Origin of the sequence: Amycolatopsis orientalis DSM 40040 = KCTC 9412 (assembly GCF_000478275.1) — a bacterium.
Lineage (GTDB): Bacteria > Actinomycetota > Actinomycetes > Mycobacteriales > Pseudonocardiaceae > Amycolatopsis > Amycolatopsis orientalis.
This window is the reverse complement of the sequence record NZ_ASJB01000015.1, coordinates 226902-282862: the sequence shown is the minus strand read 5'-3', so window position 1 is coordinate 282862 and position 55961 is coordinate 226902. Positions and strand designations below refer to the sequence as shown.

At 69.5% G+C, this 55961-nt stretch carries 56 protein-coding genes (2 of these 56 cut by a window edge); 36 read left to right on the top strand and 20 right to left on the bottom strand.

The window, feature by feature from the left end; all coding sequences use genetic code 11:
- The 7 genes in view from L324_RS03740 to L324_RS03710 are tightly spaced (at most 38 nt apart) and all read left to right on the top strand, a layout consistent with a single transcriptional unit that may run on beyond the window.
- Window positions 1-382: the 3' portion of a hypothetical protein gene (locus tag L324_RS03740; RefSeq protein ID WP_037304102.1), read on the top strand. 29 nt of this gene lie to the left of the window's left edge; only the last 382 of its 411 coding nucleotides appear in the window; its start codon lies off the left edge, out of view; it ends in the stop codon at window positions 380-382.
- A 38-nt stretch (window positions 383-420) separates the two neighbouring features.
- Complete coding sequence (locus L324_RS03735; protein WP_037304101.1) at window positions 421-1209, top strand: metallophosphoesterase family protein; 789 nt, start codon at window positions 421-423, stop codon at window positions 1207-1209.
- A 27-nt stretch (window positions 1210-1236) separates the two neighbouring features.
- Window positions 1237-1677 carry an SRPBCC family protein gene (locus L324_RS03730; protein WP_037304100.1) on the top strand — a complete coding sequence of 147 codons (441 nt, stop codon included), beginning with the start codon at window positions 1237-1239 and terminating at the stop codon, window positions 1675-1677.
- Window positions 1678-1691: 14 nt separating this feature from the next.
- Entirely contained in the window at window positions 1692-2834 is a 1143-nt protein-coding gene (locus L324_RS03725) for an ArsA family ATPase (RefSeq protein WP_037304099.1), read from the top strand.
- Window positions 2831-3250, top strand: coding sequence for a hypothetical protein (locus L324_RS03720; protein ID WP_037304097.1), 420 nt, complete (start codon window positions 2831-2833; stop codon window positions 3248-3250). The genes L324_RS03725 and L324_RS03720 overlap by 4 nt, the downstream gene beginning before the upstream one ends.
- A 15-nt stretch (window positions 3251-3265) precedes the next feature.
- Complete coding sequence (locus L324_RS03715; RefSeq protein WP_037304449.1) at window positions 3266-4225, top strand: ROK family protein; 960 nt, start codon at window positions 3266-3268, stop codon at window positions 4223-4225.
- A gap of 4 nt (window positions 4226-4229) precedes the next feature.
- Window positions 4230-5099, top strand: coding sequence for an NUDIX domain-containing protein (locus L324_RS03710; RefSeq protein ID WP_037304096.1), 870 nt, complete (start codon window positions 4230-4232; stop codon window positions 5097-5099).
- An 18-nt stretch (window positions 5100-5117) separates the two neighbouring features.
- On the opposite strand, the gene L324_RS03705 is transcribed toward L324_RS03710, so the two are convergent.
- From L324_RS03705 to L324_RS03695, 3 genes are read right to left on the bottom strand one after another with little or no spacing between them, the layout of a single operon-like run.
- Complete coding sequence (locus L324_RS03705; RefSeq protein ID WP_037304095.1) at window positions 5118-6260, bottom strand: glutamate--cysteine ligase; 1143 nt, start codon at window positions 6258-6260, stop codon at window positions 5118-5120.
- Window positions 6261-6279: 19 nt separating this feature from the next.
- Window positions 6280-6783: a hypothetical protein gene (locus tag L324_RS03700; RefSeq protein ID WP_037304093.1), complete on the bottom strand. Its 504-nt coding sequence runs from the start codon at window positions 6781-6783 to the stop codon at window positions 6280-6282.
- Window positions 6780-7550 carry an alpha/beta hydrolase gene (locus tag L324_RS03695; RefSeq protein ID WP_037304092.1) on the bottom strand — a complete coding sequence of 257 codons (771 nt, stop codon included), beginning with the start codon at window positions 7548-7550 and terminating at the stop codon, window positions 6780-6782. Before L324_RS03695 ends, L324_RS03700 begins: the two co-directional genes overlap by 4 nt.
- A 214-nt stretch (window positions 7551-7764) precedes the next feature.
- Between L324_RS03695 and L324_RS03690 the strand changes: the two genes are divergently transcribed.
- Together L324_RS03690 and L324_RS03685 are read left to right on the top strand one after the other, a co-directional pair.
- Window positions 7765-8526 carry a lysophospholipid acyltransferase family protein gene (locus L324_RS03690; protein ID WP_037304091.1) on the top strand — a complete coding sequence of 254 codons (762 nt, stop codon included), beginning with the start codon at window positions 7765-7767 and terminating at the stop codon, window positions 8524-8526.
- 20 nt (window positions 8527-8546) lie between these two features.
- Entirely contained in the window at window positions 8547-9032 is a 486-nt protein-coding gene (locus L324_RS03685) for a polyadenylate-specific 3'-exoribonuclease AS (RefSeq protein WP_037304090.1), read from the top strand.
- A 66-nt stretch (window positions 9033-9098) separates the two neighbouring features.
- Here the strand turns inward: L324_RS03685 and L324_RS03680 are convergent, their stop codons facing one another.
- Window positions 9099-10175 carry a 3-deoxy-7-phosphoheptulonate synthase gene (locus L324_RS03680; protein ID WP_037304088.1) on the bottom strand — a complete coding sequence of 359 codons (1077 nt, stop codon included), beginning with the start codon at window positions 10173-10175 and terminating at the stop codon, window positions 9099-9101.
- A gap of 284 nt (window positions 10176-10459) precedes the next feature.
- Between L324_RS03680 and L324_RS03675 the strand changes: the two genes are divergently transcribed.
- Together L324_RS03675 and L324_RS03670 are read left to right on the top strand one after the other, a co-directional pair.
- Window positions 10460-11485: a 6-phosphofructokinase gene (locus L324_RS03675; RefSeq protein WP_037304086.1), complete on the top strand. Its 1026-nt coding sequence runs from the start codon at window positions 10460-10462 to the stop codon at window positions 11483-11485.
- Window positions 11486-11616: 131 nt separating this feature from the next.
- Window positions 11617-13137 carry an amidohydrolase family protein gene (locus tag L324_RS03670; RefSeq protein WP_037304085.1) on the top strand — a complete coding sequence of 507 codons (1521 nt, stop codon included), beginning with the start codon at window positions 11617-11619 and terminating at the stop codon, window positions 13135-13137.
- Between the two features lie 105 nt (window positions 13138-13242).
- Here the strand turns inward: L324_RS03670 and L324_RS03665 are convergent, their stop codons facing one another.
- Both L324_RS03665 and L324_RS03660 read right to left on the bottom strand, forming a co-directional pair.
- Window positions 13243-14685 carry an aromatic amino acid ammonia-lyase gene (locus L324_RS03665; RefSeq protein ID WP_037304083.1) on the bottom strand — a complete coding sequence of 481 codons (1443 nt, stop codon included), beginning with the start codon at window positions 14683-14685 and terminating at the stop codon, window positions 13243-13245.
- A 38-nt stretch (window positions 14686-14723) separates the two neighbouring features.
- Window positions 14724-15194: a group II truncated hemoglobin gene (locus L324_RS03660; protein WP_037304081.1), complete on the bottom strand. Its 471-nt coding sequence runs from the start codon at window positions 15192-15194 to the stop codon at window positions 14724-14726.
- A 103-nt stretch (window positions 15195-15297) separates the two neighbouring features.
- Here L324_RS03660 and L324_RS03655 point away from each other — a divergent pair, with 103 nt between their 5' ends.
- Window positions 15298-15510: a winged helix-turn-helix transcriptional regulator gene (locus tag L324_RS03655; protein WP_037304080.1), complete on the top strand. Its 213-nt coding sequence runs from the start codon at window positions 15298-15300 to the stop codon at window positions 15508-15510.
- On the opposite strand, the gene L324_RS03650 is transcribed toward L324_RS03655, so the two are convergent.
- Window positions 15504-15812, bottom strand: coding sequence for an ArsR/SmtB family transcription factor (locus L324_RS03650; RefSeq protein WP_037304077.1), 309 nt, complete (start codon window positions 15810-15812; stop codon window positions 15504-15506). The two genes, L324_RS03655 and L324_RS03650, sit on opposite strands and share 7 nt — an antisense overlap.
- 164 nt (window positions 15813-15976) lie before the next feature.
- Between L324_RS03650 and L324_RS03645 the strand changes: the two genes are divergently transcribed.
- The 8 genes from L324_RS03645 (at window position 15977) to L324_RS03610 (ending at window position 25844) form a co-directional block, all read left to right on the top strand.
- A complete protein-coding gene (locus L324_RS03645; RefSeq protein ID WP_037304076.1) occupies window positions 15977-17197 on the top strand; it encodes a glycoside hydrolase family 18 protein in 1221 nt (406 codons plus the stop codon).
- 67 nt (window positions 17198-17264) lie between these two features.
- Complete coding sequence (locus L324_RS03640; RefSeq protein WP_037304074.1) at window positions 17265-17930, top strand: DUF2461 domain-containing protein; 666 nt, start codon at window positions 17265-17267, stop codon at window positions 17928-17930.
- A gap of 110 nt (window positions 17931-18040) precedes the next feature.
- Window positions 18041-19465 (top strand): pyruvate kinase, encoded by a 1425-nt coding sequence (gene pyk / locus L324_RS03635; RefSeq protein ID WP_037304072.1) that lies wholly within the window; start codon window positions 18041-18043, stop codon window positions 19463-19465.
- A gap of 408 nt (window positions 19466-19873) precedes the next feature.
- A complete protein-coding gene (gene tesB / locus L324_RS03630) occupies window positions 19874-20773 on the top strand; it encodes an acyl-CoA thioesterase II (RefSeq protein WP_037304070.1) in 900 nt (299 codons plus the stop codon).
- A gap of 466 nt (window positions 20774-21239) precedes the next feature.
- The gene (locus L324_RS03625; protein ID WP_044854292.1) at window positions 21240-22157 is read left to right on the top strand and encodes a helix-turn-helix domain-containing protein; all 918 of its coding nucleotides are present in this window, start codon (window positions 21240-21242) and stop codon (window positions 22155-22157) included.
- Between the two features lie 12 nt (window positions 22158-22169).
- A complete protein-coding gene (locus L324_RS03620) occupies window positions 22170-22379 on the top strand; it encodes a DUF397 domain-containing protein (RefSeq protein WP_037304068.1) in 210 nt (69 codons plus the stop codon).
- A 165-nt stretch (window positions 22380-22544) separates the two neighbouring features.
- Complete coding sequence (locus L324_RS03615; protein WP_037304065.1) at window positions 22545-22757, top strand: hypothetical protein; 213 nt, start codon at window positions 22545-22547, stop codon at window positions 22755-22757.
- 63 nt (window positions 22758-22820) lie between these two features.
- The gene (locus L324_RS03610; protein WP_037304062.1) at window positions 22821-25844 is read left to right on the top strand and encodes a helix-turn-helix transcriptional regulator; all 3024 of its coding nucleotides are present in this window, start codon (window positions 22821-22823) and stop codon (window positions 25842-25844) included.
- 81 nt (window positions 25845-25925) lie between these two features.
- On the opposite strand, the gene L324_RS03605 is transcribed toward L324_RS03610, so the two are convergent.
- The 4 genes from L324_RS03605 to L324_RS03590 form a co-directional block, all read right to left on the bottom strand.
- Entirely contained in the window at window positions 25926-27539 is a 1614-nt protein-coding gene (locus L324_RS03605; RefSeq protein WP_037304061.1) for a succinic semialdehyde dehydrogenase, read from the bottom strand.
- A gap of 116 nt (window positions 27540-27655) precedes the next feature.
- The gene (locus tag L324_RS03600; RefSeq protein ID WP_235783390.1) at window positions 27656-28423 is read right to left on the bottom strand and encodes a hypothetical protein; all 768 of its coding nucleotides are present in this window, start codon (window positions 28421-28423) and stop codon (window positions 27656-27658) included.
- Window positions 28424-28577: 154 nt separating this feature from the next.
- Window positions 28578-29540, bottom strand: a complete 963-nt coding sequence (locus tag L324_RS03595) for a hypothetical protein (RefSeq protein WP_037304059.1) — start codon at window positions 29538-29540, stop codon at window positions 28578-28580.
- Window positions 29541-29550: 10 nt separating this feature from the next.
- The gene (locus tag L324_RS03590; RefSeq protein WP_037304058.1) at window positions 29551-30165 is read right to left on the bottom strand and encodes a TetR/AcrR family transcriptional regulator; all 615 of its coding nucleotides are present in this window, start codon (window positions 30163-30165) and stop codon (window positions 29551-29553) included.
- A 106-nt stretch (window positions 30166-30271) separates the two neighbouring features.
- Between L324_RS03590 and L324_RS03585 the strand changes: the two genes are divergently transcribed.
- Both L324_RS03585 and L324_RS03580 read left to right on the top strand, forming a co-directional pair.
- Window positions 30272-31423 (top strand): acyl-CoA dehydrogenase family protein, encoded by a 1152-nt coding sequence (locus L324_RS03585; protein ID WP_037304057.1) that lies wholly within the window; start codon window positions 30272-30274, stop codon window positions 31421-31423.
- A gap of 28 nt (window positions 31424-31451) precedes the next feature.
- Window positions 31452-32600 carry a CaiB/BaiF CoA transferase family protein gene (locus L324_RS03580; protein ID WP_037304056.1) on the top strand — a complete coding sequence of 383 codons (1149 nt, stop codon included), beginning with the start codon at window positions 31452-31454 and terminating at the stop codon, window positions 32598-32600.
- Window positions 32601-32858: 258 nt separating this feature from the next.
- Here the strand turns inward: L324_RS03580 and L324_RS03575 are convergent, their stop codons facing one another.
- Both L324_RS03575 and L324_RS03570 read right to left on the bottom strand, forming a co-directional pair.
- Window positions 32859-33383, bottom strand: a complete 525-nt coding sequence (locus L324_RS03575; protein ID WP_037304055.1) for a GNAT family N-acetyltransferase — start codon at window positions 33381-33383, stop codon at window positions 32859-32861.
- Between the two features lie 10 nt (window positions 33384-33393).
- A complete protein-coding gene (locus L324_RS03570) occupies window positions 33394-34179 on the bottom strand; it encodes a crotonase/enoyl-CoA hydratase family protein (protein ID WP_037304054.1) in 786 nt (261 codons plus the stop codon).
- Window positions 34180-34311: 132 nt separating this feature from the next.
- Here L324_RS03570 and L324_RS42955 point away from each other — a divergent pair, with 132 nt between their 5' ends.
- The 5 genes from L324_RS42955 (at window position 34312) to L324_RS03550 (ending at window position 37187) form a co-directional block, all read left to right on the top strand.
- The gene (locus L324_RS42955) at window positions 34312-34467 is read left to right on the top strand and encodes a hypothetical protein (protein WP_162182762.1); all 156 of its coding nucleotides are present in this window, start codon (window positions 34312-34314) and stop codon (window positions 34465-34467) included.
- Between the two features lie 353 nt (window positions 34468-34820).
- Entirely contained in the window at window positions 34821-35303 is a 483-nt protein-coding gene (locus L324_RS03565; RefSeq protein WP_037304053.1) for a hypothetical protein, read from the top strand.
- A 131-nt stretch (window positions 35304-35434) separates the two neighbouring features.
- Window positions 35435-36319, top strand: coding sequence for a lytic transglycosylase domain-containing protein (locus tag L324_RS03560; RefSeq protein ID WP_037304050.1), 885 nt, complete (start codon window positions 35435-35437; stop codon window positions 36317-36319).
- A 113-nt stretch (window positions 36320-36432) separates the two neighbouring features.
- Window positions 36433-36810 (top strand): hypothetical protein, encoded by a 378-nt coding sequence (locus L324_RS03555; RefSeq protein WP_037304048.1) that lies wholly within the window; start codon window positions 36433-36435, stop codon window positions 36808-36810.
- Between the two features lie 23 nt (window positions 36811-36833).
- Window positions 36834-37187: a DUF3817 domain-containing protein gene (locus L324_RS03550; RefSeq protein WP_037304046.1), complete on the top strand. Its 354-nt coding sequence runs from the start codon at window positions 36834-36836 to the stop codon at window positions 37185-37187.
- A gap of 1 nt (window position 37188) precedes the next feature.
- On the opposite strand, the gene L324_RS03545 is transcribed toward L324_RS03550, so the two are convergent.
- Window positions 37189-38622: an MFS transporter gene (locus L324_RS03545; RefSeq protein ID WP_235783389.1), complete on the bottom strand. Its 1434-nt coding sequence runs from the start codon at window positions 38620-38622 to the stop codon at window positions 37189-37191.
- Window positions 38623-38759: 137 nt separating this feature from the next.
- Between L324_RS03545 and L324_RS03540 the strand changes: the two genes are divergently transcribed.
- The gene (locus tag L324_RS03540; RefSeq protein ID WP_037304446.1) at window positions 38760-39329 is read left to right on the top strand and encodes a TetR/AcrR family transcriptional regulator; all 570 of its coding nucleotides are present in this window, start codon (window positions 38760-38762) and stop codon (window positions 39327-39329) included.
- A 62-nt stretch (window positions 39330-39391) separates the two neighbouring features.
- Here L324_RS03540 and L324_RS03535 read toward each other — a convergent pair whose 3' ends face one another.
- Together L324_RS03535 and L324_RS03530 are read right to left on the bottom strand one after the other, a co-directional pair.
- On the bottom strand, window positions 39392-40966 hold the full coding sequence (locus tag L324_RS03535; RefSeq protein ID WP_037304044.1) for a monocarboxylic acid transporter: 1575 nt from the start codon (window positions 40964-40966) through the stop codon (window positions 39392-39394).
- Entirely contained in the window at window positions 40963-41385 is a 423-nt protein-coding gene (locus L324_RS03530) for a DUF485 domain-containing protein (protein ID WP_037304043.1), read from the bottom strand. The genes L324_RS03535 and L324_RS03530 overlap by 4 nt, the downstream gene beginning before the upstream one ends.
- 969 nt (window positions 41386-42354) lie before the next feature.
- Between L324_RS03530 and L324_RS03525 the strand changes: the two genes are divergently transcribed.
- Genes L324_RS03525 through L324_RS03510 form a run of 4 tightly spaced genes read left to right on the top strand, consistent with a single transcriptional unit; the run spans window position 42355 to window position 47590 of the window.
- Entirely contained in the window at window positions 42355-45795 is a 3441-nt protein-coding gene (locus tag L324_RS03525) for a nitrate- and nitrite sensing domain-containing protein (RefSeq protein ID WP_037304042.1), read from the top strand.
- Window positions 45792-46244 carry a roadblock/LC7 domain-containing protein gene (locus L324_RS03520; protein WP_037304041.1) on the top strand — a complete coding sequence of 151 codons (453 nt, stop codon included), beginning with the start codon at window positions 45792-45794 and terminating at the stop codon, window positions 46242-46244. Before L324_RS03525 ends, L324_RS03520 begins: the two co-directional genes overlap by 4 nt.
- 7 nt (window positions 46245-46251) lie before the next feature.
- Window positions 46252-46998 carry a DUF742 domain-containing protein gene (locus L324_RS43405; RefSeq protein ID WP_235783388.1) on the top strand — a complete coding sequence of 249 codons (747 nt, stop codon included), beginning with the start codon at window positions 46252-46254 and terminating at the stop codon, window positions 46996-46998.
- A 28-nt stretch (window positions 46999-47026) separates the two neighbouring features.
- Window positions 47027-47590 carry a GTP-binding protein gene (locus L324_RS03510; RefSeq protein WP_007033694.1) on the top strand — a complete coding sequence of 188 codons (564 nt, stop codon included), beginning with the start codon at window positions 47027-47029 and terminating at the stop codon, window positions 47588-47590.
- A gap of 37 nt (window positions 47591-47627) precedes the next feature.
- On the opposite strand, the gene L324_RS03505 is transcribed toward L324_RS03510, so the two are convergent.
- The 3 genes from L324_RS03505 to L324_RS03495 all read right to left on the bottom strand — a co-directional run bounded on the left by L324_RS03505 (window position 47628) and on the right by L324_RS03495 (window position 49314).
- On the bottom strand, window positions 47628-48185 hold the full coding sequence (locus L324_RS03505) for a dihydrofolate reductase family protein (protein WP_037304038.1): 558 nt from the start codon (window positions 48183-48185) through the stop codon (window positions 47628-47630).
- Between the two features lie 144 nt (window positions 48186-48329).
- Complete coding sequence (locus tag L324_RS03500) at window positions 48330-48983, bottom strand: DUF899 domain-containing protein (RefSeq protein ID WP_037304037.1); 654 nt, start codon at window positions 48981-48983, stop codon at window positions 48330-48332.
- Entirely contained in the window at window positions 48976-49314 is a 339-nt protein-coding gene (locus L324_RS03495; RefSeq protein ID WP_037304034.1) for an ArsR/SmtB family transcription factor, read from the bottom strand. Before L324_RS03495 ends, L324_RS03500 begins: the two co-directional genes overlap by 8 nt.
- Before the next feature lie 135 nt (window positions 49315-49449).
- Here L324_RS03495 and icmF point away from each other — a divergent pair, with 135 nt between their 5' ends.
- Genes icmF through L324_RS03480 form a run of 3 tightly spaced genes read left to right on the top strand, consistent with a single transcriptional unit; the run spans window position 49450 to window position 54560 of the window.
- Window positions 49450-52686, top strand: coding sequence for a fused isobutyryl-CoA mutase/GTPase IcmF (gene icmF, locus L324_RS03490; protein ID WP_037304032.1), 3237 nt, complete (start codon window positions 49450-49452; stop codon window positions 52684-52686).
- A gap of 42 nt (window positions 52687-52728) precedes the next feature.
- Window positions 52729-53574 carry an LLM class F420-dependent oxidoreductase gene (locus tag L324_RS03485; protein ID WP_037304030.1) on the top strand — a complete coding sequence of 282 codons (846 nt, stop codon included), beginning with the start codon at window positions 52729-52731 and terminating at the stop codon, window positions 53572-53574.
- Window positions 53571-54560: a TIGR03557 family F420-dependent LLM class oxidoreductase gene (locus tag L324_RS03480; protein WP_037304029.1), complete on the top strand. Its 990-nt coding sequence runs from the start codon at window positions 53571-53573 to the stop codon at window positions 54558-54560. Before L324_RS03485 ends, L324_RS03480 begins: the two co-directional genes overlap by 4 nt.
- Before the next feature lie 114 nt (window positions 54561-54674).
- Here the strand turns inward: L324_RS03480 and kstR are convergent, their stop codons facing one another.
- Window positions 54675-55322, bottom strand: a complete 648-nt coding sequence (gene kstR / locus L324_RS03475; protein WP_037304445.1) for a cholesterol catabolism transcriptional regulator KstR — start codon at window positions 55320-55322, stop codon at window positions 54675-54677.
- A gap of 170 nt (window positions 55323-55492) precedes the next feature.
- Here kstR and L324_RS03470 point away from each other — a divergent pair, with 170 nt between their 5' ends.
- Window positions 55493-55961: the start of an acyl-CoA dehydrogenase family protein gene (locus tag L324_RS03470; protein ID WP_037304028.1), read on the top strand. 1607 nt of this gene lie beyond the right edge of the window; the window shows 469 of its 2076 coding nt (coding positions 1-469); it begins with the start codon at window positions 55493-55495; its stop codon lies beyond the right edge, outside the window.

Genomic DNA, 55961 nt, shown 5'->3' with positions numbered 1-55961 from the left:
CGTCGACGAGACCTTCCTCGTGGTCCCGCCCTCCACCGTGGCCGCCGCTTTCGCCGATCCGCGATCTTGGTCACGTTATTGGCCGGACCTCGTTCTCGAGGTCTACACCGACCGCGGCGACGAGGGATTGCGCTGGACCGTGCGCGGTGCCTTGATCGGTACCATGGAGGTCTGGCTCGAGCCGGTACTCGACGGCACCTTGCTGCACTACTTCCTGCGCGCCACCCCCGCCGGCCCCGACGGGGAGCCGCTCGGCCTGGCACCGCGGGAGCTGCGCCGCGAGTTCGACCGCCGGGCCCGTGCCGCCAAGGCGATCGCGCTCGGGCTCAAGGAGGTCCTGGAAGACGGGCGCGAGCCCGGGGTCGGCCCGTTGGCCGGCTGAGCAGGGAAGCACGGCGCGGGAAGTACAGGGGGAGCGGGATGCGGGTTCACGTGGTGTCGGACGTGCACGGCAACGCCGACGCGCTCAAACGCGCCGGTGACGGCGCCGACGCGCTGATCGTGCTGGGCGACCTGCTGGACTTCGTCGACTACCGCGAGCACGACAAGGGCATCATGGGCGCGCTGTTCGGCGCCGAGAAGGTCGGCGAGTTCGCGCGGCTGCGGCGTGAGGGCACTCGTGATGAGACCGTTGCCTTCTCGCGATCGTTGTGGGCCACTTTGGCCGATCCCGCCGCCGCGGTCGGCGAGGCGATCCTCGACCAGTACGCCACCCTGTTCGGCGCGCTCACCGCGCCGACCTACGCGACCCCCGGCAACGTCGACGACCCGTCGCTGTGGCCCGAGTTCGCCGGGGACGGCATCCAGGTCCTCGACGGCGAGGTCGCCGAGTTCGGCGGCCTGCGGTTCGGGTTCGTCGGCGGCGCGCTGCTCCCGCCGAACGTGGTGCCGCGCCGCAACGGCTTCTGGCGGCCGTACCTGCGCACCCGCGAGGAGTACGACGTCGCTGTCGGCGGGCTGGAGAACGTCGACGTCCTGTGCACGCACATCCCGCCCGCGGTGCCGGAGCTGACCTACGACGTGGTCGCGCGGCGGTCCGAGATCGGGTCGGCGGCGCTGGTGGACCTCGTCCGCGAGCAGCAGCCGCGGTGGTCGGTGTTCGGGCACGTCCACCAGCCGCTGACCGCGCGGACGAGGCTCGGCAGGACCGAATGCCGTAACGTCGGTCACTTCAAAGAGACGGCACAGCCGTACGTGCTGCGCTGGTGACCGCCGGTCCCGGCTAGAGTTTGGGTCATGGCCGAGCAGTCCACGCAATCCATCGAGGTCGACGCCGAGCCCGAGCGGGTCATGGCCGTCATCGCCGACTTTCCCGCGTATCCGGAATGGGCCAAGGCCGTCCGGGAGACCGAGGTGCTCGGCGAGGACGGCGAAGGCCGCGCCAAGCAGGTGAAACTCACTCTCGACGCCGGGCCGATCAAGGACGTCTACACCCTTGAGTACGACTGGGACGCCGACGGCCAGGGGGTCAGCTGGCACCTGGTCAAGGGGCAGATGCAGAAGGCCCAGAACGGCCGCTACGCCCTCGAAGCGCTGGGCGGTGGCCGCACCAAGGTGACGTATACGCTGTCCGTCGAGCTGGCGCTGCCGATGATCGGGCTGCTGCGCCGCAAGGCCGAGAAGATGGTCATGGACACCGCGCTCAAGGAGCTCAAGAAGCGCGCCGAAGCGTCCTGAGTCGAAGGGTAGGCATGCGGATCCTGCTGTTCACCGGCAAGGGGGGTGTCGGCAAGACCACGCTGGCCGCGGCGACGGCGGCCGCACTGGCGGGCCGGGGCAGGAAGACGCTCGTGGTCTCGACCGATCCCGCGCATTCCCTCGGCGACGCCTTCGGCCGCCCGCTCGGCGCCGAACCGTCCGAAGTGGACACCCTCCTGCACGCCGCCCAGATCGATTCCCGCGGCCTCGTCGACAGCACCTGGCGTGAACTCCGGCAGGAACTGCAGTTCGCGCTGGCGGGCGCCGGACTCGACTCACTCGACGCCGAAGAGCTGACCGTGGTGCCCGGCGTCGACGAACTGCTCGCCCTCACCGAGGTCCAGCGCCTCGCCGAACACGGCCCGTGGGAGACCGTCGTGGTCGACTGCGGCCCGACCGCGGAGACCCTGCGGCTCCTGGCTTTACCGGAAGCGGTTTCCGGGTACCTGACGAAGATGTTCAAACCTGGCGCGCGGCGGACGGCGGCCGCGGTGCGGCGGCTCGGCGCGCATCTCGAGTCGCTGCGGACCCTGCTCACCGATCCGGCCGTCACCACGGTGCGGCTCGTGCTGACGCCGGAACGCGTCGTCGTCGCCGAGGCCCGCCGCACCCTCAGTTCCCTGGCCCTGCGCGGGATCGGAGTAGACGGCCTGATCGTCAACCGGCTGATGCCCGCGCCCGGGTTCTGGCGCGGCGCCGCGGCTTCGTGGATGCGCACCCGCCGTACGCAGCAGAACGCCGTCCTCGCCGAACTCGCGGACGCCGGATTCGGGCCGGAAGAGGTGAAGCCGGTCGAACATCGCGCCGTCGAACCGGTCGGCCTGGAAGCCCTGAAGGAAATCGCGTACGAGCTTTACCGGGGCCTGGATCCCTTGATAGGCAACGGAAAAGGTGTCACACCGCTGCTGCAGATGTCCGAATCGGACGGTGGTTACCGGTTGCGCGTCGCCGTGCCGCTGCACCGTGACTCCGAAGTGGACCTGGCCAGAGTGGACGATGATCTCGCCGTCACCGTGGACGGTTTCCGGCGGCTGATCGCGCTGCCGGAGATGTTGCGCCCGTGCCGGATCACCGGTGCGGAATCCGACGCGCACGGCCTGGTCGTGAACCTGGCCGGGAACCGGGGACCCGGGTGAGCGAGTACAGCGAGGACACCGGAACAGAGCGGCTCAGCCTGACCGAAGAGATCCGCCTGCTGGTCGAACTGGTCGTCGAGCACGCCGCGCCGTGGCTGGAGGGCCTCGTCTCCGCCGGGCACGGCTGCACCGAACACGAGCCGGACGGGTGGTGCCCGCTCTGCGCGATCGTCGAGGTCTTCCGCGGTGAGCGGCCCGAGTTCGTGGCCAGGCTGATGGAGCAGGCCGCGCAGCTCGTCGCGCTGCTGCGGGCGGTGCTGGCGGACCGCTGGGAGCCCGAGGGCGGGGTGCACATGCCCGGTTTCCACCCTGCGCGGAAGGAGCCCGCGCGGGAAGATGCGCCGGTGGGAGCTTCGCGGGTCCAGCACATCGCGGTGACCAAACGCGACGCTTGGCAGCCGGATCGGGAGAACTGAGTGCTGACGGTAGGGGTGGACGTCGGGGGCACGAGTGTGCGCGCCGGCGTGGTGGACGAGCACGGCTCGCTGATGGACACCGCCAGGGTCGGCACCCCCGGTGAGGAGGACGCGCTCGAAGACGCCATCGCCGGGGTCGTCGAGGACCTCCGCAACCGGCACGACGTCTCCGGCGTCGGGCTCGCGGTCGCCGGGTTCGTCGCGAAGGACCGGCGGACGGTGATGTTCGCGCCGCATCTGGCGTGGCGGGCGGCGCCGGTCGCGGAACGGATCGAGAAGCGCGTCGGCCTCCCGGTGACACTGGAGCACGACGTGAACGCGGCCGCGATCGGCGAGTACCGCTTCGGTGCCGCCCGCGGCGCCCATGTGGGCGCGCTGATCGCGCTCGGCACCGGGATCGGCGCGGGCCTGCTGCTCGACGGCAAGATCTACCGGGGCGCGTACGGCGTCGCCCCGGAACTCGGGCATCTGACGGTCGTCCCCGGCGGGCGGGCCTGCCCGTGCGGGAAGTACGGCTGCTGGGAGCGGTATTGCAGCGGGACGGCGCTGGCCGCGACGGCGGTGGAGCTGCTCGCGCGGCATCCCGGCCGGTCGACCGTGCTGGCGCGCGAGACCAGGGGAGACCCCGGTTCGGTCACCGGCCGCCGGGTCGCCGGTGCCGCCCGTGACGGCGACCCGATCGCCCAGCGCGCGATGACCGAGCTGGGAAAGTGGCTCGCCGAGGGACTGGCGCTGGTCGCCGACGTCTTCGACCCGGAGATCATCGTGATCGGCGGCGGGGTGTCCGAGTCGGCGCCGCTGTTCCTCGACGAGGCGCGGGAACGGTACGCGGGCAAGATCACCGGGGCCGGGCACCGGCCGCTGGCCCGGATCCGCACCGCGCATCACGGGGACGACAGCACGATCGTCGGCGCGGCGGCGCTGGCCGCCGACGCGGCGAAGGCTCCCGTCGCCGAGGTCGGTGTGACAGGCTGAGGCCGTGACCAGGCAGGACGGCAACGGCTTCGTGAAATGCGATTTCGGGCATCTTCACTGGGGCGTGAACGGTGCCGCCGGACTGCTGCTGTCCGATCCCGCGCGCGGCGTCCTCCTGCAGCGGCGGGCCTGGTGGGTCCATCACGGTCGGACGTGGGCACTGCCCGGCGGCGCGGTCGAGGCGGGGGAGAGCCCGCGGGAGGCGGCCACCCGCGAGGCGCACGAAGAGGCCGACATCCCGCCCGCCCGGGTCCGCCCGCTCGCGGCGTCGCTCGTCGACCACGGGAACTGGCGTTACACCACGATCCTCGCCGCGCCGATCGGCAGGTTTTCGACCAGGGTGAAGAGCGCGGAGAGCGCGGAACTGCGGTGGGTCCACGCGGGAGAGGTCGCGGACTTCCGGCTGCACCGCGACTTCGCGGTGGCCTGGCCGGGATTGAGGGAACACTTGGATCGCGGTTTGGTACTGGTGGTCGACGGCGCGAACGTCGTCGGATCGCGGCCGGACGGCTGGTGGCGCGACCGGCGCGGCGCGGCGGAACGGCTGCGGGACAAGCTCGCGACGCTGGCCGCGACCGGGTTCGCCGATCCGGCGCTGCCCGGCGGCGGGGACTGGGCGTGGTGGCCGAGGATCGTGCTGGTCGTCGAGGGCAAGGCACGGGGAGTCGCGGCCGTGCCCGGTGTCGAGGTCGTCCACGCCGAGGCCGACGGGGACTCCCGGATCGTCGCCGTCGCCCGCTCCGCCCGCGCCGAAGGCCCGGACGACCACGTGATCGTGGTGACCGCCGATCGCGAACTGCGCTCCCGCGTCGAGGCCCTGGGCGCTTCCACCCTGGGCCCCGGCACCCTGCTGGGTCACCTCGATCGCGTTTAGCCCGCTAAACGCGACGTGTCAGGGGCGCGCGATCTTGCCGTCCCGCATCTCCGCGATGAGCGAAGCGACGACGGCGCGCAGACTGCCCTTGTGCTGCTTCGCGACCGCGCGCTGACGCAGGTAGCTGGGCCCGTAGCGCAGGATCGTCTCCACCGACCGCAGTTCGTCGGCGCAGTCCAGGCGCCGGGCCACCGGTTCGAGCCGGTCCAGCAGGTCGAGGGTGTCGTCGGTGACGAGCCGCTCGGTGCCCGCGGCGTCGAGGATGACGATCGCGTCGACGCCGTAGCGCGCCGCGCGCCACTTGTTCTCCTGGACGTGCCACGGCGGCAGCGTCGGCAGGATCTCGCCGTCGTCGAGCCGGGTGTTGAAATCCTCCACGAGACACTGCGTCAGCGCCGCGATCGCGCCGACCTCCTCCAGCGTCGGCAGCCCGTCGCACACCCGCATCTCGATCGTCCCGAAATGCGGGGCCGGCCGGATGTCCCAGCGGATCTCGGAGAAATGGTCGATCACGCCCGTGGTGAACATGTCGTCGACGTAGCTCTCCAGCTCGGTCCACTTCCGGAACTGGAACGGCAGCCCGGCCGTCGGCAGCTGCTGGAACATCAGCGCGCGGTTCGACGCGTACCCGGTGTCCTCCGCGCCCCAGTACGGCGACGACGCCGAAAGCGCTTGCAGGTGCGGCGCGTAGTTGAGCAGCGCGTCCAGGATCGGCAGAGCCTTGTCGCGGTGCTCGACACCGACGTGCACGTGGACGCCGTAGATCAGCATCTGCCGTCCCCACCACTGGGTCCGGTCGATGAGCTTGGCGTACCGCTCCTTGTCGGTGACCTTCTGCTGGTACCACGTCGAGAACGGATGCGACCCGGCCGAGAACAGCTCGACGCCCAGCGGGTCGAGCACCGAATGCACGACGTCGAGCGAGGCGTTCAGATCGGCCTTGACCTCGGCGATCGTGTCGCAGATCCCGCTGATCACCTCGATGGTGTTGAGCAGCAGTTCCTGCTTGATCTTGGGATGCTCCTCCGCGCCGTCGGGCCGGACGGCGTCGAGCACCTGCTCGGCGACCGACGACAGTTCACCGGTCCGCCGGTCGACGAGGGCGAGTTCCCATTCCGCGCCGACGGTCGACCGGCGCGAGGGACAGAAGTCGATCTTCATGATCGGATTGTCCGGCAGCTCAGACCTGCGCGCCGTTGTGCGGATCCGCGCCGGGCGGCGGCCCCTGGCGGACCCGCAGGAGGAGGAGGGCGATCGCGGTCGCGAGGGCGAGGATGCCGAGCGGGGTGCCGAGCCGGGTACCCATGCCGATCAGGGTGGGCGCGATCAGGAGCAGCAGGCCGAGCAGGAAGAACAGCAGGACGACGAACGCGCCCTTGCGCGGTCGCGGCAGGGGAGGCGGCTCGGGCGGCACGAAATGGCCCTCGTCGTCACCCGGCCCGGCCGGATCGTCCTCGAAGAGGGTCTTGTCCCAGCTGGTGCCGCCGCCCCGCCAGCCCGGTTCGGGCTCCGCCTCCGAAGAGTCGGGCCGGGGCGTCTTCTCCGCCGGCTTCTCCTTGGTCTTCTCGGCGGGCTTCTCCAGATCCTCGTCCGGGAACAGGCCGACACCCTCCGCACGGAGGTCGGCCACGATCTCGGCGAACGTCGCGTCGACGTCCTCCGGCCCGTCCTTGCCTCTGCTCATCCGGCGTCCACCTGTCCCGCCCGGCGCACGGACCGGGCGAAGTCCACCGTACGCGTGAAGATCAGGCCCGCGTCGTGGTCTTGGGTGGCCACGTGGAAGCTGTTCTCCAGCACCACCTCGGTGACGTCCGTGCTGCCGATCCCGTCGAGGATGATCCGCGAGTTCAGCGGCTCCACCACGTGGTCGACGGCCGAATGCAGCAGCAGCACCGGCTGGGTGACCTTGCCCAGCTCCGGCCGCACGACGGCCCACAGCCTCGCCAGGCTCGCGGCCGCCCGCACGGGCGTGCGGGGGTAGGCCAGCTCGGTCTCGCCCGGCTTGGCGATGTCGTTCGCGATCGCCTTCACCGACGGCACCATGTTCGCCAGCAGCGGAAGCAGTTTCGTGTCCAGCCCGCGGCGCATGATCGACGGGTTCACGAGCACGATCCCGGCGATCCGGTCGCCGAACTCCTCGGCCAGCCGCAGGGTCAGCGTCCCGCCCATCGACAATCCGGCGACGAACACCGAGTCGCAGGTCGCGAACAGTGCCAGCAGCTCTTCGCGGACCGCGCCGTACCAGTCCTCCCAGCCTGTCCGGTTCATGTCCTGCCAGCGGGTGCCGTGCCCGGGAAGCAGCGGGCAGCGGACCGTGTAACCGGCCTCGGCCAGATGGTCGCCCCAGGGCCGCATACTCGCGGGGGTGCCGGTGAATCCGTGGCACAGCAGGAACCCTGCTTCGGTCGAACCGGTGTGAGCGAACGGTTCCGCGCCGGCGAGGACGGCCATGCGATCGCCTTCCGTGAGAGCTGGGTAGGTCTCCTATGTTCGCACGAGCGGAGCGGCTTGTGGGCCCCCGGCCGTCGCCGGAATCGGGCCGGACCGGGTGTGAGATCCGTCGCCCGGTGCGGGTAACCGGGTGGACTTCGTTGTGCCGGGGGTGCGCGGTTCGTAGTCTTGACCATCGGGCGCGGGGGCTGAGCTGCTAGGAGGAGTTTTCGCAGTGCTGTACTGGCTCATGAAACACGTGTTTATCGGGCCACTGCTCAAGGCGCTGTGGCCCACCAAGGTGGTCGGTGCGGAGAACATCCCCGAGCACGGCGGGGCGATCCTGGCGGGCAACCATCTCGCGGTGGCCGACTCCTTCTTCATGCCGCTGCGCGTCAAGCGCAAGGTGACCTTCCCGGCCAAATCGGAGTACTTCACCGAAAAGGGGCTCAAGGGCCTGCTGAAGAAGTGGTTCTTCACCGGCGTCGGCCAGTTCCCCATCGACCGTTCCGGCGGCAACGCGGCGCAGGCCGCGCTCGACACCGCGACCCGGCTGGTCCGCGACGGTCACCTCCTCGGCATCTACCCCGAAGGCACCCGCTCCCCGGACGGCCGCCTGTACAAGGGCAAGACCGGTGTCGCGCGGATCGCGCTCGACTCCGGCGGCGTCGTCGTCCCGGTGGCCATGATCGGCACCGACAAGGTCAACCCCATCGGCTCGAAGATGTGGTGGCCGCGCCGCCTGGAGATCCGCTTCGGCAAGCCGCTCGACTTCTCGCGCTACGAGGGCCTCGCCGGCGACCGCTTCATCGAGCGGTCGATCACCGACGAGATCATGTACGCGCTCATGGAGCTTTCCGGCCAGGAGTACGTCGACATCTACGCCGCCAAGGCGAAGGAACTGCTCGCCGCGGAAGAGGCGGGGATCCGGCCGAAGGTGCCCGCGCAGCCGTCCGCCCACGACGTCGCCCGTATCCCGGACACCAAGGTCGGCTGAGGCCCCACTAGGGTTCTCCGGTGCGCTTTTTCTACGACACCGAATTCATTGAGGACGGCGTGACCATCGATCTGGTGTCGATCGGTGTCGTGGACGAAAGAGGACGCGAGTTCTACGCGGTCTCCACCGATTTCGATCCCGGCAAGGCCGGCCCCTGGGTCCGCGACAACGTGCTCCCGAAACTCCCGTCGCCCGCCGACCCGGCGTGGCGCAGCCGCGAGAAGATCCGCGAGGACCTGCTCGAGTTCTTCGGCAAGCCGCCCGGCGGGATCGAACTGTGGGCCTGGTTCGCCGCCTACGACCACGTCGCGCTGGCGCAGCTGTGGGGTCCGATGCCCGCCCTGCCGCGTCAGCTGCCGCGGTTCACCCGTGACCTGCGGCAACGCTGGGAGGACGCGGGCAAGCCGAAGCTCCCGGCGGCCCCGGACGACCAGCACGACGCGCTCGCCGACGCGCGGCACAACTACCAGCGATGGCAGATCATCGAGTCCTACTGGCACCGGTAGCCGGTCGCCTCTCGTGAGTGGTAATGACGGTTCTAACCGTCATTACCACTCACGAGGCGGTAGCGGTCAGCGCCGTGAGTCGACGGCTTCCGCCAGTGTGTCCAGCAGCTCGGCCGTCGTCTCCCACCCGAGGCACGCGTCGGTGATCGACTGCCCGTAGGTGAGCGAAGCCGCGTCGCCCAGCGTCAGGTCCTGCCGGCCCGGCACCAGGAAGCTTTCCAGCATCAGCCCGGCGATGCCCCGCTCACCGGCACCGATCCGCCCGGCGAGTTCCCGCACCACCGAAGCCTGCCGCACGTGGTCCTTCGCGCTGTTGCCATGGCTCGCGTCGATGATCACGCGCTCCGGCAGCCCCGCCTTCGCCAGCCGCGCCAGCGTGTCGGCCACCGTCGCGGAGTCGTAGTTCGGCCCGGCCGCGCTGCCGCGCAGGATCACGTGGCAGTCCTCGTTGCCGGCGGTGGTGATCAGCGCGGCGAGACCGTCGGGGTTGATACCGGCGAACACGTGGCTCGCGCCCGCCGCGCGGGTGGCGTCGACGGCGACCTGGACGTCGCCCTCGGTCGAGTTCTTGATCCCCACCGGCATCGACAGCGCGCTGCACAGCTGCCGGTGCACCTGGCTCGCGGCGGTCCGCGCGCCGATGGAACCCCAGGTCACGGTGTCGGCGATGAACTGCGGGGTGATCGGGTCGAGGAATTCGCAGCCGACCGGCAGGCCCAGCGCGGAGACGTCGAGCAGCAGTTTGCGCGCCATCCGCAGGCCGTGGTTGACCTCGTAGGTGCCGTCGAGGCCGGGGTCGTTGATCAGGCCCTTCCAGCCGAGGGTGGTACGCGGCTTCTCGAAGTAGACGCGCATGACGATGTGCAGGTCACGGCGGTGTTCTTCGGCCTTCGCGGCGAGGCGGCGGGCGTAGTCGAGCGCGGCGTCCGCGTCGTGCACCGAACAGGGCCCGACGACGACGAGGAGCCGGTCGTCCCGGCCGTCGAGGATGTCGACGGCCGAGGCCCGCCCGGCTAGGACGGTTTCGGCGATTTCTTCCGTCATCGGATGCTCATGCCGCAGCATCGCGGGCGACAGCAGCGGGTTGATGGCCGCCGTGCGGTGGCCATCGAGGGCGATGAGGGTGTCGGCGGAGGGAGACATCGCGGGTCTGGTTCCTTTCGAAAGGGATACCGACCCGCGGGAACTCGCCGAGCCGGTGTGATTCCGGCTCGGGGTGGTTCGTCAGCGCAGGTTCACGCCGCCGTGCCCACCCGGGGCCGGCTTCGTAAACCAGAAATAGCGCTGCACGACGCCAAGCTAGCACATCGCCGCCCGCGGACCGATTCCCGAGGTGGTCCGCCCTGCACCGATCCAGAGAACTGCCGCTACGCTGGGATCGGGACATGTGACTGTCATCTCTACGGAACACAAGACGGAGGCTTCTGATGCGTGTCGGTGTGCTGACCGGCGGTGGCGACTGCCCGGGGCTCAACGCGGTGATCCGCGCTGTGGTGCGCAAGGGCATCGAGGTGCACGGCTGGGACATCGTCGGGTTCCGCAACGGCTGGAACGGTCCCCTCACCGGGGACAGCCGTCCGCTCGGCCTGAACGACGTCGAAGACATCCTCACCCGCGGCGGCACGATCCTGCGCTCGTCGCGGACCAACCCGTACAAGGTCGACGGCGGCGTCGACAAGATCAAGGCCGTCCTCGCCGAGCAGCAGGTCGACGCGCTGATCGCGATCGGCGGCGAGGACACCCTCGGCGTCGCGAAGCGGCTCACGGACGACGGCGTCGGCGTCGTCGGGGTGCCCAAGACGATCGACAACGACCTCGGCGCCACCGACTACACCTTCGGCTTCGACACGGCGGTCTCGATCGCCACCGAGGCCATCGACAGGCTGCACACCACGGCCGAGTCGCACCACCGCGCCCTGGTCGTCGAGGTCATGGGGCGGCACGCGGGCTGGATCGCGCTGCACTCCGGTCTGGCGGGCGGCGCGAGCGTGATCCTGGTGCCGGAGCGGCACTTCAACGTCGACCAGGTCGTCTCGTGGGTCGAGCGCCGGTTCGAGAAGGAGTACGCGCCGATCATCGTCGTCGCCGAGGGCGCGCTGCCCGAGGGCGGCGAGGAGAAGCTGCTGACCGGGGAGAAGGACGCCTTCGGGCACGTCCGGCTCGGCGGCATCGGCACTTGGCTGGCCGACGAGATCGCCGCCCGCACCGGCAAGGAGTCCCGTGCGGTCGTGCTCGGGCACGTCCAGCGCGGCGGCACCCCGACGGCCTACGACCGCGTGCTCGCCACCCGGTTCGGGCTCCACGCGGTCGACGCCGTGGCCGACGGCGACTTCGGTGTGATGGTCGCGCTGCGCGGCACGGACATCGTCCGCGTCAAGCTGGCCGAGGCGACCGCCGAACTGAAGACCGTCCCGGTCGAGCGCTACGAAGAGGCCGAAGTCTTCTTCGGCTGAGCGGTGTTTCATGAGAAGGCCCCTTACTCCGTGCTGAGCTCGGGTAAGGGGCCTTCGCCGACCTTGCGGCGCCGACCTCGCGACGAGTTGAATCGGCCACCTGGGGGTCTGGGTGGAAAGGCGGGGTTCTCATGGCCGAAACGGGATCCAGCAGACGCGAGTTCCTGAGATGGCTGGCCGCGAGCGGGACCGGGGCGGCACTCGCCGGATTCCTTCCCGGCACGGCCGCGGCGGCCGCGGACGAGATCGTCGTCATCACGCGGGTCACGCTGATCGACGGCACGGGTTCGGCTCCGCGCTCGGACGTCTCCGTCGTCCTCGTCGGCGATCGGATCGCCTGGATCGGCGATGCCCGGCAGATCCCGGAAACCGGGGGCGCGCGGACGATCGACGGTCGCGGCAAGTACCTCATCCCGGGACTGTGGGACATGCACACCCACGGCGCGGACCTCGAGGAGATCGTCCCGCCGCTGCATCTGGCGCACGGCGTCACGGGTGGCCGCGAGATGTGGGGATACGCGGAGAACCGCGCGACCAGGGACAAGATCGAACGCGGTGAGCTGCTCGGCCCCCGGCTCGTGGTGGGAAGCGGCATCGTCGACGGGCCGGTCACGCTGCTGGCACCGCCGGTGATCCAGGTGTCGGCCGAAGCCGAGGCGCGGGCGGCCGTCCGCGCGGAGAAGGCGGCGGGCGCCGCGTTCGTCAAGACCTACTCCTACCTCGGCCCCGAAGCCCTGCGCGGGGTCGCGGACGAGGTCCGTGCCCAGGGGCTGCGGTTCTCCGGGCACTGGCCGTACAAGGTGTCCCACTTCGAGGCGAGCGATCTCGGCCAGCACAGCTTCGAGCACTTCTTCGGGGTGTCCATCCACTGCTCGTCCCGGCGCGACGAGATCCTCGCCAGGCTGAAGGCGACGCCGTTCGACCCGGCCGCGCCGCGCGACTTCTTCAACCTGGCGCGGAAACTGGAGTTCGAGTCGGTCTCCGCGTACAGCCCGAGCGCGGCCTGGTCCTACTTCGGCAGGCTGCGGCGCAACGGCACCTGGCATTCGCCGACGCTGACGATCAACCGGGTCGTCACGCAGCCCGCCGAGACCCACCAGCGGGATCCGCGGCTGAAGTACATGCCCGCCGACATCCGCGAGAGCTGGGCCTTGGGCATCGAAAGGTTCGCGCCGAAGACGCCTTCGGACATCGCGCTGCAGGAGCGGTATTACCAGGAGACGCTGCGGCTGGTCGGCGCCGCGTACGACGCCGGTGTCGGGATCATCGGCGGCACCGACTGCCTCAACCCGTACACCTTCCCCGGCAGCGGGCTGCGCGAGGAACTCGCCTTCCTGGTCGAAGCCGGGCTTTCGCCGGTGCAGGCGTTGAAGACAGTCACCGGTGACGCGGCCAGGTTCCTCGGCAGGGAGCAGACGTCGGGCACGATCGCGGCGGGGAAGGAGGCGGATCTCGTGCTGCTGGACGCGAATCCGGCCGCCGACATCCGCAACGTCGCGAAGATCGACCTGGTGATCACGCGGGGCCGCGTCCTCGACCGGACGACGCGGCGCCGGATGCTCGACGCCGTCGAGACCGCCGCGAACCGCCCGCCTGCCGCGGGCACGAGCGCGCGGATCCAGTCCCTCGCCCGCCGAGGCTGCTGCTGCTGACACCCCTCCCACCCCTCGCATTTCGTCCTCTGGATGCGGTAGTTGCGCGTGCAAGGAACGCATCCAGAGGACGAAACGCGGGAGTCGGGGGGCGCGGGGGAGGGGTCAGACGAGCGCGAGGGTGTCCAGGAGGGACACGGCTCGCGCGATGTCCTCGGTGAGCGGCCGGTCCTCGACGCTCGGGTCGAGCACGGCCGCGGCGGCCTCGTAGGCGTCCCGGGCGGGCAGGGCGACGAGGTCGGCCTTCCGCATCCGCAGCGCCCGGACGGCCGCGACCAGTTCGCACGCCAGCACCTGCTGGTACGCCGTCCCGGCCGCGGTCGCCGCCCGCGCGGCCTGGGTGGAGAAGCTCGCGTGGTCCTCGATCCCGCGCGAGACGACGGCGGTGCCCAAGGTCGCCGGGAGCGCGGCCTGCCGCAGTTCGGTGAGCGCGTCGTGCGCGACGTACTCCAGGATCATCACGCCCGAACTGCCCGAGGGCCCGGCCGCCAGGAACGGCCGCAGCCCGGTGAACTCCGGTTCCACCAGATCGCCCAGCCGGGCGACCGACAACTCGGCGACCTGGTGGACGGTCGCGCGCACCTGGTCGAGCGCGGTCGAGACGTAGGCGGTGTGGAAATGCGCGTGGTGATAGGCGTCCTGGTGCACCGTCGAGATCATCGGGTTCTCGGTGCTGGCGTTGATCTCCACCGCGAGCACGTCGCGCAGGTAGTGGATCGCGTCCAGCGCGGGGCCCTGCACCTGCGGGAACGCCCGGAGCCCGAACGGGTCCTGGATACGCCGCCCCGGCCGGGGCGTGCCCTCCATGCCGAGCAGCCGCCGCATCTCCGCCGCGCACGCGACCTGCCCGGCGTGCGGCCGGGCCTCGTGCACCGGGGTCGCGTACGCCTCCGGGTTCCCGTCGAGCGCGATGTAGGTCAGCGCGGCGACGACGTGACTCGCCCGCGTCAGGGTGTCGAGCCGCATCGCCGCGAGGGTCGCCTCGGCCAGCGTCGCGGCGTTGCTGCTCATGAACGCGAGCGCGTCACCCGCCTGTACCGGGACGGGAGGCACGTGCCCGGCCAGCCACGGTCGTTCGCCGGTGAGGGCGAGCGCGGTCTCCGCGAGCGGTGCGAGGTCGCCGGTGCCGATCGCGCCGAGCCGGTGCACCAGCGGCAGCGCCCCGGTCCGGACGGCGGCCGCCAGCGCCCCGATCAGCTCGGGGCTGAGCCCGGACCGCCCGGCCAGCAGCTGGTTGAGCCGGATCAGCATCATCGCCCTGGTCTGGCCGGGGGACATGACGTCACCGCTGCCGCCGGCGTGACTGCGCAGCAACCGCAGGCCGTGATCCGGCGACTCGCCCTCGCCGACCGGGTCCTCCTTGTTGGCGCCGACGCCGGTGGTGCGGCCGTAGACGATCCGGCGCGTACTCAGTTCCTCGGCGAGCTTCCACGCGCTTTCCGCGCCGCGCAGCGCGGCGATCGAAACGTCTATCCCCAGCGGCCCCTCGGTGCGCGCGGCGGTCACGACGTCCGCGCAGCGCAGGGTCCGGCCGTCCACGCGGATCACGGCGGCCTCCTCTCCCGACCGCCCCACTATGACCGTCGTCAGTCCGACGGCGGCTGCCAGGGCGGCCGGTTGCCCCAGTCCCACTTCGGCATCGGCTCCGGGACGGTGACGTCGCGGCCGGGCCGCGAGAACATCACCGCGAGCCGGCTGCCCCATTCGACATAGGCGGCGAACGCGGAGCGGAACTCCGGGTCGGCAGGGAGCCCGGCCTCGTCGGCGGCGTCGAAGAGCAGGTTCACCCAGCGGCGGCGCTGCTCTTCGGTGATGCCCTTGCCGAGATGCCGCCCGACCATGTGCCGGTGCCCGCCGTGGTCGTGGCTGTAGGTCTCCGGTCCGCCGAAGACCTCGGCGAGCCAGATCGCGACGTGTTCGGGGTGGCCGGGGTCCATGTCGCGGAAGACCGGCTCCAGCAACGGGTCCTTCAGGACGTGGCCGTAGAAGAGGCGGGTCAGTCGCCTCAGGGCGTCCATCCCGCCCGCCCATTCGTACAACGTCGGCGTCTCGGTCACGTACTGTCCTCCCAGCGGCGATGATCTTCCGGTCCGGCAAGGCAACCATCCGGGAACGCTCCGGACAACCGCTTACTTTCGGTGCGTACCAACGGGAGTGACGATGAAGCGGTATCACTGCGCGGTCGAACTCGCCGTCGACGTCCTCGGCGGCAAGTGGAAACCGGTGATCCTGTCGCATCTGAAGGAGGGGGTGCACCGGTACGGCGAACTGCGGCGCGAGCGGTTACGCCCCGCACTCCAGGCGCTCTACGACTGGGGGATCCAGCGCGCGGCCGACACCGGCATCACGTTCGAGCCGTTACCTTTTCACTGACTGTCCTCGTCCAGGTGCCGTTCGAGCGCGTCGATCCGCCCTTCCCAGAACCGGCGGTACGGCGCGAGCCAGGCGTCGACCTCCGCCAGCGGCTCCGGCCGGAGCCGGTAGCACCTCCGCTGCGCGGCGACGCGGACGGTGACCAGACCGGCCTCGCGGAGGACACGCAGGTGCTTCGACACGGCCGGTTGGCTCAGTTCGAGGACCTCGACCAGCTCGTTGACCGACCGTTCGCCGTCGCGCAGGAGGTCCAGGATGGTGCGGCGGCGGGGTTCGGCGAGGATCTCGAAAGTCTGCATCATCCGGGAAATGTGCCTCGTGCGGCATATTTCCGTCAAGGAATGTTCGAAAATGTCCATCCGAAAGTCTTGGTCTGAACCATTGACGGAGTGGTCTAGTCCACTTAACTTGTGCGTGTCCCGCCGCAGTCCTCTCGTCACCGATGGTGACGGTGAAGGGAGAACGCATGTCCCGTTGGAGCAAGTTCACCGCGATCGCGGGTGCGGCGGTCGTCGCACTGGGCGCGCTGGCCGTGGCCGCACCGGCCCAGCAGGCGACGGCCGCGCCGGAAGCCGGGGACGCCTCGGTCGGCAAGGTGCTCGGGTACTTCGCCGAATGGGGCGTCTACCAGCGCAACTACCATGTGAAGAACATCGACACGTCGGGTTCGGCGAGCAAGCTGACCCATATCAACTACTCGTTCGGCAACGTCACCAACGGTGGTTGCGCGCTCGGTGACGCCGAAGCGGCGACGAGCAAGTTCTACGACGCGGCCTCCAGTGTGGACGGTGTCGCGGACTCGTGGGACACGGGCGCGCTGCGCGGGAACTTCAACCAGCTGAAGAAGCTCAAGGCCAAGTACCCGGACCTCAAGGTGCTGTGGTCCTTCGGCGGCTGGACCTGGTCCGGCGGCTTCGCCGAGGCGGCGAAGAACCCGGCCGCGTTCGCGGACTCCTGCTACAACCTGCTCAACGACCCGCGCTGGGCCGGCGTCTTCGACGGTATCGACATCGACTGGGAGTACCCGAACGCCTGCGGTCTCTCGTGTGACACCAGCGGCGCGGCCGCGATCAAGAACCTGGCGCAGGCGCTGCGGGCGAAGTTCGGCTCCAAACTGGTCACCGCCGCGATCACCGCGGACGGTACCGACGGCGGCAAGATCGACGCCGCGGATTACGGCGGCGCGTCGCAGTACTTCGACTGGTACAACGTCATGACCTACGACTACTTCGGCGCCTGGGCCGCGCAGGGCCCGACGGCCCCGCATTCACCGCTGACCGCCTACGCGGGCATCCCCACCGCCGGCTTCCACTCCGACGCCGCGATCCAGAAGCTCAAGGGCAAGGGCGTCCCGGCGAGCAAACTGCTGCTGGGCATCGGTTTCTACGGCCGCGGCTGGACCGGTGTCACCCAGGAGGCCCCGGGCGGCACCGCGACCGGTCCGGCGGCGGGCACCGAACCGGGCATCCAGGACTACAAGGTCCTGAAGAACACCTGCCCGGCCACCGGCACCGTCGCGGGCACCGCGTACGCCAAATGCGGCAGTGACTGGTGGAGCTACGACACCCCGGCGACCATCGGCGGGAAGGTCGCCTACGCGAAGGACCAGGGTCTCGGCGGCGCCTTCTTCTGGGAACTGTCCGGGGACACCCCGGACGGCGAGCTGATCACCGCCCTCGCCAGGTAAGCCTCCCGGACGCGCGTGAAGGCCCCCTTCACGCGCGTCCGTCGGTGGCTGGGATTACCGTCACCGCATGGGTTTCGAGGGTTTCGGCGAGTACGCCATCGACTTCTACGACGGACTCGAGGCGGACAACTCCAAGTCCTACTGGGACGCGAATCTCGCCACCTACCAGGCCGACGTCCGCGGCCCGATGGAAGCGCTGCTGGCGGAACTGGTCCCGGAATTCGGCGACGGCTTCGGCGAGGGGAAGGTCTTCCGGCCGTACCGCGACGTCCGGTTCGCCAAGGACAAGACGCCGTACAAGACCCATTGCGGCGCGGTGATCGAGCAGGGCCGCGGCGGCGGCGCCTACTACGTCGAAATCGGCCCGGCGGGCCTGCGCGTCGGCGGCGGCTGCTTCCACTTCGAGTCCGATCAGCTCGCCCGCTTCCGCAGGGCCGTCGACACCGAGGTCCACGGTGCTGAGCTGGCCAAGCTCCTCGCGAAACTGGAGAAGGCGGGCTGGGAGATCAAGGGTGATCGCCTCAAGTCGAAGCCGCGCGGGTTCGCCGAGGACCACCCCCGCATCGACCTGCTGAGGTATCGCTCGGTGTACGCGGCACGGGTCTGGGAGCCGGACGACGTCCTGCACGAGCGGGGCGCGCTCGACCGGGTGCGGAAGGCGTGGCGGCAGGTCCGGGCGTTCAACGAGTGGGCGCGGGACCGCGTCGGGCCGAGCGAAAAGCCGCGCCGATAACCGGTGAACATTGTTCGGTGGTTGTCATTCGGCCAGGTGAACTGACACTTTTCTTGAACTTTCGGTATCGGTAAAGACGGATCACCGATGAGGGACTACGCTGTGCGAACGTGAGCCGACGCGCGAAGATCGTTTGTACCCTGGGCCCCGCGACCGCTACGCCGGAGAAGATGCGGCAACTCGTCGACGCCGGGATGGACGTCGCGAGGATGAACTTCAGCCACGGGACGCACAGCGACCACAAGCAGGTCTATGACCTCATCCGGTCCGCCGCCGCCGAATCGGGCCGTGCGGTGGGCATCCTCGCCGACCTTCAGGGGCCGAAGATCCGTCTCGGCACCTTCGCGGGCGGGCCGGTCGAATGGCACAACGGCGACATCGTGCGGATCACCGTCGAGGACGTCGCGGGCACCCACGACCGGGTCTCGACCACCTACAAGGGACTCGCCGACGACGCGAAGCCCGGGGACCGCCTGCTGGTCGACGACGGCAAGGTCGGCCTCGTGGTCAAGGAGGTCGACGGCCCGGACGTCGTGTGCGAGGTCACCGAAGGCGGCCCCGTCAGCAACAACAAGGGTGTCTCCCTGCCGGGTATGGACGTCTCCGTGCCGGCGCTGTCCGAAAAGGACATCGAGGACCTCGAGTTCGCGCTCGAACTGGGCGTGGACTTCATCGCGCTGTCGTTCGTCCGCTCGCCCGCCGACATCGACCTGGTCCACCAGGTGATGGACCGTGTGGGCAAGGGCCGCCTCCCGGTGGTCGCGAAGATCGAGAAGCCCGAAGCGGTCTACAACCTCGAAGCCATCGTGCTGGCCTTCGACGCGGTGATGATCGCCCGCGGCGACCTCGGCGTCGAACTCCCGCTGGAGCAGGTCCCGCTGGTGCAGAAGCGCACCATCCAGATCGCCCGCGAGAACGCGAAGCCGGTCATCGTCGCGACGCAGATGCTCGAATCGATGATCAACAGCTCCCGCCCGACCCGCGCGGAGGCCTCGGACGTCGCCAACGCGGTGCTCGACGGCGCGGACGCCCTCATGCTCTCGGGCGAGACCAGCGTCGGCCGCTACGCCATCGAGGTCGTCCAGACCATGGGCCGGATCATCGAGGCCGTCGAAACCGACTCGCCCGTCGTGCCGCCGCTGTCGCACGTCCCGCGCACCAAGCGCGGTGTCATCTCCTACGCGGCCAGGGACATCGGCGAGCGGCTGAACGCCAAGGCGCTGGTCGCCTTCACCCAGTCCGGTGACACGGTCCGGCGGCTCGCGCGGTTGCACACGCGGCTGCCGCTGCTGGCCTTCACCCCGGAGGAGAGCGTCCGCAGCCAGCTCGCGATGACCTGGGGCACCACGACCCGGATCGTGCCGAAGGTCGGCTCCACCGACCAGATGATCCAGCAGGTCGACCACGCGATGCTCGAAATGGGCAAGTACGCCAAGGGCGACCTCGTGGTCATCGTCGCCGGTTCCCCGCCGGGAACGGTCGGCTCGACCAACCTCATCCGGGTGCACCGGCTCGGCGAGGACGACCACGCCTGACGCCGGTCACCTCACGCGCGTCCCTCGGCTGTGCCATGAAAGGTCCTTTCCTTGCAAATTTCGCAAGGAAAGGACCTTTCATGGCGTCCTTCCTCTGGTTCATGTACTCGATGATCGCCGCAGGCGGCCCACCAGCATCAGCAGTCACCACAGCTGCGCGTGAAGGCCCCCTTCCCTCGGCTCAGCCGAGGCAACTCGCCCTTCACACCTTGCCGAGACACCGGCATCGCGCCGCCCAAGCCTCGTGAGTGGTAATGACGGTTAGAACCGTCATTACCACTCACGACAGCCCGCGCTCCCTCGCAACCCCAGGACGCAAGGCTCCCGACACGTCCCGAAGGTGGCCTTCGCGACAAACGTCCCGCCTGACGGAGGCCCGGGGCCCCCTTACGGCCTAAAGTCCATGACATGACTGAGATGGCCAGGGAGGCCGCGGCCGGATTCGACAGCACCGGCGGAGTGGGCGGTCAGCCCGTCCTCGACCGGCTGGTCGCGCTGCTGGACTTGGAGAAGATCGAAGAGAACATCTTCCGCGGCGTCTCACCCGCCCACTCGCCGGTGCGGGTGTTCGGCGGGCAGGTCGCGGGGCAGGCGCTGGTCGCCGCCGGCCGCACCGTGCCCGAGGAGCGGAAGGTCCACTCGCTGCACGCGTACTTCATCCGCGGCGGCGACCCGAGTGTTCCGATCGTCTACGAGGTCGACAGGATCCGCGACGGCCGTTCGTTCACCACCCGCCGCGTCGTGGGCATCCAGCACGGCAAGGCGATCTTCTCGCTGTCCGCCTCGTTCCAGAAGGACGAGGGCGGCATCGAGCACTCCGAAACCATGCCGGACGTCCCGGACCCCGAGTCGCTCCCGACGCTGCAGGAGCGTGCCGAGGGGTACTTCATCGGCCATCACGACCGGCCGCGCCCGATCGACCTGCGGTACGTCAACGACCCGCCGTGGGTGACCCGGAAGTCCGGGGAGCTCCCCGCCAGGAACCAGGTCTGGATGCGGGCCGACGGCAAGCTCCCGGACCAGCAGCTGCTGCATGTCTGCGTCCTGACCTACGCCTCGGACATGACCCTCCTGGACTCCGTGCTCGCCCGCCACGGCGTCTACTGGGATCTCGACAAGGTGATCGGCGCGAGCCTGGATCACGCGCTGTGGTTCCACCGCCCGTTCCGGGCCGACGAGTGGTTCCTCTACGACTCCGCGTCGCCGACGGCTTCGGGCGCTCGCGGTCTGGCCACGGGACGGTTCTTCGCCGCGGACGGAACGCATATCGCCACCGTCGTGCAGGAGGGGCTTCTTCGAGTGGTGTGAACGGTGACGTTCCGCATCGAAGAGGCGTGTTGTCCATCCTTTAGAGGGAATGGCGAAATGAATTAACCTCTGGTGCCAGAGCATTACGCAAAAGGGCCGCGGGCATAAAGGGAGGGCCGGAACCGATCGGGGGACGGCTCCGGCCCTGCACCGGGGGTGAATCCGGCTTCGACGGGTACCCTTCCGGGAAACCCGTCGGTGCAGCTCGCGGCCCCGCGCCCGTGCCGCGAGCAGGTCCGCGACCGCCGACGAGGGCGGGCGAACCGCGGTGCACAATGGTCAACCTACAACGGCAATCTGCAAATTGCAGGATGAAAGACGGGCCGGGCCGGAAAATGGTGGTGTGACCATCTCACCGAATGTGTCTCGGGCTGGTTAGATGTGCATCGTGCGAGGATCGTCGAACACTGTTCTCCTCGCCACGTCCCGATCGGTGTAGCTCGGACAGCTTTGTGGAGGTGCCGTGATGACGAGGGGTCAGGGACCCACCGTGCGCCGCCGGAGACTGGCGAGCGAACTGAGGCGGCTGCGCGAGGCGGCCGACCTCACCATCGACGAGGTGAGCGAGAAGCTCGAATGCTCGGCGTCGAAGGTCAGCCGGATCGAGACCGGGCACGTCGGGGTCACCCCGCGCGACGCGCGCGACATGCTGGAGCTGTACGGCATCGCGGGTGACGAGCAGGAAGCGCTCGTCCAGCTCGCCAGGGAAGCCCGCAAACGCGGCTGGTGGCACGCGTATAACGAGGTGTTCACCGGCACCTTCGTCGGCCTGGAGGCGGACGCGAGTTCACTGCGGGCGTTCCAGGCGCTGCTGGTGCCGGGGCTGTTGCAGACCGAGCGCTACGCCAAGGCGGTGATCCGGGCGATGCGGCCCGACGCCGAGGACGCCGAGATCAGGCGCCGGGTGGCGGCGCGGATGGCGCGGCAGGAACTGCTGACGGATCCTTCGCCGCCGGAGTACTGGGCCGTGATCGACGAGGCGGTCCTGCACCGCACGGTCGACGGGCCCGAGGTCATGGCGGAACAGCTGTACCGGATGGTCGCGCTGGCGGGTCAGCCGAACGTGACCGTCCAGATCGTGCCGTTCGGCGCGGGCGCCCATCCCGGGATGGAGGGCCCGTTCCTCATCATGGGCTTCCCCGAACTGGCCGACACCGACGTGGTCTACGTCGACAGCACCTCCAGCGGGCTCTACCTGGAGGAACCCCCGGACGTCCGGCGATACGCGTTGATGTTCGACCATCTCCGTGCCGCCGCGTTGAAACCGGACGACTCGGTCGAGGTGATCGCCGAGGCCGCCGGGAGGTTCGCCGAACAGGCGGCCCTCCCGAATGCACCGCAGTATCGAGACCTCGGTGTGCTCGAGGTCCCTGGAAACAAGTAAGGAGCGGGGAGCATGACGCCCAACGATGATCTTTCCCAGGCCCGGTGGCGCAAGAGCAGCCACAGCGGTGGCGGCAACGACTGCGTCGAGGTCGCCTTCACCGGTTCCGGTGCCGCGCTGAGGGACTCGAAGGACCCCGAGGGAGGTGCCATCCGCCTCTCGCCGCACGCTTGGCAGGGGCTGCTCGGCGCCGTCCGCCCGAGTGGCCCGGCACACGACTAGAGACGCTGGAAATCGACCCCTTACGCCCCCCGAGCAGGGGATGGGTGGGAGTAAGGGGTCGAACTACGTCCGGGTGTAGGTGATCACCCGATGCCGCGAGGCACCCCTCAGGACGAATCTGGTCATTACCAAACCAGGTAGTGAAGTCCTAAAGGGGAAACAGTGATGAACAGCAACGACGCCCTCCTTACCGGCGTACTGGCCGAGATCGAGTACCGGCGGGAAGAGCTGCAGCGAGCGGGCCGCAGCGTATGGGTCGACAGGGCCCGCCGGGCGGGCAGGCGGATCCGCGCGCAGCGCGCCGAGGTCCAGCTCCCGGCCCAGCAGCGCCGCGAGGTCGGGCAGCTGCCCGCCCGCAGCGGTGAGATCACCCGGTAGAGGTCGAGTGCGATGAAGCTCTCGGCGAAAACACAGGCGAAGTTGTCGGTCCGGTAGGCAAGAATGCACCTTGTGCCCCGTCTTGGCTCCGGAATCCCGATCGTCGCCCGCACTCAGGAGATGCGGCAGCTCCGTGCCGCCTTCGCCCGTGCCGAACGGGCCGAGGCCGGCGCGGTGCTGCTCTCCGGTGATGCCGGCGTCGGCAAGACCCGCCTGCTGACCGCCCTCGGCGAGTACGCCGCGGGTACGGGCGCCCTGGTCCTCACCGGGCGCTGTATCGACGTCCGCGAAGGCGGACTCCCTTATCTTCCGTTCGCCGAGGCGCTGGCGCCCTTGGCGACGACCTCGGATCCCGCGGTCACCGCCGCGGTCCGGGCCCGGCCGGCGCTGGGCAGGCTGCTCCCGCAGATGCAGCAGGCGGAGGACTATCCCGCCATCGAAGACGGTCAGCTCACCGCGAGCGAACGGGTGTCGACGCAACGGCTCGGGCCCGAACAGGACCTCGGCCAGCTCCAGCTGTTCGACGCGGTACTGGGGGTGCTGACCGTCATCGCTCAGCGCCGGCCCGTGGTGATCCTGCTGGAGGATCTGCACTGGGCCGACGGTTCCACCAGGAACCTGCTGTCCTTCCTGCTGACGAGGCTGCGCACCCAGCGGCTGCTGGTGGTGGCGAGCTATCGCGAGGAGGACGTCCACCGGCGGCATCCGCTCCGGGCGCTGCTGTCCGAGGTGGTGCGGCTGGGCGCGGTCGAACGCGTCGAGGTCAAGCCGTTCGGCGCCGAGGACGCGCGCGCCTTCGTCGAGGCGCTGGCCGACGAGCCGATCGGCCAGGACCTGATCGCCGACATCGTCTCCCGGTCGGAAGGCAATCCGTTCTTCGTCGAAGAGCTGCTCGCCTCCGCGAAGGACTGCCGCGATCTCCCCGCCGGGCTGGCCGAAGTGCTCCTCGCCAGGGTGGAACAGCTTTCCCAGACCACACGCCGGGTGCTGCGCGTGGTCTCGGTCGCCAAGGACTCGGTGGCGCACGCCGCGCTCGCCGAGATCTCCGGACTGGACGAACTCGAACTCGACGAGGCGCTGCGCGAGGCGGTGCAGCATCACGTCCTGGTGATCGAGAACGGTTTCTACACCTTCCGCCACGCGCTGCTGCAGGAAGCGGTCTATGGCGACCTGCTGCCCGGTGAGCGGGTGCGGATGCACGCGGCGTACGCGGCACGCATCCGGAACCGGACCCAGGGCCGGGGCCAGTACGCGCGGCTCGCGCACCACAGCCTGGAGAGCAAGGACTTCGTCACGGCGCTGGCCGCGTCGCTGCAAGCGATGGACGAGGCGGAGAAGCTGGGCGCGCCCGGTTCCGCGCTGCGGCACGTCGAGCAGGCACTGTCCATCTGGGACGCCGTACCCGCCGCGGACCGGCCGTCGGACGTCGACGAACTCCGCCTCCTGCACGAGGCGTCGTACTTCGCGAGCACGTCGGGGGAGCCGGAGCGCGCGGTCGCCTATTCGCGATCCGCGACCGAGGCCCTTGGCCCCGGCGTCGGCAACGAGCGGGCGGCCAAGGTCTGGCGACGGCACGCGGAGGCGCTGCTCTCGGTCGACGGCACGCTGGACGAGGTCCTCGAGGCGATCGACAATGCATGGGAGCTGGTCGAACACACCGAGGCGAGTTCCGCGCGGGCCTGGGTGCTCGCCACCCGCGCCGGGATCCTGCGCTTGATCGACAGGCATGACGAAGCACTGCAGTGCGCGCTGGCCGCGGTCGCCGACGCCAGGGCCGTCGGCGCGGGCGGGGCGGAGGCGGCGGCGCTGGTCTCGCTCGGGACGCTGGCCGATTCGGCGGGCGACGTCGAGGAGGCACGGGAGCGGCTGCGCGAAGCCGAGCGGAAGGCCCGGGATTCCGGCGCGCTCAACGGCGAGCTACGGGCGCTGCACTTCCTCGGGCTGAGCTACGACGACAGGGCCGAGATCCATTCCGCGCTGAAGTACTACGCCAAGGGCATCCAGCGGGCCAAGGACACCGGGCTGACCTGGAGCTCGTTCGGCATCGAGCTGCGGACCAAACACCTCACGCTGCGGTACGTCAGCGGGGACTGGCCGGACGACGACGACGCCGGCCGCGCGGGCCGCGGGGTTTCGAGCGTCGTCGCGGGGCGGTTCCTGGGCATCTGGGCGCAGTTCGTCGTCGGCCGGGGCCGGTTCGAGGACGCGGACAAGATCCTGCCCAGTCTGCGACAGCACTGGAGTGCGGACTATTCGATCGCGCTGGCGTCGGGTGACGCGGCGATCCAGCTCGCGTCGTGGCGAGGGGACCACGCGGGCGCGGTGCGCCAGGCGCGTGAGCTGATCGACTGGCTCGAAGAGGTCGAACCGGCGGTACTCGGCGGGATCCGGATCAGCGTGCACGGCCTCGCGGCCGCCGTCGCGCAAGCCGCCGAAGCGCGGGTCCGTGGCGATCTGGCGACGGTGGAGGCCGCGGTGGCGTCGGGCGAGAAGATGCTCGCCCACGGGCGCCGGTGCGCCGAACACGGCATCCCGCGTTCGGTGCAGCTGGGCCCGGAGGCCTTGGCGTGGCTCGCCAGGCTGGAGGCGCTGGGCGCCTGTCTGCACGGCGCGGGAGAGCCGGCGTTGTGGGCGAAGGCGGTCGAGGCGTTCGGGTACGGCGCGGTGTACGAGCAGGCCATGTGCCGTCTGCAGCACGCGAAATCCCTGCTGGCTTCCGACGGCGACACCGAGCTGGCCGCGACCGAGTTGCTGGCCGCGTACGCGGTCGCCGACCGGCTGGGTGCCTGCCCGCTGCTGGGCGCCGTCCGGGACCTGAGTCACCGGGCGCGTGTCGAGCTGCCCGGGGACGCCGCGGCTCCGCGCCGCGACACGGTCGACCCGCTCACCGACCGGGAACGGGACGTGCTGGAGCGCGTCGCGCTCGGCCGGACCAACCGGCAGGTCGGCGAGGAGCTGTACATCAGCGAGAAGACGGTGAGCGTCCACCTCTCGCGCGTGATGGCGAAGCTCGGCGCGAGCCGCCGGGCCGAAGCCGTCGCGATCGCCTACGACCGGGGCCTCCTGGCCGCCCCGACCTCTTCCTGACCCGCGTTTCGTCCTCTGGATGCGGTACTTGCGCGCGCAACCACCGCATCCAGAGGACTAAATGCATGGAGGGCAGGGAACTCAGCGGCGCGGGAGGCGGCGGAGAACCTTCAGGCCGGCGCTGAGGGACCGGGTCCAGAGCTTCGGCGGGATGCCGCGGCCGGGGCGCAGCGGCATCCCGCGCTGCAGCGCGATCGCCTGGGCCTCGGTGTACTTCAGCAGCCCCTCGGCGCCGTTACGCCGTCCGACGCCGGACTCCTTCATCCCGCCCATCGGCAGTCCCACGGTCCCGAAGGTCGCCGCGAAGCCTTCGTTGACGTTGACGGTCCCGGCCTTCAGCCGCGCCGCGACCTCCCAGCCCGCACGGCCGTTGCGCGACCACACGCTCGCGTTCAGCCCGAACTGCGTGTCGTTGGCGCGCTCGATCGCCTCGGTGACGTCGGTGTAGCCGTAGATCGACACGACCGGCCCGAAGGTCTCTTCGGCGAACAGCTTGACGTCCTCGGTGACGTCGGTGAGGACGGTGGGCTCGTAGAACAGCGGGCCGAGGTCGGGCCGGGCCTTGCCGCCGGTGAGGACCTTCGCGCCCTTGGAGCGAGCGTCTTCGACGTGCGCCGACACGGTCGCCAGCTGATCCTCCGAGGTCAGCGAACCCATCTGCGCCTGGTAGTCGAGGGCGCCACCGAGCCGCAGCGCGGCGGTCTCGGCGACGAAGGCGCGCGTGAACTCCTCGCGGATGGACTCGTGGACGTAGATCCGTTCGACCGAAACGCACAGCTGGCCCGCGGAGGAGAAGCACGCGGTCACCGCGCCCGCGGCGGTCTTGGCGATGTCCGCGTCGGGCAGCACGATCATCGGGTTCTTGCCGCCGAGCTCCAGCGAGTAGCTCGTCAGCCGCTCCGCCACCTTCGCGGCGAGCCCCTTACCCGTCGGCGTGGAGCCGGTGAAGCACAGGTAGTCCGACTCCTCGACCAGCGCGTCGCCGATCCGGGAACCGCGGCCGAGCACGATCTGCCAGACCCCGGCGGGCAGCCCGGCCTCCTCGGCGATCTCCTGCAGCCACAGCGCCGAGAGCGCGGTCTGGTTGTCCGGCTTCTGCACGACGGCGTTGCCCGCCGCGAGCGCGGGCAGGACGTCCATCGCGGTGAGCGCGAGCGGGTAGTTCCACGGCGAGATGATCCCGACGACGCCCTTGGGGTGCCGGATCTCGCCGACCTTCGTCAGTACCGGGATGAGCCCGGCGGCGCGGCGCGGCGACAGGAACTTCGCGCTGTGCTTGCCGTAGTAGGCGGCCACGAGGGCGGTGGCGCTGACCTCGTCGAAGGCGTCCATCCGCGCCTTACCCGCCTCGATCTGCACGAGGTCGAGCGCCTCTTCCTGCCGCTTCAGGACCAGATCGTGCAGCCGGATCAGGATGCGCTGGCGGTCCTCGACCGGGCGCTCGGCCCACGAACGCTGCGCTTCCCGCGCCTGGTCGAAGACGGCGCGGACGTCGGCGTCGGTGGCCTGGGGGAGGGTCGCGATCGGCTGCCCGGTGAAGGGGGCCCGCATCTGGACCGGTGCGGAGTCCTCGCCGCCCACGACCCGCCGCACGAGCCGTTCCGCCCTGGCCATGGCCGGGGCGCCGGGGACGCCGCCGATGGTGGCCGGGCCTTCGGTGTGGTGGCCCGCGCTCGCCGGTGTCGTGCTCGTCATGCCGTCTCCGTTCCATGCCGCGTGGAGCCGGAAGGCGCCACGCAGAGCCCAGGTGTTACCGACGAGTACAGCATACCGCCGGTATGGAGACTGTCCAGTGCTGACGTGAATATGTTTCACATATTGCCGGGTTGGGGCGGATTGTCGGGCGACGGGCGCAGGATGTCCTGCTGCTGCAACGCCGACCCCGCGGGTGGCGTCGGGGGCGACGGCGGTTCGTAGGCCTGAGGCTGCGGTTGCTGCTGATACTGCTGCTGGGGGACGCCGGGCGCGTAAGGGAGATAGCCAGTGGGATAAGGGGCCTGGGCGGGCGGCTCGGGTTCCCGGCGGTTGGCCAGGATCGCCAGGACGAGGGTGAGCAACGCCACGAGCCCGCCGGCGAGCAGGATCCAGAATCCGCTCCCGGTGCCGTAGCGCGAGGTGAAGCGGCCGGTGTCCTGTCCGAAGCTCAGGCTCGCCGAGATGTCCATGCCGAGCATCCACACGCCGATCGCGGTCCCCGCGCCGCCGGCGACCAGCAGTGTCCTCGACGTCGTCGCAGCGGGCGAAACCGAACGACGCCGGTACGAAGCGAAGCCCACGGCCGCCCCGGCGAACAGGGTCAGCGCCGCGGCGGACAGCGGGATGCCGTACCGGGCGACGTGGGTCCTGTCGTAGAACTCCTTTTCCTCCGCCGACGGCTCGATGTCGAACGTCCGCGCCCAGCCGGTCTCGGCGAATTTCGACACCGCTTTGCCGTCGGAGAGCTGTTCGTAGGTCGACTGCGGAAGAAAGGTCGCCACCAGCACGAGGAGTCCGGCGAAAACCCCCATCATCGCGGCGAACAACCGAGGAAGCCGCGCGTCGGACGGGGGCCGCGGCGCCGAAGTCTGGACGGGTTGCATTGCGCCGAACGGACCAGTCGGATGGTACGGCTGCTGCTGCGGCGCGTTCATGGTCGGCTCCTCCGCCGGTTCTGTTGTCCAGCAAGGAATTCCACCACGGATCGGCCGCGGAGATAAGTGTCACCTGTGCTCTGGTGAACGATCTCCGAGCGTGCTACACGGGGAGTTTCGGCCAGGCGATGGCCGCCAGTTCCCGCGCGACGCGGCACGCGTCCGGTGCCTGCACGGCGAGAATGGCGTGCTCGACCTGGTTCCGCTCCGGGTCGGGTCCGCCGATGTGGCTCGTGAGCACGGTGCAGCCGCCGGAGACCTCCTGGACGAAGGACCGGCGCCCGCCCAAGCGCTCTTCTTGAACGCCCCCGGCGGCCTTCGGATGCGGGCCGAGGCCGAATTCCATCCGGACGAGCCGTGGCGCGCCTTGGTCACCCCAAAGGCATTGGTGGCCGGAGAGATCGCCTTTCCCGGAGACCGTCACGCCCAGCCGCGCGGAGACCTCGGTGCCGGACAACAGCGCGGAGCAGGCGTCCAGCCGGGCCAGCGAGCCGTCGCGGTATTCGAGATGCCTCGCCTGCTTCCCCGTCGCGAGTGACCGGGCGACACCGTCCAGGATCTTCGCGGCAACGGCCAGCACCTCCGGTCCGGCCGCTTCCCGGTTTTCGAAGAAGGTGCCGATCCGCAAGGAGGAGTCGTCGGTGAAGATCAGGTGGAGAAGAGGCTGGCCTTGAAGATCCGAACGGACCACGCGCAGACCTCGGGGGAGCGACGGCTCGGTGACCGGGGTGGCGGCCGCCAGGCGTTCCTTCGCCCGAGCGTCCGGGAAGCCGAAACTGAACAGGGCCGCGGAACCCGCGATCCTGGTCTGGAACGAGCACGCGCCCATGCTGAGCGTCGGTTCGGACAGCGGCGGGGACGTCTTCTCGATCTCGGAGAAGTCCAGCAGGTCGCAGAAGTCCACCGTCGCGGGGTCGCCGAGGGCTTCGCGCAGCGTCAGGGGCCCTGTCGGGGGAGGGGGCGCCGCCGAGGTGGACGGCGGGGTGTCCGGTGAGGGCGCCGCCGCGCAGCCGGTGAGCAGGAGCACGGCCGTGGTCAGTACGGCGAACGCCGTCGATCTCCCCATGGGCGGAACTCTACGGGGACGCGTCCTCGTACAACATCACCGCGACACGTTTCCATTCGTCGAGCAGCTGCCGTCGCCGCTTCGGGTCACCGCCGAGTTCGGCGTCCAGTGCGAGGCCCCGGGTGAGGTTCACGGTCAGCCAGAAGAGGATCTCCGCGCGTTCCTTCGGCAGCTCCCCGGCGATCGAGGTGATGTGCTCCAGTGTCGAGCGGCCCAGCGCGCGGTCGACCGGGCGGATCGCCTCGCGCAGTTCGGGGTCGGTCCGCGCCGCGACCCACAGTTCCGTGGCGGCCGTCGACAGCGTGCCCGAATAGCCCTCCCACAGCAGGTCGATCGCCGCCGCGACCCCCGAGGCGCCGCCGGGGAGCGCGGCGATCGACGCGGCCAGCCGTCCGCGCAGTTTCCCGGTCAGATGCTCGACGGCGGCCGCCATCAGTTCGGCCTTGGCTGAGAAGTGGTGCTGCACGGCGCCCTTCGAGACCCCGGCGCGGGCACAGATCTCCTGGACCGAGGTCCGCGCGTACCCGAGGTCGACCAGGCAGTCGATGGTCGCGTCGAGCAGGGCGGTCCTGGTCTGCTCGCGCCGCTCGGCCTGTGTCCGGTGGGTCTTGCCCAGTACGGCCATCGAACCTCGACCCCCTTTACGTGCAGCTCGGTACGGATGTACATTCCGGTTGGAACTTACATCCTAAGCGTCATGTTTTCCAGGTCCTGATCAGGAGGCGTTGGCCGTGCCCTTGCAGATCCAGAAGAGTTCGTGGAGCACGACGGAGCTCGAAGACCTCCGGGACCTCGCCCGGACCTTCTGTCAGAAGGAACTCGTGCCGAACCAGGAGCGCTGGGCGGCCGAGAAGAAGGTCGACCGTGAGCTGTGGACCAAGGCGGGCGAAGTCGGCCTGCTGGCACTGTCCATCCCGGAGGAGTACGGCGGTGGCGGCGGCACGTTCGCCCACGAAGCCGTGCTCTACGAAGAACAGGCCCGCTCCGGCGACAGCGCCTGGGGCGTCACCGTCCACAATGGAATCGTCGCGCACTACATCCTGGAGTACGCGGGCGAAGAGCAGAAGAAGGCGTGGCTGCCGAAGTTCGCCTCCGGCGAGATGGTCGGCGCCGTCGCGATGACCGAACCCGGCACGGGATCGGATCTGCAGAGCATCAAGACCCGCGCGGTACGCGACGGCGACCACTACGTGATCAACGGCGCGAAGACGTTCATCACCAACGGTTTCCACGCCGACCTCGTGGTCGTCGCGGTGAAGACCGACCCGGACGCGGGCGCGCAGGGTGTCTCGCTGATCGCCGTCGAGACGGACACGCCGGGCTTCAGTCGCGGCCGCGTCCTCGACAAGATCGGGCTCAAGGGCCAGGACACCGCGGAACTGTCCTTCGACGACGTCCGCGTCCCCGCCGCCAACCTCCTCGGCGGCCAGGAGGGCCTCGGCTTCATCCAGCTCATGCAGCAGCTTCCGCAGGAACGGCTGATCATCGCCGTCACCGCGGTCGCCGGGATGGAGGCCGCGATCGACCAGACCATCGCCTACACCAAGGACCGCCAGGCGTTCGGCCGCCCGGTCTACAACTTCCAGAACACGAAGTTCAAGCTCGCCGAGGCCGCGACCGAGGCCGCGGTGTCCCGCGCGTTCCTCGACCAGTGCATCGAACGCCATCTGCGCAAGGAACTCGACGTGCAGGGCGCGGCGATGGCGAAGCTGTGGACCACCGAGCGGGTCAACAAGGTCGTCGACGACTGCCTGCAGCTCTTCGGCGGCTACGGCTACATGTCCGAATACCCGATCGCGCGCGCGTGGGCCGACATCCGGATCTCCCGGATCTTCGGCGGCACCAGCGAGATCATGAAGGAAATCATCTCCCGCACGCTCTGAACGATCCGCTGGCGTAGAAAGGAAAGACGTGGCGAAGAAGGCCGGCCCGCTGAGCGGGCTCAAGGTCGTCGAACTGGCCGGGCTCGCCCCGGCGCCGTTCGCCTGCACGATCCTCGCCGATCTCGGCGCGGACGTCATCCGGGTCGACCGCGCGACGCCGGGCAACGACGTGATCGGCTTCCCGGACGATCCGCTCGCCAGGGGCAGGCGCTCGATCGGGATCAACACCAAGACCCCCGAGGGGGTCGAGCTGGTGCTGAAACTCGCCGACGAGGCCGACGTGCTCATCGAGGGCTTCCGCCCCGGGGTGGCCGAGCGGATGGGCATCGGTCCCGAGGAGGTCCACGCCCGCAACCCGCGGCTGGTCTACGGGCGGATGACCGGCTGGGGCCAGGACGGGCCGCTGGCCACCGTCGCCGGGCACGACATCAACTACATCGGCATCGCGGGCGCGCTCGAACCGATCGGGCACGCGGGAGGACGGCCGGTGGTGCCGCTCAACCTCGTCGGCGACTTCGGCGGTGGCGGCCTGCTGCTGGCGATGGGTGTGCTGGCGGCGTTGTTCGAACGCCAGTCGTCCGGGAAGGGCCAGGTCGTCGACGCGTCCATGGTGGACGGTGCGGCCCTGCTGACCACCAGCCTGCACGGACTGCTGAACTCCGGGCTGTGGCCGGGCGGGCGCGGCGAGAACATGCTCGACGGCGGCGCGCCGTTCTACGACACCTACGAGACCGCCGACGGCAAGTACGTCGCCATCGGCGCGATCGAGATGCGGTTCTGGGGCGACCTGGTGAAGGTGCTCGGGCTCGATCCCGAGGAGACCCCGGTGCACGTCGACAAGAACGAGTGGCCGAAGCTGCGCAAGATCGTCGCCGAAGCCGTCGCGAAGCACACTCGCGACGAACTGGTCGCGAAGGCCGAAGGCACCGACGCGTGCCTGACCCCGGTGCTCGCGCCGGGCGAGGCGCCGTCGCATCCGCACAACGTCGCGCGCGGCACGTTCGTCGACATCGGCGGGGTGGTGCAGCCCGCGCCCGCGCCGAGGTTCGACCGCACGCCGGCTCAGACGCCGGAACCGCCGCGCCCCAAGGGTGCCGACACCGCCGACGTCCTCGCGGAACTCGGGGTGGACGCCGACGGGATCGACCGCCTCAAGGCCGCGGGCACCATCGCGTGAGCCGAAGGTCGCGTGAGCTGAGGGGGACTTTCCCCGCATGAGACGCGGCTGCCGGCGCATTCGGGCGCTCCAGCATTTAGTCCTCTGCTTGCGGCTGCTTCCAGGACGAGCGTGTCGGCCAGTGTCCCCAATGCGGCATTGGGGACGCTGAACGTCTCCAATGCCACATTGGAGACGCAGGGCCCCGGCAAAGTCGCAGCGCAGCCTGAGACGCGATGAAAGCGTCCTTCACCGCATGACATGCGGTGAAGGACGCTTTCAGCCCTCGCCCAGGTCGGACCGCAGCATCGAGTAGAGGACGTGGTCGCGCCAGGCCCCGTCTCGGAACGCGTAGCCGCGCAGCACGCCTTCGCGGGTGAAGCCCGCCTTCGTCAGGGAGCGTTGCTCGGCGACGTTGCCCGCCTCCGTCGACGCCTCGACCCGGTTCATCTGCGTATGCGCGAAGAGATAACGGACCAGCAGCCGCTGCGCCTCGGTCCCGTAGCCGTGGCCGCGCGCCTCGGGGATCAGCACGAGCCCGGCGTTCCAGCAGTACGACGTCGACCCGGACCTGGTCTTGTGCCAGGAGACGAAGCCGAGCCGCTGCCCGTCGAGGACGATCATCAGCATGCCGTTGTCGGCGGCCAGCATGCCGGACTCGCTCCAGCGCCGTCGCAGGAAATGCGGATCGTGCCAACCGTGCCATTCGAACGCGCCCGCGGCCCGTGGATCGTTCGTCAACGCTTCGAGCATCGCCAGGTCGTCTTCGTGCACCGGTCTGAGCGCGACTCCGGTTTCTGTCATCCGACAGACCCTAGGACCGATCGTCCCCGAAGGTGCCGTGACGCCCCGCGCCGTCGCTGAATCGGCCCGCGCCCGCGACGGCCTCCTCGGCGAGCCCGCCGCCGATCAACGCGTTCGAGAACTCCGCCCGCATCGCCTCTTCCTCGGTGAGCCCGTACTGGCCGTACGCGGACCGCCGGTCGGCCCGCAGGCACGCCTGCGGGAACGCAGCCAGATCACGGGCCAGCGCCTGTGCCGCACTCAGCGCCTCGCCGTCGGGGACGACCCGGTTCGCCAGCCCGATCGCGAGTGCCTCGCCGGCGTCGACCGGGCGGCCGGTGAGGATCAGGTCCATCGCCCGTGAGTGCCCGATCAGCCGGGGGAGGCGCACGGTGCCGCCGTCGATCAGCGGCACTCCCCAGCGGCGGCAGAACACCCCGAAGACGGCCGTGCTGTCGGCGACCCGCAGATCGCACCACAGGGCCAGTTCGAGACCACCCGCGACCGCGTGCCCGCGGACCGCGGCGATCACCGGCTTCGACAGCGCCATCCGCGTCGGCCCCATCGGCCCGTCACCCGCCGGGCCGAGCGAGTTGGAGCGGTCGGTGCCGACGGCCTTCAGATCGGCTCCGGCACAGAAGGCATCACCCGATCCGGTGAGGACGGCGACGGCGGCCCCGTCGTCGCCGTCGAAGGCGCGGAAGGCGTCCGCCAGGGCGGCCGCGGTGGGCCCGTCGACCGCGTTGCGGGCCTCCGGCCGGTTCAGCGTGATGGTCGTCACCGGGCCGTCCCGGTGGACGAGGACGTTTTCGCTCATCGATCGCTCCCTCAGGCGAATCCGGGTGGGCAACAGGCCCGAAGCTCCTTAAAGTGGTGACAAAGTCCGCAGTGCGCGCGGAGTCATCGTCTGGACACTACGGTGTGATGGGATGGAGCCATGTCGCCCGGCTTGAAGAAATTCGTTGTGATCGCTGTCGTCGCGCTCGTGCTCTTCTTCCTGATCAGCAGGCCGACCCAATCCGCCGACGCCGTCCACACCGCCCTCGGCTGGCTCAGGTCCGGCGCCGAAGCCATCGTGACCTTCGTGCGGAGCCTCTTCTCCTGACCCGTCTTGCCTGCTCACCGGTGTCCCTCGTGGCGCCGGTGATCACGGTGCGCGGCCACCTGCGGGAATCACTCAGTGTCACCGACCTCGGATTTCGGTCGGCCGACTCGACCATCCGGGTGGATTGACCCCGAAAACCTGCAGGTCGACGAATTCGTGCCCTGGAAGCTCTGGCGGAAAAGACCTCCGCGCCCCTACGGTGCTCACATTGCGTGATCGGTTGGTCTTCCAGGCGCCGGAGCCGGCCTCCTGGGCGAGGAGTTTCCGCAGGTGCAAGCCTCAGGGCGAACGCGGACATTCAGCCGGGCAAGTAAGTCAGGACTTGTCAGTCGGGGAATCATGAGGAGGCAGGGATGACCGGAGATCCCGGAGTCGATGCGTTGATCCGGCAGTGGGCCGCCGAGCGCGAGCAGACCCCCGAGGAGCAGGAGGTCGACAGGATCGCGTCCGCTTGGCTCGCCGACGCTCCCCGCCAGGCTCCCGGTATCCCCGGCCAGCGCCAGCAGTCCGGCCAGGCGCGCTGGGCGCCGGTCGAGGCCGCCGACCCGGGCTACCTCGACGCCATGCAGAGCCGTCTTCCCGGTGTCCCGCAGGACCTGCTCGTCGCCGCCGCCGGCTGGTGGCAGATGGTCGGCGGCGTCGCGGAGGCCGAAGCGTGGTGGGACGCCGGCATCAGCCCGCTCGACCAGCGCGCGCTCGACTACCGCGCGGCCGGGCTCGCCCCGTCCGACCTGAGCCGCCGCCTCGGCCCGATGACCGTCTTGCAGCACCTTCGCCGCGGCAGCGCCCCGGCCTGGTGCGTGGCGCGGCTGGCGAGGCAGCAGAAGTCCGCCTGATGAGAACTTCTCGCACACGCGGGTGAACCGGCGTGGCAGAGGCGATCACGGCGACCGCGTAACGCTAACCTGCGCGGGCTCGTTGTTCGAGCATCGGTCGTGATCGCCGCCCACGCTGGAGGACTCGCTTCGTGCGCACCACCCCGGAAAACGACGACCTCGTCGCCGACCCGGCCACGCCCACTCCGTCACGTCGCGGGGTGGGCGCCGCCGTTCTCGGCAGACTGGTGATCGTGCTGGCCGTACTCGGCCTGGCCGGGGGAGGCATCTGGCTGGTGACGAAGGCGTCCGCCCCGGTCGCGAGTCCGACGACGATGGAGATACCCGCCCTGCAGGTCAAGGCGGCGGACGTCAAACCCGGTTCGGTCGCCCCGGTCAACGCCACCCTCGCGGGCGGCGCCACCCAGCAGACCGCGCCGCAGCAGGCGCAGCCCAAACCGGGCAAGGACCCCCTCGCCGCCTGGACCGAGCGGGCGGCGCAGGCCACCGGCATCCCGGCCAGGGCGCTGCTCGCCTACGGCAACGCCGAACTGGCGATGCGCCAGATGCAGCCGAACTGCAAGATCTCGTGGGCCACCCTGGCGGGCATCGGCCGGATCGAGTCGAACCACGGCCAGTACGGCGGCGCCGTCCTCGGCCAGGACGGCCGCCCGTCGAAACCCATCATCGGCGTCCCGCTCGACGGCACCCCCGGCGTGAAGGCGATCGGGGACACCGACGGCGGCCAGTTCGACGGGGACGCGGCCGTCGACCGCGCGGTCGGCCCGATGCAGTTCATCCCCGGCACCTGGCGCCGCTACGCCGCCGACGGCAACCGCGACGGTGTCGGCGACCCGCAGCAGATCGACGACGCGACGCTGGCGGCGGCGCGCTACCTGTGCGTCGGCAACCGCGACATGTCGGCGGCCTCGGGCTGGTGGCAGGGGATCCTGTCCTACAACAACTCGACGGAGTACGCGCAGAAGGTCTTCGGACTGGCGGACGACTACGCGAAGGCCGTCCAGTCCCGCTCGTGAGCGGTAATGCGGGTTAGAACCGTCATTACCACTCACGAGGCCGAGGCGGGACCAAGGTCCCGAGCGGCCCGGTCGCCGAGCTTTCGCCGCGCCGCCAGTGCTAGCGTCGATGCGTGCCCGCACCGTCCGTCACCCTGCGCCGTCTCGGCATCGCCGGCGTCTGCCTGGTGAGCCTGGCGCTGTGCTGCGGGCTCGCCTGGTGGCAGTGGGAGCGGTTCTCCTCGGCCAACGGGACCTTCCAGAACCTGGGCTATGTCCTGCAGTGGCCGCTGTTCGGGCTGTTCCCCGCGTTCATGTTCTGGCGGATCCGCAAGCTTCGCCGCAACGCCGCGGAAGCCGGCACCCCGGAGCGGACGGGCGAGACCGCCGTCGCCGAAGTGCCCGCGCCGCGGCAGAGGCGTGCCCCCGCGCCCCGGCCGCCCGCCCCCGAAGACGACGAGCTCGCCGCTTACAACAAGTACCTGCGCGAACTCAACGCCCGCGACAAGTAGTCCCCAGAGAGGTTCGAGACGCTATGACCACCCGAACTGACGACGCCGCCCAGGCCCGACCGGTCTCGCTGGGCGGGCCGCTGATCCGGTTCCGCGTCGCGGCGTACGCCACCGGTGTCGCCCTGCTCGGGCTGGTCGTCGAGATGCTGCTGCAGTACGTCTTCAGCGTGGACCTTCCCCAGTTCGTGAAGCTGATCCCCATGGTCCACGGCGGGCTCTACCTCATTTACCTGCTGCTCGCGGTCGACCTCGCGATCAAGGCCCGCTGGTCGATGAAGGGCACCCTTCTCGTGCTGATCGCCGGCTGCATCCCGTTCTTCTCGTTCGTGATGGAACGCAAGGTCACGCACAAGGTCGACGCGGGCCTGAAGCTCTAGGTCAGCTCGCGGCCCGGGCCCGGCGCCGGAAGGTCAGCGCCACCAGGAAGGTCAGCGCGGTCACCACGCTCGCCGCGGTGAACGCGGCGGTCATCCCGTCGACCGTGGTCTCGGCCGGGCTCCCGGACGGCGTCCGGGTCACCGCGCCGAACACGGTGATCAGGATCGCGAGCCCCAGCGTCGCACCCGCCTGCTGCAACGTCTGCAGCACACCGCCCGCCGCGCCCGCGTCCTCGGTGGGCACGGTCGACATGATGATCACGCTCAGCGGCGAGAACGCCAGCCCGACCCCGACGCCCATCAGCACCATCGGCCCCAGCAGGTGGGAGAAGTACTCGCTTTCGGGGGTGAGCCGGGTGAGCCAGACGACGCCGCCGACCATCAACGCGGTCCCGGTCAGCGCCAGCGGTTTCGGGCCGAACCGGGGAAGCAGCCTCGGGATCAGCCTGCTCAGCCCGAACATGCACAGGGCCATCGGCAGGAACGCGAGCCCGGTCTCCAGCGCGGCGAAGCCCCGGATGTCCTGCAGGAACTGGGTGAGGAAGAAGAACATGCTCATCATCGCCATCGGCCCGAAGAAGAAGTTGGCGTAGGCCGCGGCACGGTCGCGTTCGGCGAAGAGCCGCAAGGGGATCAGCGGTTCGCTCACCTTGGTCTCGATCACGAGGAAGGCGGCCAGCAGGGCCAGTCCCGCGGTCAGCGTGCCGAGGGTGATCGGGTCGCCCCAGCCGTGCGACGCGGCGTGGGTGAAGGCGAACACGAGCGAGCCGACGCCGAAGGTGCCGGTGAACGCGCCGGGGATGTCCAGCCGGGCGCGCCGTCGCGGGGCCTCCGCCACGAACCTCGACGTGAGCAGGACGATCATGAGCCCGAAGGGGACGTTGATGTACAGCGCCGCCCGCCACGAGATCCATTCGGTGAGCAGCCCGCCGAGCAGCAGGCCGATCGCGAAACCACCGCTGGACATCGCCGAGAACAGCGCCAGCGCGCGCACCCTGGCCTTGGCCTCGGTGAACGTGGTGGTGATCAGGGCGAGTGTGCTCGGACCGGCGAGTGCCGCGCCGACACCCTGCGCGATCCGCGCGGCGATCAGCAGCTCTGCCGAGCCCGCCAGGCCGCCGAGCAGGGAGGCGGCGGTGAACACGGCCGCGCCGACGACGAACATCCGGCGGCGGCCGAACAGGTCGCCCGCGCGGCCGCCGAGCAGCAGCAGACCGCCGAAGACGAGGCTGTACGCGGTCATCACCCAGGACAGGCCGGTGTCGGTGAAGCCGAGGTCGGCCTGGATACGGGGGAGCGCGACGTTCATCACCGTCGCGTCGAGGATGAGCATGAGCTGGCAGGTCAGGACGATCGGCAGGACCAGCCGGTGCGGACGTGGTGTGGCCTCGGCCGTCTCCGGCCTAGGCTCGGTACGCAGGGTTCGCGCGGTCAAGGAATACTCCAAAGACGTAACGAGATGAAGCGGAGAGACTCTCCACTTAAGGTCGTGAGCGATGATATGGAGACTGTCTCCGCTTACGCAAGTGGATTCGGAGAATGTCTCCGTTTTCGTCGCACGAGGAGGTGCAGATGGTCACGGCCGATCCCGACCGGCCCATGCGCGCGGACGCGCGGCGCAACTACGAGCGCATCGTGGCCGTGGCGAAGAAGGCGTTCACCGCCGACGGCGTGGACGTGCCCGCCGACGACATCGCCAAACGCGCCGGGGTCGGCGCGGGCACGCTGTACCGGCACTTCCCGACGCGCGACAAACTGATCGAGGCCGTCTACCGCGACGAAATCGACGGGATGGCCCAGGGGGCGTTCGACCTGCTCGACGAGCTACCGCCGGGGGAGGCGCTCGAAGCGTGGCTGGCCCGGCACGTCACCTACGTGGTCGAGAAGCACGGCCTCGCGATGACGCTGAAGGCGTCCGTCGATGCCGGTTCCGAGGTCTTCGCCTGGTGTCAGTCGCGGCTGCGGTCCGCCTCCGACGCGATCGTGAAGGCGGCTCAGGAGGCGGGCGCCGTCCGGGCCGACGTCACCGGGATCGACATCCTGCGGCTCGGGCACGGGATCGGTTCCGCCGCGAGCAAGGCTTCGCCGGAGGACACGGAACGGCTCCTCAAGATCGTGCTGGACGGTTTGCGGACGCCATGAAAGGTCCTTTCCTTGCAAATTTCGCAAGGAAAGGACCTTTCATGGCGCGCGCGGCAGGGGGATCAGGAGCCGATCCCGGTCAGGGACCGCACCTCCATCTCGGCGTGCTTGACCGGGTCGGCCTTCGTGCGGCCGATCAGCGTGCCGACGAACCCGCACAGGAACGAGAACGGGATCGACACCAGGCCCGGGTTCTTCAGCGGGAACCAGTGGAAGTCGATGCCCTTGATGATCGAGTCCGCCGCGCCGGACACCACCGGCGAGAAGAACACGAGCACCAGGCTCGCGATCAGCCCGCCGTAGATGCCCCACAGCGTGCCGGTGGTGTTGAACCGCTTCCAGAACAGCGAGTACAGCAGCGTCGAGAGGTTCGCCGAAGCCGCGACTGCGAACGCCAGCGCCACCAGGAACGCGATGTTCTGCCCGTTCGCGAGGATCCCGCCCACGATCGCGAGCGCGCCGACGGCGACCGCGGTCAGCCGGGCGACACGGACCTCCGACGCCGGTTCCGCCTTGCCGTGCTTGAAGATGTTGGCGTAGACGTCGTGGGCGAAGGAGGCCGAGGCGGTGATCGTCAGTCCGGCGACGACGGCGAGGATGGTCGCGAAGGCCACCGCCGAGACGACGCCGAGCAGGACGGTGCCGCCGATGTTCAGCGCGAGCAGCGGCGCCGCCGAGTTCTCCCCGCCCGGCGCGTTCTTGATCGCCTCCGGGCCGACCAGCGCGGCCGCGCCGAAGCCGATGACCAGCGTGCAGAGATAGAAGACCAGCATGCACGCCGTCGCCCACACCACCGAGCGCCGCGCCTCGCGCGAGTTCGGCACCGTGTAGAAGCGCATCAGCACATGCGGCAGCGCGGCGGCCCCGAGGACCAGCGCCAGCGCCAGCGACACGAAGTCGAGTTTCGTGACTTCGCTCTTGCCGTACGAGCCGCCCGGCTCCAGCAGTTCGTCACCGAGCGGGCTCTTGTCGGCGGCGGCCGAGAGCAGGTTCGAGAAGCTGAAGCCGAACTTGCCGAACAGGAACACGGTGATCAGCGCTCCGGTCAGCAACAGGATGGTGGCCTTGATGATCTGCACCCACGTGGTGCCCTTCATCCCGCCGACCAGCACGTACAGCACCATGACGACGCCGACGCCGCCGATCACCAGCGCCTGTCCGAAGCCGCCGTGGATGTCGAGCAGCAGTGCCACCAGCCCGCCGGCGCCCGCCATCTGCGCGAGCATGTAGAAGAAGGAGATCACCAGGGTCGAGGTCGCGGCCGCGGCGCGGACCGGGCGCTGCTTCATCCGGAAGCTCAGCACGTCGCCCATGGTGAACCGGCCGGTGTTGCGGAGCAGTTCCGCGATCAGGAGCAGGTCGACCAGCCAGGCGACGAGGAACCCGATCGAGTACAGGAAGCCGTCGTAGCCGTGGATCGCGATCGCCCCGGCGATGCCGAGGAACGACGCCGCCGAGAGGAAGTCGCCCGACAGCGCGATCCCGTTCTGCCGTCCGGTGAAGGCGCTGCCCGCGGCGTAGTAGTCCGAAGTGGACGAGTTGCGCGTGCTGGCGCGGTACACCACGTACAGGGTGATCGCGACGAACAGCGCGAAGACCACGATGTTCAGGATCGGGTCGTTCTCGGGGATGCTCATCGCTCACCCGCCTCGACCGCGGCCCGCAGCCGTTCGACCTGGGGGTCGAGCCGCTTGTTGGCGAACCTCAGGTACGCGATCGTGATCAGGACCGTGCTGGCGAACTGGCCCAGCCCGAGCAGGATGCCGACGTTGACCTCGCCGAACACCTTCCGGCTCATGAACTCGTGCGCGTAGGCCGCCAGCAGCACGTAGGTCATGTACCAGGTGAAGAACAGCAGGCTCATCGGGAACACGAACCGCCGGAACGACCTGCGCAGCGCGACGAACTCCTTGCCGTGCTGGATCCGGTCGAAGTCCGGGCCGGTGCCCCGGGGCGGCCCGGGCGCGGTACGGCGCTCGCGGACGAACAGCGCGGGCATCTGCCCGGTGTCCTCGAGGGCGTTGCTCGCCGCGAAGGGACGCGCGACGTCGGGCATGGGTTCCTCCGGGGCTTGCTGGCATCCGGGCGCGGTACGGAGCGCATACTAACTTCGCCTTCGAGTGCTCTGAAAAGGCGACCCCGCTTCCGCGAACGCACGAGCGGGTATTCGTTTTCCTCCCGCAATAACCTCCCGGAAATTCGTTTCGGCCGGAATGATCGGGCTTTATCACTCGTAATAGTGAGCCCGATTGTCACGCGCGGTCGTCGCCCGAACGGCCCACTGCGGCAAACGGTGGAGGCCGGCCACGCTGTGTCCCTCGTTGTGGTGACAGATCGTAGTTTCGCTTCCCGGTCGCGACGGGCTTCGATACTGTGCCCGCCATCGCGGACCGGGGAAGATCCCCTGGCTCACGGGGTATCCCGAAAGAAATCACCCGCGTCGGGCGACATCCAGCCGACCGGAACGGCAAGGCCACAACATTGGGCACACATTTGGGCTTGACCCACCCATTGGTGGCACGGACAGTAGTTCGACCGGGCGACGCGGCTACCGTGCGTAGGCTGTTCGGGTGACCCGGGCACCCCGGGTATCGGCGCACCGCGTAACCGGAATTCCCTCGTTTGTGCCGTGAAGACGGATTTCGTGCCTTGTACATCGTTCAGGGATACACTTTTCCCAGGTCAGCACCCGTGTACTGAACGGAATTGACGGTACCCGGATTGGTGTACGATTCTTTGGCCCGGCTGACCCGCAGTGATCGATTGGCAAAGACAAGTTGATCTCGATGACCATGCACTTCGCAGGTTGCGACCTGCACGTGCAGGTGCAAGACCTTCCGAAGCGGATCGGTGGCGACGTGGCCACCCGGATCGCCGGACCGGGTCTCTCACGTCGCGATCGATCACGTGGTCAGGCCGGGGCCGAGTTCCCCGCAGGAAGGTTCCTCGCGGGAACGGACGCCTCAGACCGTGCCAAGACGCCGGACAGGGAGTCACTTACGTGACCGTTGCAGGAGAAGGCCAAGTGCCTGTCGGGGAGCTGCTGGGACGCACTCCCCGGCCATCGAGGTGGGCCACCGGCTGGCGTGCGCTCGTGCGCTGGCGGGACTGGAGCCTGCCGGTGAAACTGTCGGCCGTGACGCTGGTGCCGATCCTCATCGCGCTCGCGCTGGGCATCGCCACCATCGCCGGCCAGGTCGGCCGTTCCGACGGCTATCAGCGGCTCGACCGCCTCGTCGCGCTGAGCGCGCAGATCCGCACCCTCGCCGACGGGCTCGGACGCGAACGCACCCAGTCCGCCGCCGGGCTGACCGCCGGCACCGTCGGCGGCACCCTCGAACTCGCGTCCGCCCGTGCCGACGTCGACACGGCCGTTCCGCTGTACCGGGCCGCCGCGACCAGGGCCGTCGAGAACGAGCCGTCGCTCCGCCAGGCACGGGACGCCGCGGCCGCCCAGCTGGAGAAGCTGGCCGACATCCGCCAGCGCGCCTCCGCCGGGCAGCTCGACCCCGTCCAGGCCATCGGCGAGTACACCGAAGTCACCACCGCGCTGCTCGCCCTCGACACCGCGCTGACCGCGGGCGCCAGTGAAGACGTCCTCGGCGGCACCCCCGCCGCGCTGCACGACCTCGCGGTGATGAAGGAACAGGTGTCGCTGAGCCAGGCCCTGATCTCCTTCGGGATCGCCCGCTCGGGTCTCGCGCCGAGCGAGCTCAACCAGGTGCGCACCGCCGAGCTGCGGCTGGCCGACCGCTTCACCGACTTCCGCGCCGCCGCTTCGGAGCAGCAGCGCCAGGAGTTCGGCGCGGCCGTCAGCGACGACACGATGGAAACCCGCGACAGGCTCGCGAAAACCGCGCTCGGTGACCAGGGTGTCCCCGCCGATCAGGCGTTCCGCACGCTGTCCGCACAGGGCTGGAACGACGCCTCGAACGCGATGATCACCAAACTCGGCGAGGTCGCGAACAAGTTCGGCGCGCAGGCGGCCTCGGTCTCGGCCGAACTGGTCGACGACGCCAGCAGCGGCGCCGGCCTGCTCGCGGTCCTGCTGTTCGGCGCGATGGTGCTCGCCGTCGCCGTCGTCTTCCTCATCACCCGCCAGCTGCTGCGCTCGCTGAAACTGTTGCGCGCCAGCGCACTCGACGTCGCCGAGAAGCAGCTGCCCGACGCGGTCCGCAACATCCAGGAAGGCCGCTCGCAGGGCACCGACGTCCATCCGGTCCCCGTCGGCAGCGACGACGAGATCGGCGAGGTCGCCAGGGCCTTCGACAAGGTGCACCACCAGGCGCTGCGCCTGGCCACCGAGCAGGCTTCGATGCGGACCGGCTACAGCAACGTGTTCGTCAACCTCTCCCGGCGCAGCCAGAGCCTCGTGCAGCGGCAGCTCCAGCTGATCGAACGGCTGGAGCGCGACGAAGAGGACGCCGACCAGCTCGCCACGCTGTTCCAGCTGGACCACCTCGCCACCCGCATGCGGCGCAACAACGAGAACCTGATGGTCCTCTCGGGCGCCGAACCGGGCAGGCGGTCCGGCCAGCCGGTCTCTGCCACCGACGTGGTGCGCGCGGCGGTGTCCGAGATCGAGCAGTACCAGCGGGTCACCGTGCAGAACCCGCCGCCGGTCCGGCTGGTCGGGTACGCGGCCAACGACCTGATGCGCCTGATCGCCGAACTGCTGGACAACGCCACCGCGTTCTCCGCGCCGGAGACCCAGGTGACCGTCGCGACCCGGCTCCTCGAAGACGGCTCGTTCGGCATCGACATCCTCGACAAGGGCATCGGGATGAACGAGGCCGAGGTCGCCGAGGCCAACGCCCGGCTCACCGAGGCCCCCAACGTCGACCTCGCCACCTCGCGCCGGATGGGCCTGTTCGTGGTCGGGCGGCTGGCCAGCAGGCACCGGATCGGCGTCTCGCTGCACGGTGGCAAGGACATCGTCGGCGTGCGCGCCACCGTCTCGGTCCCGGCGGACCTCGTGATGGCGCCGCCCGGGGATCCCGGTCCCGCGACCGGCCCGATCACCCAGCGCCTCGCGCCGGTGCCGCCGCAGCAGCCGGGCGGCCTGCCCCGCCGCCAGCGGCCCGTCAACGGGTCGCGGCCGGGAATGCCGAACGTGCCCGCGCAGGGTGGCGACCGGTGGCCGTCGGCGAACGATCTGGCCGGTCACACCAAATCCGGGCTGAACGGGCACACCCACACCCAGGAGCCGCGGCCGCCGTCGGCCGCGGAGATCTCGGGAACGGCGCTGTTCAGCCCGATCCCCCAGGACCAGACGACACCCCCGCCCGCCCAGCCGCCGTCGGCGCCGCAGCCCCGGATGCCGGAGCCGGAGCCCGAGCCGGTCGCGAAGGAGGCGGAGAAGCCCGCCGCCGAAGCGGAGCAGGCCGCGCCCGTCGCGTCGGAAGGCGAGCTGCCCAGCGGCAAGGAACTGTTCGAGGCCAAGAACAGCACCACGCTGAGCGAATGGTGGAATCAGGCGACCACGCCGCCTCCGGTGGCGCCGCCGCCCACCGCGTCGGAGACGACGCCGATCTTCGACGAGATGCTCTCGGCGTGGTTCCGTTCTCCCGCCCCCGCACCGGAGAAGGCCACGGCCAAACCCGCCGGCAAGAAGGAGAAGCCGGGCGGGAAGGAACCCGAGGAGAAGAAGGCCGCCGAGCCCGCGGCCGGAGCCGGTTCCGCCGACGAGCAAGAGGCCCGCAACTGGGATTTCGCCAGCGACAAGGCTTTCCGCACGGTCCAGGAGGTCTCCCGGACCACCCCGTCGACGTTCACCCAGGCCGGGCTGCCGCGCCGTCGCAAGGGCGAGCAGTTGCTGCCGGGCAGCGCGACGTCGTCGGTCCCGGCCGCCGAACCCGCCGCGAAGTCGGAGCTGCCGGTCCGCGACCCGGCGAACGTGCGCGGCAGGCTGAGCAGTTTCCAGCAGGGCGTCAAACGGGGCCGCAAGGAGGCCGCGGGCAAGGCCGCGCCCGCCACCTCGCAGCTCCCCGCGTCCGAGACCGCCGAGACCCCCAAGGTCGCGACGACGCCCGAAGCCACCAAGGCGCCCGAGACCCCGAAGGCGCCGGAGACGGCCACTCGCCCGGTTTCGCCGCCCGCCGTGTTGCCGACCCGGCGTCCGGAGAAGAACCTGCAGGCAGCGGCGCCGGAACCGGAGCCGGTCGCCGCCGCCGAGCAGACCGACGCGTGGAACTTCGGATCCGACGCGGGCTGGAAGGCCGCCCAAGCGGTGTCCCAGTCCGTGCCCTCGAAAACGACTTCGGCAGGATTACCCAGGCGCCGTCGCGGGGAGCAACTGCTCCCGGGCAGCGCGGGACCGCCCGCCGGGGCGGTCGCCCCCCGACCACAGCGGGACGCGCACGACGTGCGCGGTCGCCTGAGCAGTTTCCAGCAGGGCATCCAGCGCGGACGGCACCACACAGCCCAGGCGACCGAAGCCAACCACGAAACCCTGGAGGGTGAATGACCTCGCCGAGCCCGGCCCAGCCCCAGCAGAACCAGTTCGGGTGGCTGGTGAATGACTTCGCCGAGCGGGTGCCAGGAGTGGCGCACGCCGTGGTCGTGTCGGCGGACGGCCTCCTGCTCACCGCGTCCAGCAGGCTCCCGCTGGACCGGGCCGACCAGCTGGCCGCGGTCGCGTCCGGCCTGGTGAGCCTGACCCAGGGTGCCGCGCGGTGTTTCGAGGCTGGCGCGGTCAACGAGACCGTCGTCGAGATGGAACTGGGCATCATGGTGCTGATGTCCATCAGCGACGGCTCCTGCCTGGCCATCCTCGCCGCCCCGAACTGCGACATCGGCCAGGTCGCCTACGAGATGACGATGCTCGTCGACCGCGTCGGCCAGATCCTCACGCCGGAACTCCGCGCACAATTGCAGGGCGCCGGTGGGTCGCTGATCGGCGAACCGGTGGGATGATGTCCCGATGAGCACTGGGTCCGGGTCCCTCGGCGAATCGCCGGGGTCGGGTGAACACCAGCCCCCGCGCGCGGGGGCTGCCAATGCTGCCGGTTCACGGGACGACGGCACTTTCGCCGACGTCCTGAACGGCTTCACCCTGGATTCGGGCCGTGGTCGTCGGAAGCGCAAGAAGAGCAAGCAGTCCCAGGATTTCCCGGCGGGCGGAGCGCACGCCGCCGGGGAATCGGCAGTCCCGCAGCCGACCGATCAAGGAGACCGCGTGACCTCACTTGCTTCTCCACCCGACAGCGGCGCAGGTGCCGTCGGGCCGAGACCAGGTGGTCTTTTCGACCCGGGCCCGCCCAGTGGCGAGTTCATCATGCCCGCCGTGTTCGAGCAGGGGCCGTCGCCGCTCGAAGAGACGGCGATCGTCCGTCCCTATGCCCTCACCGGCGGCCGGACCAAGGCGAACTACGCTCTTGAGCTGGAGACGCTCATCTCCACCAAGGACCACGTCGCCGCGGGTAGCCTCCCCGCGGTGGCCATGGAGCAGATCGAGTGCGTTTCGATCATCGAGGAGTGCCGGACCCCGCGTTCGGTCGCCGAGATCGCGGCGACCCTGCGCGTACCGCTGGGTGTGGCACGCGTGCTGATCAGTGACGCGGCGGACGCGGGACTGGTCAGCGTGCACAAGACGATTTCGGGCAATGACGGCGCCGAGGCACATCTGGTGTTGATGGAAAGGGTTTTGAGTGGACTCCGTCGGCTTTAAGGCACCGCGGGAAACCGCGCCCCCGACCATGACATCCGCGAAGATCGTCGTGGCGGGTGGCTTCGGTGCGGGTAAGACGACCTTCGTCGGTTCGGTGTCGGAGATCGTGCCGCTCACCACCGAGGCGATGATGACGGACGCCAGTCGGGGGATCGACAACCTCGACCAGACGCCCAACAAATCGACCACCACGGTCGCGATGGACTTCGGCCGGGTGTCGCTCGACGCGGACCTGATCCTCTACCTGTTCGGCACGCCCGGACAGCAGCGGTTCTGGTTCATGTGGGACGACCTCGTCCGCGGCGCGATCGGCGCCGTGGTGCTCGCCGACACGCGGCGGCTGGCCGACTCGTTCGCGCCGATCGACTTCTTCGAGGACCGGGGCCTGCCCTACATCGTCGGGGTGAACACCTTCGACGGCATCCTCGAGCACGACATCAACGACGTGCGTGAGGCGCTGTCGATCGACCCCAACATCCCGATCGTCCGCTGCGACGCCCGGGAGCGGGAGTCGACCAAGCAGACGCTGATCACGCTGGTCGAATACGCCATGCGGCAGTGGATCGCGTTGCGCGCGAGCAACGCGAGGTGATCCTGACGGCGGCAGCGTAGGGGCTGCCGCCCGGGTTTCACCGCACTTCGTAGGTCAGCAGCACCGCACGCTCGTCGAACGTGCGGGTGCCGGTCAACCGCAGATCCGTCCGGACGCCGCCCCCGAACACCTTCTTGCCGCCGCCGAGCACCACCGGGTGCACGACGACGTGGAACTCGTCGATCAGGCCGCGGTCGGCGAGCGCGGTGGCCAGTTCGGATCCGCCCATCAGCAGCAGGTCCTTGCCGGGCCCGCTTTTGAGTTCCGTGACGCGTTCGGCGAGGTCGCCCCCGATCACCTCGGTGTTCCACTCCGCCTTTTCCAGCGTGGTCGAGAAGACGATCTTGGGCGTCTTCCGCCAGATCGGCGCGTACGCGAGGTCGTGCGGGTGATCCGAGAGCTCCTCCGCCCGCGGCCAGTACGACGACATCATGTCCCACACCCGACGCCCGTAGACGAGGGTGTCGGCGCGGTCGTTGAGTTCCTGGGAGTGCGCGGAGAGGCCGGGTCCCATCGCGGGCCAGTCGAACTCGCCGTCCGGGCCCTCGATGTGGCCGTCGAGCGAGGTGTGGACGAAGTAGACGAGCTTGCGCATGGCTGGATCCCTTCGGTGTGGCGCCCGCCTTCCGGGCGCCGGACACCGAGGGGTCGGAGCCGTCGCGGGGTTCTCGACATACCTTCTCGCATTTAGTCCTCTGGATGCGTCCCGGGCGCATCCAGAGGACTAAATGCGAGAGTCTCAGTACTCGTCGTGCCGCTTCCACCAGTGCCCGGGGCCGTCGGTCCCCCGGCCGGACTCCTCCCAGGACTCCTGGCGCCCGAACGGCGTCAGGTCCAGGTACCGCAGCGTCCCCACCAGCTGGTCGGCGCCGCGGCCGGAGGTGAAGTACGTCCGGAACACGTCGTCGCCGTCGCGCAGGAAGACACTGACCCCGAACCCGCCGTCGATGCCGCAGTCCGGATTGAAGTCGCCGGCGGTCGAGACCCACGGGACGGTCCAGCCCATCCGCTCCTTGTACCGCTCGATTTCGGGCAGCGTCGCGGGCGCGACCACGTACAGCGTGGTGTCGCGGGCGTGCAGGTGCGCGAGGTGGCCGATGTTGTCCACGACCATCGAGCAGCCGGGGCAACCCGCCTTCTGGCCCGGGTTGAGCATGAAGTGGTAGACGATCAGCTGGCGTCGTCCCTCGAACAGGTCCAGCAGGGTGACCCGGCCCTGGGGTCCCTCGAACTCGTAGGTGTTGTCGAAGCGGACCATCGGGAGCCTTCGCCGTTCGGCGGCGACCGCGTCCGCGGCGCGGCTGAGTTCTTTCTCCTTGACCAGCAACGCGTCTCGTGCGATCTGCCAGTCCTTCGCCGGGACGACTTCCGGCAGTGTGGCGGTCTCAGTCATTTCGTTCGCCTTTCTGAAGTTCCGCGAGGTGCTGTTCCATGCGGTCGAAGCCGCCTTCCCAGAAGCGCCGGTACCGCTCGACCCAGTCGGCGACGTCGCCGAGCGGGGCGGCCTCCAGCCGGCAGGGCCGCCACTGCGCGGTCCGGCTCCGGCTGATCAAGCCCGCGCGTTCGAGCACCTTCAGGTGTTTGGAGATGGCCTGGAGGCTGACCGGGAAGGGCTCGGCCAGCTCGTTGACGCTGGCCTCGCCGGTGGCGAGCCGGGCGAGGATGGCCCGCCGGGTGGGGTCCGCCAGTGCGGCGAACGTGGCGCTGAGCTGATCAGTGGTCATCGCTGCTCAATCAATCGGTTGTTTAACCTTTAGGTTGAATATACTGGTGCGAGTTGATCTGTCAAGGACGAGTGAGAGCGCCATCACGCGAGTGGATGGGTTTAAAACAGTAGGAAGTCCAAGTATTTTGGAGGGATGAGCAGCGAACTGCACCGCCCCGTGAACCCCGTTCGCTTCGTGACGGCGTCGAGCCTCTTCGACGGGCATGACGCGTCCATCAACATCATGCGGCGCATCCTGCAGTCGCAGGGCGCGGAGGTCGTGCACCTGGGGCACAACCGTTCGGTCGACGAGGTCGCCACCGCGGCCATCGCCGAGGACGTCCAAGGTGTGGCCATCAGTGCCTACCAGGGCGGGCACGTCGAGTACTTCAGCTACCTGGTCGAGCTGCTGAACGAACGCGGAGCCGGGCATATCAAGGTGTTCGGCGGCGGGGGCGGGGTCATCGTCCGCGAGGAGATCGAGCTGCTGCACTCACGGGGTGTCGCGCGGATCTTCTCGCCGGAGGACGGCTACGAGATGGGCCTCCCCGGCATGATCAACCTGATGATCAAGGCCTGCGACACGGACCTGTCCGCGCAGTCGCCCGGCTCGCTGGACAAACTGCTTTCGGGTGACATCCCGGCGTTGTCCCGCGTCATCACCCAGCTTCAGCGCGAATCGCTCCCGAAGGAGTGGCTCGACGCGATCACCGAGGCCGCGAAGGCGCGGCAGGTGCCGGTCCTGGGCATCACCGGAACGGGTGGTTCCGGCAAGTCGTCGCTCACCGACGAGCTGATCCGCCGGTTCCGGCTGGACCAGGAGGACAAGCTCCGCATCGCCGTACTGGCCGTCGACCCGTCGCGCCGCAAGGGCGGGGGAGCGCTGCTCGGCGACCGCATCCGGATGAACTGCCTCGACGGCAGCCCCGTCTACTTCCGTTCGCTGGCCACGCGGACCACCAGCGGCGAAATCCCCGCCGGGCTCTCCGAGTCGATCCTCGCCTGCAAGGCCGCCGGTTTCGACCTCGTGATCGTCGAGACGCCGGGTATCGGCCAGGGTGACGCCGGGATCGTCGACTACGTGGACCAGTCGCTGTACGTCATGACGCCGGAGTTCGGCGCGGCGTCGCAGCTGGAGAAGATCGACATGCTCGACTTCGCCGACGCGGTGGCGATCAACAAGTTCGAGCGCCGGGGCGCCGAGGACGCCCGCCGCGACGTCGCGCGTCAGCTCGTCCGCAACCGTGAGGCGTTCAGCTCCTCGCCAGAGGACATGCCGGTCTACGGCACCAGCGCCGCGAAGTTCAACGACGACGGCGTCACCGCGCTCTACCAGCACTTGCGCGACACGCTCGCCGAACGCGGCCTGACCGTCTCGCCCGGCGTGCTGCCGAAGGTCGAGGGCAAGGTCTCCACCGACGCCAGCACCATCATCCCGGCCAACCGGTCGCGCTACCTCGCGGAGATCGCCGAAACCCTCCGCGGCTACCACGCCAAGACCGAGCAGCAGGTCGCCGCGCTGCGCAAGTACGAGCACCTCGCCGCCGCCAAGGAGGCGCTGGCCGCCGTCGACGCGAGCACCGACGCGCTCGACGGCCTGCTCGCCGCCGCCGAGTCCGATGTGGACGGTGAAGCGACGAACCTCTTGGCGCGCTTCCGTGAACTCGCCGAGTCCTACCGCGCCGACGAGCTGGTCGTGAAGATCCGCGACAAGGAACTCCACACCCAGCTCTGGCGCGACACGCTGTCCGGCAACCGGATCCCGCGCGTGGCGCTGCCGCGCTACACCGAATCCGGTGAGCTGCTGTCGTTCCTGCGCCGCGAGCACCTGCCCGGATACTTCCCCTACACCGCCGGCGTCTTCCCGTTCAAACGCGAGGGCGAGGACCCGGCGCGGATGTTCGCCGGCGAGGGCGATCCCTTCCGTACCAACAAGCGCTTCAAACTCTTGTCGGCCGATTCGGAGGCGAAGCGCCTCTCGACCGCGTTCGACTCCGTGACGCTCTACGGTCACGACCCGCACACCCGTCCCGACATCTACGGCAAGGTCGGCACCTCCGGCGTGTCCATCGCGACGCTCGAGGACATGGAGGTGCTCTACGACGGCTTCGACCTGACGTCGCCGAGCACGTCGGTGTCGATGACGATCAACGGCCCGGCGCCGACGATCCTCGCCTTCTTCCTCAACACCGCGATCGACCAGCGCGTCGAGGCGTTCAAGGCCGAGCACGGCCGCGCGCCGTCCGAAGCCGAGGCCGCCGAGCTGCGCGAATGGGCGCTGCGCAACGTCCGCGGCACTGTGCAGGCGGACATCCTGAAGGAGGACCAGGGGCAGAACACCTGCATCTTCTCCACCGAGTTCAGCCTGCGCATGATGGCCGACATCCAGGAATGGTTCATCGAGCACGGCGTCCGGAACTTCTACTCGGTGTCGATCTCCGGCTATCACATCGCCGAGGCGGGGGCGAACCCGATCTCGCAGCTGGCGTTCACCCTGTCGAACGGGTTCACCTACGTCGAGAGCTACCTCGCGCGCGGGATGGACATCGACGACTTCGCGCCGAACTTGTCGTTCTTCTTCTCCAACGGGATGGACGCCGAGTACTCGGTGCTGGGCCGGGTCGCGCGGCGGATCTGGGCGGTCGCGATGCGGGAGCGCTACGGCGCCAACGAGCGCTCGCAGAAGCTCAAGTACCACGTGCAGACCTCCGGCCGGTCGCTGCACGCGCAGGAGATGAGCTTCAACGACATCCGCACCACGCTGCAGGCGCTGTGCGCGTTGTACGACAACGCGAACTCCTTGCACACCAACGCTTTCGACGAGGCGATCACCACGCCGTCGGAGAGTTCGGTCCGGCGGGCGATGGCCATCCAGATGATCATCAACAAGGAGTGGGGCCTGTCGAAGAACGAGAACCCGTTGCAGGGCTCGTTCATCATCGACGAGCTGACCGACCTGGTCGAAGAGGCCGTCCTGCTGGAATTCGACCGCATCTCCGAACGCGGCGGCGTGCTGGGCGCGATGGAGACCGGCTACCAGCGGGGCAAGATCCAGGACGAGTCGATCCTGTACGAACGCCAGAAGCACGACGGGACGCTGCCGATCATCGGCGTCAACACCTTCCGCAACCCGAACGCCGGCGAGGACGACGTCGAGGTCGAACTCGCGCGGGCGACCGAGGCCGAGAAGCGGTCGCAGCTGGAGCGGCTCGAGGACTTCCAGCGACGGCACCACGACGAGGCGCAGGTGGCGCTCAAGACGTTGCGCGAGGCGGCGACCCGCGGCGGCAACCTGTTCGGCGTGCTGATGGACGCGGCGCGGGTGTGCTCGCTCGGCCAGATCACCGAGGCTTTCTTCGAGGTGGGGGGCCAGTACCGCCGCAACGTCTAGCGGACGGGAATATCGCGGGGCGTGTTCGGGTAGTTGCTGAACATGGAGATCGGAATCGCCACCTTCATCACCGATGAAGGCATCAGGCCGGACGTCCTCGCGGCCGCGGTCGAGGAGCGGGGGTTCAGCTCGCTCCAGATCGCGGAGCATTCCCACATCCCGGTCAGCCGGGAGTCGCCGTACCCGGGCGGCGGTGAACTGCCGCGGATCTATTACCGGACCTTGGACCCGTTCGTCGCGCTGACGGCGGCGGCCGTGGCCACGTCGACCCTGAAACTGGGCACGGGCGTCGCGCTGCTGCAGCAACGCGACGTCATCCACACGGCGAAAGAGGTCGCTTCACTCGACCTGGTTTCGGAAGGCCGGTTCCTGTTCGGCGTCGGCGTCGGATGGAACCGGGAGGAAATGCGCAATCACGGCACGGATCCGCGCACCCGGGGCGCGCTCGTGGACGAGCAGCTCGCCGCGCTGAAGGAGATCTGGACGAAGGACGAGGCCGAATTCCATGGCAAGCTCGTCGACTTCGACCCGATCTTCGCGTGGCCGAAACCGGTGCGGAAGCCGCATCCGCCGATCTACATCGGCGGCGCGGGGGAGAAGGCGATGCGGCGGATCGCCGCGTTCGGCGACGGCTGGTTGCCCCACGCGCAGACCCCGCCGGAGGAACTCCGCCGGGCGCGCCAGTGGCTGGCCGACCAGGGCCGGAGTGACATCAGGTTCTCCGCCTTCGGTGCCTCCCCGGAAGAGGCGGCGCTGAGCAGGCTGGTGGAGGGCGGCGTCGACGAGGCCACGCTCTTCCTGCCGACAGAGCCCGAAGCGGCCACACTGGAACGACTCGACCAGTTCGCGAAGGTCGCCGAGAGCTTTCGAAAGGGGCAACAGGCGTGACTGAGGTTCAAATCGGCTTGGCCGCGGCGCTGGAGCAGTTCTCGCCGCGCGAGTCGATCCGGCTGGCGGCGCTGGCCGAACAGCACGGGTTCTCCGGCCAGATGGCCGCCGACCACTTCCAGCCCTGGGTTCCGCAGCAGGGCGAGGCCTCGTTCGTGTGGAGTGTGCTCGCCTCGCTGGCGGAGAACACCACCGGCGACCTCGGACCGGGCGTCACCTGCCCGTCGTTCCGGCTGCACCCGTCGATGGTCGCGCAGGCCGCGGCCACTCTGGAGGCGACCTACCCCGGCCGGACCTGGCTCGGCATCGGCTCCGGCGAGGCGCTCAACGAACACGTCATCGGCGGCTACTGGCCCGAGGCGCCCGAGCGGGTGCGGCGGATGTTCGAGGCACTCGAGGTCATCCGGAAGCTGTTCACCGGCAAGGACGTCAAGCACAGCGGCGAGTTCTTCAAACTGCACACCACCAGGCTGTGGACCCTGCCGGACGAGCCACCGCCGATCTACATCGCGTCGGCGGGCCCGTACACCTCGCGCAAGACCGGGGAACTCGCCGACGGACTGATCACGCCGGGCGCCTCGATCGAGAAGCTCGCGGGCATCCTGGACAACTTCGGCACCGGCGCGCGCAAGGCGGGCAAGGACCCGGACTCGATGCCGAAACTGCTGCAGGTGCACCTGTCCTGGGCCGAGGACGACGAGACGGCGTGGGCCAACGCGATGGACCAGTGGCCCAACGGCGGCATGAAGTTCCCGAAGGCCGACATCCGCTCGCCGTTCGACTTCGCGCAGATGGCGAAACTGGTGCGGCGTGAGGACTTCGAGGGCCGCATGGTCGTCTCGTCCGACCCGGACGTGCATCGCGCGTCGCTGCAGAAGTTCATCGACGCCGGCTTCAACCGGATCTACATCCACAACGTGGGCCGGAACCAGGACGAGTTCATCGAGACCTTCGGGCGGGATGTGCTGCCGAAGCTGACCGCCTGACGCCTCGGGAGCTGAAGGGCCCTTTCCCCGCATGCGATGTGGGGAAGGGGCCCTTCGCTGCGTGGGATGTGGGGAAGGGGCCCTTCATCGCGTCAGATGAGGGGAAAGGGCCCTTCAGTCGTTCTTGTCCAGCAGCAGGTGCACCGACAGTTCCAGCCGGTTCGCGACGTCGGCCGCGGAGGCGCGCCGGGTCACCCAGGCGACCAGGTTCGCCATCCAGACGTCGGCGATGACGTGGAAGATGTCGCGATCGGCCTCGGTCGGGTCCTCGATGCCCATGGCCTTGGCGAACATGTTCTCCATCAGCCGCCCGACCTGCTCGACCTCGGCGGCCGCGGTGGTGTCGGCGAACATGAACGCGCGGACCATGGCTTCGGTCAGGTGCGGGTCGCGCTGCATCAGCCGGGTGTTGCGGCCGAGGACGAACATCAGCCGCTCGCTCGGGGTGTCGCCGGGAATCGCGGCGCGTTCGAGTTTCTCCTGCGCGCGTTCGAATTCCCTCGCCAGCCCGGAGACGAGCAGGTGGATCTTCGAGGGGAAGTAGCGGTACAGCGTGCCGAGCGCGACGTCCGCCTTCTCGGCGACCGCCCGCATCTGGACCGCGTCGTACCCGCCCTTCGCGGCGAGGGTCAGGGTCGCGTCGATGATGCGGCGGCGCCGGTCGCGTTGTGCCGCGGAGCCGAGTTCTTCGCCGCCCAGCGCGGAGAGACCGTTGCCGCTTCGCGCCTTCGCGCTCGTGGGTGCCTTGGCCTTCCCTGGCATCGCCACGCCCCCTTCGTCGAACCGCTCTATCCAACCGAGCTTCGGAACTTGTTCCACTTTCCCCGCGTAGCGTACCTAAGCGGACGAACGGTTCAAGTCGCGACCCACTGGGCAAGAAACTGTAACACGTTCTACACTCGCCGGTAGGTCACCGCGAGGAGGTCCCACCCGTGTCGATCGCGCTCACCGAAGAACAGGCGGCGCTGGCCGCGTCGATCCGGGCGTGGGCGGCCGCCGCCCGGCCGGTCGACGCCGTCCGAAGCGGACGGATCGCCGGGCCGCCGCCGGGGCTGGCGGAACTCGGCCTGTTCGGCGTCGCGATCCCCGAAGACGTCGGCGGCGCGGGCGGGACGCTCGCCGATCTCGCCGCCGGGCTCGCCGAAGCGGCCGAAGCGCTCGTACCGGGTCCTGTCCTCGGGACGGCGCTGGGCGGCGCGTTGCTCGCGACGGTTCCCCAAGCCGCGAAGGAGATCCTGCCCGGTCTCGCGGACGGGACCGAACGGCTGGCGGTGGTGCTCGGCCCCGGCCTCCGTATCTCGGATTCGGTCGTCGACGGCGCGTCGGGACCGGCTCTCGACGTGCACCCGTCGGCGTGGGCGCTGGTCTCCGACGGGGACCTCTCCGCGCTCATTCCACCTG

Coding starts and splice junctions, on each gene's coding strand:
- L324_RS03605 (WP_037304061.1), bottom strand. CDS start 27,539: ATGACGAGCACGACACCGGCGAGCGCGGGCCACCACACCGAAGGCCCG.
- L324_RS03565 (WP_037304053.1), top strand. CDS start 34,821: ATGACCGGAGATCCCGGAGTCGATGCGTTGATCCGGCAGTGGGCCGCC.
- L324_RS03640 (WP_037304074.1), top strand. CDS start 17,265: ATGGGTTTCGAGGGTTTCGGCGAGTACGCCATCGACTTCTACGACGGA.
- L324_RS03510 (WP_007033694.1), top strand. CDS start 47,027: ATGACATCCGCGAAGATCGTCGTGGCGGGTGGCTTCGGTGCGGGTAAG.
- L324_RS03625 (WP_044854292.1), top strand. CDS start 21,240: ATGACGAGGGGTCAGGGACCCACCGTGCGCCGCCGGAGACTGGCGAGC.
- L324_RS03735 (WP_037304101.1), top strand. CDS start 421: ATGCGGGTTCACGTGGTGTCGGACGTGCACGGCAACGCCGACGCGCTC.
- L324_RS03725 (WP_037304099.1), top strand. CDS start 1,692: ATGCGGATCCTGCTGTTCACCGGCAAGGGGGGTGTCGGCAAGACCACG.
- L324_RS03485 (WP_037304030.1), top strand. CDS start 52,729: ATGGAGATCGGAATCGCCACCTTCATCACCGATGAAGGCATCAGGCCG.
- L324_RS03600 (WP_235783390.1), bottom strand. CDS start 28,423: ATGCAACCCGTCCAGACTTCGGCGCCGCGGCCCCCGTCCGACGCGCGG.
- L324_RS03700 (WP_037304093.1), bottom strand. CDS start 6,783: ATGAGCAGAGGCAAGGACGGGCCGGAGGACGTCGACGCGACGTTCGCC.
- kstR (WP_037304445.1), bottom strand. CDS start 55,322: ATGCCAGGGAAGGCCAAGGCACCCACGAGCGCGAAGGCGCGAAGCGGC.
- L324_RS03590 (WP_037304058.1), bottom strand. CDS start 30,165: ATGGCCGTACTGGGCAAGACCCACCGGACACAGGCCGAGCGGCGCGAG.
- L324_RS03500 (WP_037304037.1), bottom strand. CDS start 48,983: ATGACTGAGACCGCCACACTGCCGGAAGTCGTCCCGGCGAAGGACTGG.
- L324_RS03670 (WP_037304085.1), top strand. CDS start 11,617: ATGGCCGAAACGGGATCCAGCAGACGCGAGTTCCTGAGATGGCTGGCC.
- L324_RS03695 (WP_037304092.1), bottom strand. CDS start 7,550: ATGGCCGTCCTCGCCGGCGCGGAACCGTTCGCTCACACCGGTTCGACC.
- L324_RS03550 (WP_037304046.1), top strand. CDS start 36,834: ATGACCACCCGAACTGACGACGCCGCCCAGGCCCGACCGGTCTCGCTG.
- L324_RS03730 (WP_037304100.1), top strand. CDS start 1,237: ATGGCCGAGCAGTCCACGCAATCCATCGAGGTCGACGCCGAGCCCGAG.
- L324_RS03575 (WP_037304055.1), bottom strand. CDS start 33,383: ATGACAGAAACCGGAGTCGCGCTCAGACCGGTGCACGAAGACGACCTG.
- L324_RS03570 (WP_037304054.1), bottom strand. CDS start 34,179: ATGAGCGAAAACGTCCTCGTCCACCGGGACGGCCCGGTGACGACCATC.
- L324_RS03520 (WP_037304041.1), top strand. CDS start 45,792: ATGACCTCGCCGAGCCCGGCCCAGCCCCAGCAGAACCAGTTCGGGTGG.
- L324_RS03530 (WP_037304043.1), bottom strand. CDS start 41,385: ATGCCCGACGTCGCGCGTCCCTTCGCGGCGAGCAACGCCCTCGAGGAC.
- tesB (WP_037304070.1), top strand. CDS start 19,874: ATGACTGAGATGGCCAGGGAGGCCGCGGCCGGATTCGACAGCACCGGC.
- L324_RS03505 (WP_037304038.1), bottom strand. CDS start 48,185: ATGCGCAAGCTCGTCTACTTCGTCCACACCTCGCTCGACGGCCACATC.
- L324_RS03595 (WP_037304059.1), bottom strand. CDS start 29,540: ATGGGGAGATCGACGGCGTTCGCCGTACTGACCACGGCCGTGCTCCTG.
- L324_RS03495 (WP_037304034.1), bottom strand. CDS start 49,314: ATGACCACTGATCAGCTCAGCGCCACGTTCGCCGCACTGGCGGACCCC.
- L324_RS03540 (WP_037304446.1), top strand. CDS start 38,760: ATGGTCACGGCCGATCCCGACCGGCCCATGCGCGCGGACGCGCGGCGC.
- L324_RS43405 (WP_235783388.1), top strand. CDS start 46,252: ATGAGCACTGGGTCCGGGTCCCTCGGCGAATCGCCGGGGTCGGGTGAA.
- L324_RS03705 (WP_037304095.1), bottom strand. CDS start 6,260: ATGAAGATCGACTTCTGTCCCTCGCGCCGGTCGACCGTCGGCGCGGAA.
- icmF (WP_037304032.1), top strand. CDS start 49,450: ATGAGCAGCGAACTGCACCGCCCCGTGAACCCCGTTCGCTTCGTGACG.
- L324_RS03650 (WP_037304077.1), bottom strand. CDS start 15,812: ATGATGCAGACTTTCGAGATCCTCGCCGAACCCCGCCGCCGCACCATC.
- L324_RS03535 (WP_037304044.1), bottom strand. CDS start 40,966: ATGAGCATCCCCGAGAACGACCCGATCCTGAACATCGTGGTCTTCGCG.
- L324_RS03620 (WP_037304068.1), top strand. CDS start 22,170: ATGACGCCCAACGATGATCTTTCCCAGGCCCGGTGGCGCAAGAGCAGC.
- L324_RS03610 (WP_037304062.1), top strand. CDS start 22,821: ATGCACCTTGTGCCCCGTCTTGGCTCCGGAATCCCGATCGTCGCCCGC.
- L324_RS03680 (WP_037304088.1), bottom strand. CDS start 10,175: ATGTCTCCCTCCGCCGACACCCTCATCGCCCTCGATGGCCACCGCACG.
- L324_RS03645 (WP_037304076.1), top strand. CDS start 15,977: ATGTCCCGTTGGAGCAAGTTCACCGCGATCGCGGGTGCGGCGGTCGTC.
- L324_RS03615 (WP_037304065.1), top strand. CDS start 22,545: ATGAACAGCAACGACGCCCTCCTTACCGGCGTACTGGCCGAGATCGAG.
- L324_RS03675 (WP_037304086.1), top strand. CDS start 10,460: ATGCGTGTCGGTGTGCTGACCGGCGGTGGCGACTGCCCGGGGCTCAAC.
- L324_RS03655 (WP_037304080.1), top strand. CDS start 15,298: ATGAAGCGGTATCACTGCGCGGTCGAACTCGCCGTCGACGTCCTCGGC.